This window comes from Afipia sp. GW821-FHT14H12, assembly GCF_058803465.1.
On record NZ_JBXAOZ010000001.1, the window covers coordinates 1,717,751 to 1,772,291 of the forward strand.

Annotated in this window: 64 protein-coding genes (1 of these 64 only partly in view); 35 read left to right on the plus strand and 29 right to left on the minus strand. The window is 59.7% G+C overall.

Going from position 1 to position 54,541, the window contains the following annotated elements:
* Positions 1-339: 339 nt before the first annotated feature.
* The 4 genes from lpxC (at position 340) to ligA (ending at position 6,244) form a co-directional block, all read left to right on the plus strand.
* Positions 340-1,308 (plus strand): UDP-3-O-acyl-N-acetylglucosamine deacetylase, encoded by a 969-nt coding sequence (gene lpxC / locus AC1RNA_RS08510; protein WP_048755697.1) that lies wholly within the window; start codon positions 340-342, stop codon positions 1,306-1,308.
* Between the two features lie 220 nt (positions 1,309-1,528).
* On the plus strand, positions 1,529-2,422 hold the full coding sequence (locus AC1RNA_RS08515) for an outer membrane protein assembly factor BamD (RefSeq protein WP_040297687.1): 894 nt from the start codon (positions 1,529-1,531) through the stop codon (positions 2,420-2,422).
* A 12-nt stretch (positions 2,423-2,434) separates the two neighbouring features.
* Entirely contained in the window at positions 2,435-4,114 is a 1,680-nt protein-coding gene (gene recN, locus AC1RNA_RS08520) for a DNA repair protein RecN (RefSeq protein WP_492950797.1), read from the plus strand.
* Positions 4,115-4,123: 9 nt separating this feature from the next.
* Entirely contained in the window at positions 4,124-6,244 is a 2,121-nt protein-coding gene (ligA, locus tag AC1RNA_RS08525; protein ID WP_492950798.1) for an NAD-dependent DNA ligase LigA, read from the plus strand.
* Here the strand turns inward: ligA and AC1RNA_RS08530 are convergent.
* Positions 6,241-8,070 carry an aminopeptidase P family protein gene (locus tag AC1RNA_RS08530; protein WP_492950799.1) on the minus strand — a complete coding sequence of 610 codons (1,830 nt, stop codon included), beginning with the start codon at positions 8,068-8,070 and terminating at the stop codon, positions 6,241-6,243. The two genes, ligA and AC1RNA_RS08530, sit on opposite strands and share 4 nt — an antisense overlap.
* A gap of 128 nt (positions 8,071-8,198) precedes the next feature.
* On the opposite strand from AC1RNA_RS08530, the gene AC1RNA_RS08535 reads away from it, so the two are divergent.
* The gene (locus tag AC1RNA_RS08535) at positions 8,199-8,441 is read left to right on the plus strand and encodes a hypothetical protein (protein WP_349509548.1); all 243 of its coding nucleotides are present in this window, start codon (positions 8,199-8,201) and stop codon (positions 8,439-8,441) included.
* Here the strand turns inward: AC1RNA_RS08535 and AC1RNA_RS08540 are convergent.
* On the minus strand, positions 8,438-9,343 hold the full coding sequence (locus tag AC1RNA_RS08540; RefSeq protein ID WP_492950800.1) for a 50S ribosomal protein L11 methyltransferase: 906 nt from the start codon (positions 9,341-9,343) through the stop codon (positions 8,438-8,440). The genes AC1RNA_RS08535 and AC1RNA_RS08540 overlap by 4 nt on opposite strands.
* A 265-nt stretch (positions 9,344-9,608) precedes the next feature.
* Here AC1RNA_RS08540 and AC1RNA_RS08545 point away from each other — a divergent pair, with 265 nt between their 5' ends.
* Positions 9,609-9,881 (plus strand): hypothetical protein, encoded by a 273-nt coding sequence (locus AC1RNA_RS08545; RefSeq protein WP_009337106.1) that lies wholly within the window; start codon positions 9,609-9,611, stop codon positions 9,879-9,881.
* Between the two features lie 66 nt (positions 9,882-9,947).
* On the opposite strand, the gene AC1RNA_RS08550 is transcribed toward AC1RNA_RS08545, so the two are convergent.
* A complete protein-coding gene (locus AC1RNA_RS08550) occupies positions 9,948-11,549 on the minus strand; it encodes a phytoene desaturase family protein (RefSeq protein ID WP_492950801.1) in 1,602 nt (533 codons plus the stop codon).
* Between the two features lie 156 nt (positions 11,550-11,705).
* Here AC1RNA_RS08550 and AC1RNA_RS08555 point away from each other — a divergent pair, with 156 nt between their 5' ends.
* Positions 11,706-13,973, plus strand: coding sequence for a spermidine synthase (locus AC1RNA_RS08555; RefSeq protein WP_492950802.1), 2,268 nt, complete (start codon positions 11,706-11,708; stop codon positions 13,971-13,973).
* Between the two features lie 23 nt (positions 13,974-13,996).
* Here the strand turns inward: AC1RNA_RS08555 and AC1RNA_RS08560 are convergent, their stop codons facing one another.
* The gene (locus AC1RNA_RS08560; RefSeq protein WP_492950803.1) at positions 13,997-14,797 is read right to left on the minus strand and encodes a L,D-transpeptidase; all 801 of its coding nucleotides are present in this window, start codon (positions 14,795-14,797) and stop codon (positions 13,997-13,999) included.
* 209 nt (positions 14,798-15,006) lie between these two features.
* Between AC1RNA_RS08560 and AC1RNA_RS08565 the strand changes: the two genes are divergently transcribed.
* Entirely contained in the window at positions 15,007-15,303 is a 297-nt protein-coding gene (locus AC1RNA_RS08565) for a hypothetical protein (RefSeq protein ID WP_009337102.1), read from the plus strand.
* A gap of 62 nt (positions 15,304-15,365) precedes the next feature.
* Here the strand turns inward: AC1RNA_RS08565 and AC1RNA_RS08570 are convergent, their stop codons facing one another.
* The 3 genes from AC1RNA_RS08570 to AC1RNA_RS08580 all read right to left on the minus strand — a co-directional run bounded on the left by AC1RNA_RS08570 (position 15,366) and on the right by AC1RNA_RS08580 (position 19,631).
* Complete coding sequence (locus tag AC1RNA_RS08570) at positions 15,366-16,127, minus strand: ABC transporter permease (RefSeq protein WP_009337101.1); 762 nt, start codon at positions 16,125-16,127, stop codon at positions 15,366-15,368.
* The gene (locus tag AC1RNA_RS08575) at positions 16,124-17,047 is read right to left on the minus strand and encodes an ABC transporter ATP-binding protein (RefSeq protein WP_009337100.1); all 924 of its coding nucleotides are present in this window, start codon (positions 17,045-17,047) and stop codon (positions 16,124-16,126) included. The genes AC1RNA_RS08570 and AC1RNA_RS08575 overlap by 4 nt, the downstream gene beginning before the upstream one ends.
* A 91-nt stretch (positions 17,048-17,138) precedes the next feature.
* Positions 17,139-19,631, minus strand: coding sequence for an ATP-dependent helicase (locus tag AC1RNA_RS08580; protein WP_492950804.1), 2,493 nt, complete (start codon positions 19,629-19,631; stop codon positions 17,139-17,141).
* Positions 19,632-19,892: 261 nt separating this feature from the next.
* On the opposite strand from AC1RNA_RS08580, the gene AC1RNA_RS08585 reads away from it, so the two are divergent.
* The 3 genes from AC1RNA_RS08585 to AC1RNA_RS08595 all read left to right on the plus strand — a co-directional run bounded on the left by AC1RNA_RS08585 (position 19,893) and on the right by AC1RNA_RS08595 (position 24,625).
* Positions 19,893-20,069: a DUF1328 domain-containing protein gene (locus AC1RNA_RS08585; RefSeq protein WP_009337098.1), complete on the plus strand. Its 177-nt coding sequence runs from the start codon at positions 19,893-19,895 to the stop codon at positions 20,067-20,069.
* Positions 20,070-20,179: 110 nt separating this feature from the next.
* Positions 20,180-21,589 (plus strand): FAD-binding oxidoreductase, encoded by a 1,410-nt coding sequence (locus tag AC1RNA_RS08590; protein ID WP_492950805.1) that lies wholly within the window; start codon positions 20,180-20,182, stop codon positions 21,587-21,589.
* 99 nt (positions 21,590-21,688) lie between these two features.
* Positions 21,689-24,625: an AsmA family protein gene (locus AC1RNA_RS08595; protein WP_492950806.1), complete on the plus strand. Its 2,937-nt coding sequence runs from the start codon at positions 21,689-21,691 to the stop codon at positions 24,623-24,625.
* 22 nt (positions 24,626-24,647) lie between these two features.
* On the opposite strand, the gene AC1RNA_RS08600 is transcribed toward AC1RNA_RS08595, so the two are convergent.
* From AC1RNA_RS08600 to AC1RNA_RS08705, 22 genes are all read right to left on the minus strand, one after another.
* The gene (locus tag AC1RNA_RS08600; RefSeq protein WP_009337095.1) at positions 24,648-24,968 is read right to left on the minus strand and encodes a ribbon-helix-helix domain-containing protein; all 321 of its coding nucleotides are present in this window, start codon (positions 24,966-24,968) and stop codon (positions 24,648-24,650) included.
* Positions 24,969-25,238: 270 nt separating this feature from the next.
* On the minus strand, positions 25,239-25,529 hold the full coding sequence (locus AC1RNA_RS08605) for a ribbon-helix-helix domain-containing protein (RefSeq protein ID WP_009337094.1): 291 nt from the start codon (positions 25,527-25,529) through the stop codon (positions 25,239-25,241).
* Positions 25,526-25,714 (minus strand): DUF4169 family protein, encoded by a 189-nt coding sequence (locus tag AC1RNA_RS08610; RefSeq protein ID WP_040297686.1) that lies wholly within the window; start codon positions 25,712-25,714, stop codon positions 25,526-25,528. The genes AC1RNA_RS08605 and AC1RNA_RS08610 overlap by 4 nt, the downstream gene beginning before the upstream one ends.
* 224 nt (positions 25,715-25,938) lie before the next feature.
* Positions 25,939-27,342 (minus strand): class II fumarate hydratase, encoded by a 1,404-nt coding sequence (gene fumC / locus AC1RNA_RS08615; protein ID WP_492950807.1) that lies wholly within the window; start codon positions 27,340-27,342, stop codon positions 25,939-25,941.
* Between the two features lie 129 nt (positions 27,343-27,471).
* The gene (locus AC1RNA_RS08620) at positions 27,472-27,990 is read right to left on the minus strand and encodes an SspB family protein (protein ID WP_492950808.1); all 519 of its coding nucleotides are present in this window, start codon (positions 27,988-27,990) and stop codon (positions 27,472-27,474) included.
* Positions 27,991-28,345: 355 nt separating this feature from the next.
* Positions 28,346-29,344 carry a site-specific integrase gene (locus AC1RNA_RS08625; RefSeq protein WP_492950809.1) on the minus strand — a complete coding sequence of 333 codons (999 nt, stop codon included), beginning with the start codon at positions 29,342-29,344 and terminating at the stop codon, positions 28,346-28,348.
* Positions 29,345-29,540: 196 nt separating this feature from the next.
* Entirely contained in the window at positions 29,541-29,969 is a 429-nt protein-coding gene (locus AC1RNA_RS08630; RefSeq protein ID WP_492950810.1) for a hypothetical protein, read from the minus strand.
* Positions 29,966-30,361, minus strand: a complete 396-nt coding sequence (locus AC1RNA_RS08635; RefSeq protein ID WP_492950811.1) for a DUF551 domain-containing protein — start codon at positions 30,359-30,361, stop codon at positions 29,966-29,968. Before AC1RNA_RS08635 ends, AC1RNA_RS08630 begins: the two co-directional genes overlap by 4 nt.
* Positions 30,348-30,764, minus strand: a complete 417-nt coding sequence (locus AC1RNA_RS08640) for a hypothetical protein (RefSeq protein ID WP_492950812.1) — start codon at positions 30,762-30,764, stop codon at positions 30,348-30,350. Before AC1RNA_RS08640 ends, AC1RNA_RS08635 begins: the two co-directional genes overlap by 14 nt.
* Positions 30,757-31,116, minus strand: coding sequence for a hypothetical protein (locus tag AC1RNA_RS08645; RefSeq protein ID WP_492950813.1), 360 nt, complete (start codon positions 31,114-31,116; stop codon positions 30,757-30,759). The genes AC1RNA_RS08640 and AC1RNA_RS08645 overlap by 8 nt, the downstream gene beginning before the upstream one ends.
* A 165-nt stretch (positions 31,117-31,281) precedes the next feature.
* Positions 31,282-31,632, minus strand: coding sequence for a hypothetical protein (locus AC1RNA_RS08650; protein WP_492950814.1), 351 nt, complete (start codon positions 31,630-31,632; stop codon positions 31,282-31,284).
* 375 nt (positions 31,633-32,007) lie between these two features.
* On the minus strand, positions 32,008-32,226 hold the full coding sequence (locus AC1RNA_RS08655; RefSeq protein WP_492950815.1) for a hypothetical protein: 219 nt from the start codon (positions 32,224-32,226) through the stop codon (positions 32,008-32,010).
* Positions 32,223-32,582 (minus strand): hypothetical protein, encoded by a 360-nt coding sequence (locus tag AC1RNA_RS08660; RefSeq protein ID WP_492950816.1) that lies wholly within the window; start codon positions 32,580-32,582, stop codon positions 32,223-32,225. The genes AC1RNA_RS08655 and AC1RNA_RS08660 overlap by 4 nt, the downstream gene beginning before the upstream one ends.
* Positions 32,579-33,328, minus strand: a complete 750-nt coding sequence (locus AC1RNA_RS08665) for a hypothetical protein (RefSeq protein WP_492950817.1) — start codon at positions 33,326-33,328, stop codon at positions 32,579-32,581. The genes AC1RNA_RS08660 and AC1RNA_RS08665 overlap by 4 nt, the downstream gene beginning before the upstream one ends.
* Positions 33,325-34,131, minus strand: a complete 807-nt coding sequence (locus AC1RNA_RS08670; protein WP_492950818.1) for a DNA cytosine methyltransferase — start codon at positions 34,129-34,131, stop codon at positions 33,325-33,327. The genes AC1RNA_RS08665 and AC1RNA_RS08670 overlap by 4 nt, the downstream gene beginning before the upstream one ends.
* Positions 34,128-34,568 carry a hypothetical protein gene (locus AC1RNA_RS08675; protein ID WP_492950819.1) on the minus strand — a complete coding sequence of 147 codons (441 nt, stop codon included), beginning with the start codon at positions 34,566-34,568 and terminating at the stop codon, positions 34,128-34,130. Before AC1RNA_RS08675 ends, AC1RNA_RS08670 begins: the two co-directional genes overlap by 4 nt.
* Positions 34,561-34,890: an XkdD/Y8K6 family phage-associated protein gene (locus AC1RNA_RS08680; protein WP_492950820.1), complete on the minus strand. Its 330-nt coding sequence runs from the start codon at positions 34,888-34,890 to the stop codon at positions 34,561-34,563. Before AC1RNA_RS08680 ends, AC1RNA_RS08675 begins: the two co-directional genes overlap by 8 nt.
* Positions 34,887-35,147 (minus strand): hypothetical protein, encoded by a 261-nt coding sequence (locus AC1RNA_RS08685; RefSeq protein ID WP_492950821.1) that lies wholly within the window; start codon positions 35,145-35,147, stop codon positions 34,887-34,889. The genes AC1RNA_RS08680 and AC1RNA_RS08685 overlap by 4 nt, the downstream gene beginning before the upstream one ends.
* Positions 35,144-35,368, minus strand: coding sequence for a hypothetical protein (locus AC1RNA_RS08690; RefSeq protein WP_492950822.1), 225 nt, complete (start codon positions 35,366-35,368; stop codon positions 35,144-35,146). Before AC1RNA_RS08690 ends, AC1RNA_RS08685 begins: the two co-directional genes overlap by 4 nt.
* A 237-nt stretch (positions 35,369-35,605) precedes the next feature.
* The gene (locus AC1RNA_RS08695; protein ID WP_492950823.1) at positions 35,606-35,797 is read right to left on the minus strand and encodes a hypothetical protein; all 192 of its coding nucleotides are present in this window, start codon (positions 35,795-35,797) and stop codon (positions 35,606-35,608) included.
* The gene (locus AC1RNA_RS08700) at positions 35,797-36,258 is read right to left on the minus strand and encodes a ProQ/FINO family protein (RefSeq protein ID WP_492950824.1); all 462 of its coding nucleotides are present in this window, start codon (positions 36,256-36,258) and stop codon (positions 35,797-35,799) included. The genes AC1RNA_RS08695 and AC1RNA_RS08700 overlap by 1 nt, the downstream gene beginning before the upstream one ends.
* A gap of 662 nt (positions 36,259-36,920) precedes the next feature.
* Positions 36,921-37,625 carry a LexA family transcriptional regulator gene (locus AC1RNA_RS08705; protein ID WP_492950825.1) on the minus strand — a complete coding sequence of 235 codons (705 nt, stop codon included), beginning with the start codon at positions 37,623-37,625 and terminating at the stop codon, positions 36,921-36,923.
* 166 nt (positions 37,626-37,791) lie between these two features.
* Here AC1RNA_RS08705 and AC1RNA_RS08710 point away from each other — a divergent pair, with 166 nt between their 5' ends.
* The 24 genes from AC1RNA_RS08710 to AC1RNA_RS08825 form a co-directional block, all read left to right on the plus strand.
* Positions 37,792-38,370 carry a hypothetical protein gene (locus AC1RNA_RS08710; RefSeq protein WP_492950826.1) on the plus strand — a complete coding sequence of 193 codons (579 nt, stop codon included), beginning with the start codon at positions 37,792-37,794 and terminating at the stop codon, positions 38,368-38,370.
* Between the two features lie 18 nt (positions 38,371-38,388).
* Positions 38,389-38,661, plus strand: a complete 273-nt coding sequence (locus tag AC1RNA_RS08715) for a hypothetical protein (RefSeq protein WP_492950827.1) — start codon at positions 38,389-38,391, stop codon at positions 38,659-38,661.
* A gap of 13 nt (positions 38,662-38,674) precedes the next feature.
* Positions 38,675-39,526, plus strand: coding sequence for a hypothetical protein (locus AC1RNA_RS08720; RefSeq protein WP_492950828.1), 852 nt, complete (start codon positions 38,675-38,677; stop codon positions 39,524-39,526).
* Positions 39,526-39,948 (plus strand): DUF7448 domain-containing protein, encoded by a 423-nt coding sequence (locus AC1RNA_RS08725; protein WP_492950829.1) that lies wholly within the window; start codon positions 39,526-39,528, stop codon positions 39,946-39,948. Before AC1RNA_RS08720 ends, AC1RNA_RS08725 begins: the two co-directional genes overlap by 1 nt.
* A complete protein-coding gene (locus tag AC1RNA_RS08730) occupies positions 39,948-40,220 on the plus strand; it encodes a hypothetical protein (RefSeq protein ID WP_492950830.1) in 273 nt (90 codons plus the stop codon). The genes AC1RNA_RS08725 and AC1RNA_RS08730 overlap by 1 nt, the downstream gene beginning before the upstream one ends.
* Positions 40,221-40,356: 136 nt before the next feature.
* A complete protein-coding gene (locus tag AC1RNA_RS08735) occupies positions 40,357-40,599 on the plus strand; it encodes a hypothetical protein (RefSeq protein WP_492950831.1) in 243 nt (80 codons plus the stop codon).
* A gap of 145 nt (positions 40,600-40,744) precedes the next feature.
* A complete protein-coding gene (locus AC1RNA_RS08740; RefSeq protein WP_492950832.1) occupies positions 40,745-41,542 on the plus strand; it encodes an ATP-binding protein in 798 nt (265 codons plus the stop codon).
* Between the two features lie 88 nt (positions 41,543-41,630).
* Positions 41,631-41,822, plus strand: coding sequence for a hypothetical protein (locus AC1RNA_RS08745; protein ID WP_492950833.1), 192 nt, complete (start codon positions 41,631-41,633; stop codon positions 41,820-41,822).
* Positions 41,823-41,896: 74 nt separating this feature from the next.
* Entirely contained in the window at positions 41,897-42,490 is a 594-nt protein-coding gene (locus tag AC1RNA_RS08750) for a DUF669 domain-containing protein (protein ID WP_492950834.1), read from the plus strand.
* 65 nt (positions 42,491-42,555) lie between these two features.
* The gene (locus tag AC1RNA_RS08755) at positions 42,556-43,137 is read left to right on the plus strand and encodes an HNH endonuclease (protein ID WP_081602583.1); all 582 of its coding nucleotides are present in this window, start codon (positions 42,556-42,558) and stop codon (positions 43,135-43,137) included.
* Complete coding sequence (locus AC1RNA_RS08760; RefSeq protein ID WP_492950835.1) at positions 43,137-43,313, plus strand: hypothetical protein; 177 nt, start codon at positions 43,137-43,139, stop codon at positions 43,311-43,313. Before AC1RNA_RS08755 ends, AC1RNA_RS08760 begins: the two co-directional genes overlap by 1 nt.
* A 256-nt stretch (positions 43,314-43,569) precedes the next feature.
* Entirely contained in the window at positions 43,570-43,773 is a 204-nt protein-coding gene (locus AC1RNA_RS08765; RefSeq protein WP_492950836.1) for a hypothetical protein, read from the plus strand.
* Between the two features lie 308 nt (positions 43,774-44,081).
* The gene (locus AC1RNA_RS08770; RefSeq protein WP_492950837.1) at positions 44,082-44,663 is read left to right on the plus strand and encodes an HNH endonuclease signature motif containing protein; all 582 of its coding nucleotides are present in this window, start codon (positions 44,082-44,084) and stop codon (positions 44,661-44,663) included.
* Between the two features lie 2 nt (positions 44,664-44,665).
* Complete coding sequence (dnaN, locus tag AC1RNA_RS08775) at positions 44,666-45,721, plus strand: DNA polymerase III subunit beta (RefSeq protein ID WP_492950838.1); 1,056 nt, start codon at positions 44,666-44,668, stop codon at positions 45,719-45,721.
* 291 nt (positions 45,722-46,012) lie between these two features.
* Complete coding sequence (locus AC1RNA_RS08780) at positions 46,013-46,228, plus strand: hypothetical protein (protein WP_492950839.1); 216 nt, start codon at positions 46,013-46,015, stop codon at positions 46,226-46,228.
* Positions 46,229-46,326: 98 nt separating this feature from the next.
* Entirely contained in the window at positions 46,327-47,202 is an 876-nt protein-coding gene (locus AC1RNA_RS08785) for an oxidoreductase (RefSeq protein WP_492950840.1), read from the plus strand.
* On the plus strand, positions 47,199-47,717 hold the full coding sequence (locus AC1RNA_RS08790) for a metallophosphoesterase family protein (RefSeq protein ID WP_492950841.1): 519 nt from the start codon (positions 47,199-47,201) through the stop codon (positions 47,715-47,717). The genes AC1RNA_RS08785 and AC1RNA_RS08790 overlap by 4 nt, the downstream gene beginning before the upstream one ends.
* Entirely contained in the window at positions 47,714-48,229 is a 516-nt protein-coding gene (locus tag AC1RNA_RS08795) for an RNA polymerase sigma factor (protein WP_492950842.1), read from the plus strand. The genes AC1RNA_RS08790 and AC1RNA_RS08795 overlap by 4 nt, the downstream gene beginning before the upstream one ends.
* Positions 48,216-49,886, plus strand: coding sequence for a DEAD/DEAH box helicase (locus AC1RNA_RS08800; RefSeq protein WP_492950843.1), 1,671 nt, complete (start codon positions 48,216-48,218; stop codon positions 49,884-49,886). Before AC1RNA_RS08795 ends, AC1RNA_RS08800 begins: the two co-directional genes overlap by 14 nt.
* Positions 49,887-49,942: 56 nt before the next feature.
* Entirely contained in the window at positions 49,943-50,185 is a 243-nt protein-coding gene (locus tag AC1RNA_RS08805) for a DUF7220 family protein (RefSeq protein ID WP_492950844.1), read from the plus strand.
* 775 nt (positions 50,186-50,960) lie between these two features.
* The gene (locus tag AC1RNA_RS08810) at positions 50,961-51,161 is read left to right on the plus strand and encodes a DUF6511 domain-containing protein (RefSeq protein ID WP_492950845.1); all 201 of its coding nucleotides are present in this window, start codon (positions 50,961-50,963) and stop codon (positions 51,159-51,161) included.
* Positions 51,161-53,374 carry a bifunctional DNA primase/polymerase gene (locus AC1RNA_RS08815; RefSeq protein WP_492950846.1) on the plus strand — a complete coding sequence of 738 codons (2,214 nt, stop codon included), beginning with the start codon at positions 51,161-51,163 and terminating at the stop codon, positions 53,372-53,374. Before AC1RNA_RS08810 ends, AC1RNA_RS08815 begins: the two co-directional genes overlap by 1 nt.
* Positions 53,375-53,592: 218 nt before the next feature.
* The gene (locus AC1RNA_RS08820; RefSeq protein ID WP_492950847.1) at positions 53,593-54,177 is read left to right on the plus strand and encodes a VRR-NUC domain-containing protein; all 585 of its coding nucleotides are present in this window, start codon (positions 53,593-53,595) and stop codon (positions 54,175-54,177) included.
* Positions 54,178-54,358: 181 nt separating this feature from the next.
* Positions 54,359-54,541 carry the 5' portion of a hypothetical protein gene (locus tag AC1RNA_RS08825; protein WP_492950848.1) on the plus strand. The gene runs 477 nt beyond the window's last position, so the window shows 183 of its 660 coding nt (coding positions 1-183); it begins with the start codon at positions 54,359-54,361; its stop codon lies off the right edge, out of view.

Genomic DNA, 54,541 nt, shown 5'->3' on the forward strand with positions numbered 1-54,541 from the left:
CCGGGGCATTTTCTTTTGAGGAGTGGGGTAGGGCAATGGCCGCCTCACAACCTTTTGATTTACAATGAGAATAGTAAGTGATCGGGGCCGACTTTCATTTAGGTCCGCCAAATCAATTGTGGCAGGATCGCGCGTCATATGCGGCGCCTTTGGGGTAACAATCGGTAAACAACCGTGAGTGGCGCTGCCCGCTGCAATGGGTAAGGTCCTGACCACGTTGGGGGGACTTCGGGAATCACTGGCCAGTTTTTTGGCCTCCATGCCGCGAAATCGAAACCTGCGGGGATTTCGGTTTTGGGTTCGGATTTCCCAAGTCTGTTAAGTTAGGTGAAGGCGGGGATGAAATTCAGCCGGCAAAAGACGCTCCGTTCGCACGTCTCGTTGACGGGCGTCGGCGTTCACTCGGGCGCTCCCGTCAATCTGGTTCTTGGACCGGCAGACGTCGATGCCGGCTTCGTTTTTATCCGCACGGATGCTGATGGTACCGAGCGCGAGGTTCGCGCGCTGGCTGCATCCGTTTCGGCCACAGCTTTTGCGACCGTCCTTGGTGACAAGGCGGGCGCCGTGGTGTCCACTGCCGAGCATGTGCTTGCCGCCCTGCGCGGCATGGGCGTGGACAACGCCACCATCGAAGTCGATGGTCCTGAAATTCCGATCATGGATGGCAGCGCCGCGGCATTCGTCGCGGCGATTGACCGTGCGGGCATCGTCGAGCAGTCCGCTCCGTCCCGTTTCATTGAAGTTTTGAAGCCGATCCAGGTCACGCTTGGCGAATCCTTCGGCGAGCTGCGGCCCTACGCAAACGGCTTCCGCGCCGAGGTCGAGATCGATTTCGCCAATCCGCTGATCGGCCGTCAGGCCTACAATTTTGATCTGACGCCGGACGCCTTCCGCCGCGATATCGCGCGCGCCCGCACCTTCGGCTGCATGAAGGACGTGGCCAAGCTCTGGAAGGCCGGTTATGCCCGCGGGGCATCTTTCGACAATTCCGTGGTGTTCGACGAGGACCGTCTGCTCAATGCCGAGGGTCTGCGCTATGCCGACGAATGCGTCCGCCACAAGGTGCTGGACGTGATCGGCGATCTGGCGCTTTCGGGCCTGCCCCTGATCGGCCTGTATCGCTCGGTTCGTGGCGGCCACAAGCTCAACCATGCAGTTCTGACGGCTCTGATGGCCGATCGCCATGCCTGGCGGGTGGTCGAGGTCGAACCGGTGGCAGCACGCCGCCGTGCTTCGGTGTCGGATGCGGTTGGTGGCATGCTGGGCGGCGGCATGGTCGCGCCGGCCTTCGCGCCCGACGTTTCCTGACGTCCCTGCGACGCCTTCGGGCGCAGGGCTTTACCCAAGCCGCCTTTACAAACCGCTTGGGACCCAGTGAGAACCGCCTTAATGCGGGCGAAATGTCTCCCTATCCGGTTGGTCGGGAACGCGATTTCAGCTACATAAGCCGGCGGGAATGCGGGCAGGGGTTCCGGTCATGCCGGGCAGTCTTCCGTTCCGGTCGATTTACTCAGGTCTTGCGAAACACATGACGACGCCTTTGCGCCATTCGCCCAAGCGGCCCTTTTTCGACCGGCTGGGTCGCCAGCTTTGCTTTGCCATGGGCGTGATCGTCCTCGCTGCGCCGCTTGGCGGCTGCGGCACTGGCAACCTGTGGGACAAATTCTTCGCCAAGGACGAGACGTTCGTCGATCAGCCCGCCGACAAGCTCTACAATGAGGGCCTCTTCCTCCTGAACGAGAAGAACGACCGCAAGGGCGCGATCAAGAAATTCGAAGAGGTCGACCGCCAGCATCCATATTCGGACTGGGCGCGCAAGTCGCTCTTGATGTCGGCCTACGCATCCTATCAGAGCGGCGATTACGACGAGTGCATCGCCAACGCCAACCGCTACATCAGCCTGCACCCCGGCAGCCCGGATGCGGCCTACGCCCAATATCTCGTGGCGGTGTCGAACTACGACCAGATTCCCGACGTCAGCCGCGATCAGGGGCGCACCGAAAAAGCCATCGCCGCACTGGAAGAGGTGATTCGCAAATATCCGAACTCGGAATATGCGACCACCGCCAAGAAGAAGATCGAAGGCGCCCGCGACCAGCTCGCCGGCCGCGAGATGACCATCGGCCGCTATTACATGGACAAGCGCGACTACACCGGCGCGATCAACCGCTTCAAGGTCGTGGTGACGCAGTACCAGACCACCCGCCACGTCGAGGAAGCGCTGGCGCGCCTGACGGAAGCCTATATGGCGATCGGCGTGGTCAGCGAGGCGCAGACCGCCGCCGCCGTGCTTGGCCACAACTTTCCGGACAGCCGCTGGTACAAAGACGCCTACAATCTTGTAAAGTCGGGCGGCGTCGAGCCTCAGGAAAACAAGGGCTCCTACATCAGCAAGGCCTTCAAGAAGTTCGGCCTCGGATAGGATTTCACCGCAATGCTGGCCCGCCTTTCGATCCGCGACATCGTCCTGATCGAGCGGCTCGATATCGACTTCGCCAAGGGGCTCGCCGTGCTGACCGGCGAGACCGGGGCTGGCAAATCCATTCTTCTCGATGCCTTCGCGCTGGCGCTCGGCGGGCGTGGTGATGCAAGCCTCGTGCGCCATGGCGTCGAGCAGGGCCAGGTGACTGCGGCCTTCGATCTGCCGAAAAAACACCCGGCCTTTGCGATCCTGCGTGAGAACGGTTTCGACGATCCGGAATCAGGCGAGATGATCCTGCGCCGTGTGCAGCTTGCGGACGGCCGCACACGCGGCTTCCTCAACGATCAGCCCGTCAGCATCCAGACCCTGAAAGCCATTGGTGCGACGCTGGTCGAGATCCACGGTCAGCATGACGAGCGGGCGCTGGTCGATGTCGCGACGCATCGCCGCCTGCTCGACGCCTTTGCCGGGCTTGATGAGAGCGTCGTTGCCGTCGAATCCCTGTGGGACGCGCGCCGGACCGCGCGCGATGCGCTCGAGGAGCATCGCGCCGGGATGGAGCGCGCCGCGCGCGATGCCGACTATCTGCGTCATGCCTCCGAGGAACTGATGAAGCTTGCGCCGGAGGGGGGCGAGGAAACCCGCCTCGCCGAGCGCCGCACCGCGATGATGCAGGGCGAGAAGATTTCCGAGGATCTGCGCGATGCGCTCGCGGCGGTCGCCGGGCCGCAATCGCCGGTCACCTCGCTGGCTGCGGCCGTGCGGCGGCTGGAGCGCCGCGTCGCCAGCGCGCCGAAATTGGTTGAAGATGCCGTGAAGGCGATGGACGCTGCACTCAATTCGCTCGCCGAGGCCGAGCAGAATCTCAATGCAGCAATCCAGGCCGCCGACTACGACCCCGCCGAACTGGAGCGGATCGAGGAGCGGCTGTTCGCGCTGCGGGCGGCGTCACGCAAATATTCCACGCCGGTGGATGACCTCGCCGCGCTGGCGGAGAAGTTCAAGGCCGATGTCGGTTTGATCGACGCGGGCGCGGACAGGCTCAAAGTTCTGGAGAAAGCGGCAAGCGCGGCGGATGCCGCCTATCTCGAGGCTGCGAAGAAACTCTCGGCGGCGCGCATCAAGGCTGCGGAGAAATTGAACAAGGCTGTCAACGCAGAGCTGGCTCCGCTCAAGCTCGAACGCGCCAAGTTTTCGACCCAGATCGAAAGCGAACCGCAATCGCCGGGGCCGCAGGGCTTCGATCGTGTGCAGTTCTGGGTGCAGACCAATCCAGGCACCAAGCCGGGGCCGCTGATGAAGGTCGCCTCCGGCGGCGAACTGTCGCGCTTCCTGCTGGCATTGAAGGTGGTGCTGTCGGATCGCGGCTCCGCGCCGACCCTGGTGTTTGACGAAATCGACACCGGTGTCGGCGGCGCGGTGGCGGATGCGATCGGCGCACGGCTCGCGCGGCTGGCGGAAAAGGTGCAGGTGATGGCGGTGACGCACGCGCCGCAGGTGGCCGCGCGCGCGAATCAGCACCTGCTGATTTCCAAGGAGGCGCTCGACAAGGGCAAACGTGTCGCGACCCGTGTCGCACCGCTTGTGAAGGAACATCGCCGCGAGGAAATCGCCCGCATGCTGGCGGGCGCGGAGATCACGCGCGAGGCCCGCGCTGCGGCGGAGCAGCTGCTCAAGGCCGCAACGGTGTGACGGCTGCTGATGGCTGTTAAGGCAAAAAAGGCGGTGACGCCGGTCGAAAACCTCACCAAGGCACAGGCCAAGGTCGAGCTGACGCGTCTTGCGCTCGAAATCTCGATGCACGACGAGCGCTATTATCAGAAAGACGCGCCGACGGTTTCCGACGCGGACTACGACAAACTGCGTCAGCGTCTCTCCGCTATCGAGGAGCGTTTTCCCGAGCTGGTGGCGAAGGATTCGCCGTCGCAAAAAGTCGGAGCGCAGCCTTCACGCGCGTTCGCAAAAATCCGCCATGCCGTGCCGATGCTCTCGCTTGGCAACGCGTTCAGCGACGAGGATGTCGCGGAGTTTGCCACGCGCGTGCGGCGCTTTCTCAATCTCGGCGCCGACGAGCCGCTTGTAATCGTCGCCGAGCCGAAGATCGACGGGCTGTCGCTGTCGCTGCGTTATGAGAATGGCGAGCTTGTCAGCGCCGCGACTCGTGGCGACGGCTTCGAGGGCGAGGATGTCACCGCCAACGTCCGCACCATCAAGGACGTGCCGCACACGCTGAAGGGAAAAAATGTTCCCGCCATCTGCGAGGTGCGCGGCGAGGTCTACATGATGCGCGAGGATTTCCTCGCGCTCAACAAGAAGCAGGCCGAGGCGGACGACACCATCTTCGCCAATCCGCGCAATTCCGCCGCCGGATCGCTGCGGCAGAAGAACGTCGAAGTGACCGCCTCACGGCCGCTGAAGTTCTTCGCCTATGCCTGGGGCGAGATGAGCGAGATGTCTGCGTCGACGCAGTTCGAGATGGTGAAGTGGCTTGGCAAGGCCGGCTTCGTCACCAACCCGCGCATGGTCTTGTGTCGCGATGTCGAGACGCTGTTGACATACTATCGCGAGATCGAGACCGAGCGTGCCTCGTTGCCCTATGACATCGATGGCGTGGTCTACAAGGTCGATCGCCTCGACTGGCAGAACCGGCTCGGATTCATCTCGCGCAGCCCGCGCTGGGCGATCGCGCACAAGTTTGCCGCCGAGCAGGCGACGACTGTGCTGGAGAAAATCGATATTCAGGTCGGCCGGACCGGCGCGCTGACACCTGTGGCGCGGTTGACGCCCGTCACGGTCGGCGGCGTGGTGGTGCAGAACGCCACGCTGCACAACGAGGACGAAATCGCCCGCAAGGATATTCGCGAAGGCGACACCGTGGTGATCCAGCGCGCGGGTGACGTGATCCCGCAGGTCGTCAGCGTGGTAACGGAGAAGCGGCGGAAGAACGCAAAGCCTTATTCGTTTCCGCACAAGTGTCCGATCTGCGGCAGTCATGCGGTGCGCGAGGAAGACGAGGCGGTGCGCCGTTGCACCGGCGCGCTGATCTGTCCGGCGCAGGCGGTGGAGCGGCTCAAGCATTTCGTCTCGCGGCTTGCTTTCGATATTGAAGGTCTTGGCGACAAGCAGATTCAGGAATTTTATGATGACGGGCTGATCATGCATCCCGTCGACATTTTCACGCTGCAAAAGCGTGACGCGCGCGCGGTTAAGAAGCTCAAGGACCGTGAGGGGTACGGCGATGTTTCGGTGAACAATTTGTTCGCCGCGATCGATGCGCGCCGCCGGATCGAGCTCAATCGGCTGATCTTCGCGCTTGGCATTCGTCATGTCGGCGAAGGCAATGCCAAGCTGCTGGCCCGCCATTATGGCAGCATCGAAAACCTGCGCGCAGCGATGGCGGAAGCCGGCGCGGCGCAGACGGAGGAAGGCAATACTTCCGAGGCCTATGCCGATCTGAACAATATCGGCGGCATCGGGGATATTGTGGCCGACGCGGTGGTCGGGTTCTTTGCGGAGAAGCGCAACGTCAAGGCGCTCGACGAACTGCTCGCGGAAATCGAAGTGCTGCCCGCCGAGCAGGTGCGTACCGATTCCGCCGTTGCGGGAAAAACCGTCGTCTTCACCGGCTCGCTGACGAAGTTTACCCGCGATGAAGCCAAGGCGCAGGCCGAGCGGCTGGGCGCGAAAGTCTCCGGCTCGGTGTCGAAGAAAACGGATTACGTCGTCGCGGGCGAAGAGGCGGGCTCCAAGCTCACCAAGGCGCGCGAGCTGGGCGTCGCCGTGCTCACCGAAGACGAGTGGCTGAAGCTCATTGAGGCTTAAGCCAGCGGCTTCGTCGCAGCATCGAGCCAGACCTTGGTGGCTTCGTCATCGACCAGCGGCTTGATCTCCCGCCGCACCCTTGCATGGTAATCGTCGATCCAGGTGCGTTCCTGCGCGCTTAATTGTGCGACATCGATCAGCCGCCGGTCGATCGGCGCGAGCGTCAGCGTCTCGAAGGCGTCCATCGGCTTTTCCGCGCCATCGACTTTTGCTTCCATGATCAGTTCGAGATTCTCGATGCGGATGCCGTAGGCGCCGGCTTTGTAATAGCCGGGTTCGTTGGAGAGGATCATGCCCCGGCGCAGCGGGACATGGCCGAGCTTGGAAATGCGGGCGGGGCCTTCGTGCACGGAGAGATAGCTGCCGACGCCGTGGCCGGTGCCGTGCTCGAAATCGAGGCCAGCCTGCCAAAGGAATTGCCGCGCCAGCGCGTCGATCTGCACACCGTGGGTGCCGTCGGGGAAGATCGCGCTGGCGACCGCGATATGGCCGCGCAGCACGCGGGTGAACCGGTCGCGCATTTCCGCCGTCGGCTCGCCGATGGCGATGGTGCGAGTGACGTCGGTGGTGCCGTCCTCATATTGCGCGCCGGAATCGATCAGCAGCAGGTCGCCCGGCTTGATGCGCCGGTTGCTCTTGCGGGTGACGCGGTAGTGGACGATGGCGCCGTTCGGTCCCGTACCCGAGATGGTTGGGAACGATACATCCTTCAATGCGCCGGTGTGGCGGCGGAAGGTTTCCAGCGCTTCGACGGCGTCGATCTCGGTCAGTGCACCGCCGGGGGCCTCATGGTCGATCCAGGCGAGGAAACGCGCCAGCGCCGCGCCGTCGCGGCGATGCGCCGTGCGGGAGCCGGAAATCTCGGTGGCGTTCTTGATCGCCTTGAGTTGGGTGACGGGATCGGCAATGCGCCGGGCGATGCCGCCTGCATCCTTGATCGTGCGGCTCAGCACGTCGGCGGCGGTGGCATTGTCGAGGCCGATGGAGGCGCTGTTCCGGGAAGCTGCGGTGAGCGCGGAAAGCAGCGCTTCCGGCCCGGCGATCTCCGCGTGGTTGGCGAGGTGCGCGCGCGTCTCGTTCGAGAGCTTGCGGGAATCGATGAAGATCGTGGGCGCGCGGTCTTTCGGCAGCAGCGCGTAGGACAAAGGCAGCGGCGTGTGCGCCACGTCCGCGCCGCGGATGTTGAAGGTCCACGCCACCGCATGCGAATCGGACAGCACCAGCGCATCGAGACCGAGACGTGCCATCTCGGCGCGGATGCGGGTGAGCTTGTCCGCCTCGCTCTCCCCGGCGAATTCGGATGCATGCACCGTCACCTGACCGAGAGGCGAGGCAGGGCGCTCGCTCCAGATCGCATCCACCGGATTGTCGTCCACCGCGACAAGCTCTGCGCCTGCCTTCTCACAGGCAGCCGCAAGCCGTTCGGCTGCCGCCGTGGTGTGCAGCCATGGATCGAAACCGAAGCGCTCGCCGGTCTTGATGTGCTGCGTCAGCCATTGTTCCGGCGGTGGATCGGCCAGCGGCTCGATGCTCCACGCCGTGGTGTCCACTTGCTGGGCAGCCTGCAACGTATAGCGGCCGTCGACGAACAAAGCCGCATCGCGGATCGTCACCATCGCAAGTCCGGCCGAACCGGTGAAGCCGCTCAGCCAGGCGAGGCGCTCCTCGGAGGGCGCAACGTACTCGTTCTGCTGACTGTCGCCGCGTGGAACAACGAACCCGGCCAGACCTCGCTGCACGATTTCCTCGCGGAAAGCTGCCAGCCGCGCCGAAAGCGCGGTGCCTCCTTCTGGTTCGTCGAAATTCTGAAACTGGGCCTCGAACATCAGCAACCTTCCAAGCGGAGTTTGGCACGAACCATGCTTTGTAAATTAACACGGCTCAAGCGGAAGGCGAGCGCCGGAACCATTGATGGCATCTGCGCGTTTCATTCGCTAACCGGAGAAGTGCCGGCGTGGAAGTGTTCAACCGGGCAAGGAGGGTGAAAATGCGGTCTTTCGGATTTGAAAAGCCGTCGCCGGACAGGCTGCCCCCGGTTTCGAGCGAAGAGGGGGCACTGTTTGGCATGGTGGCTAAACGGCGCGGCCTGATCGTGGAATTGCTCGACCGGCTCACGGAAGCGCGCTTGCAGCGTGATGCCCGCAACATCGGCTATACCGAGGGCGACGTGACGCCAAAACGGACGCGCGAATCTTAAGCAATCCGCTGCATCAAGAGGCTGACCCAGCCGTCGAGTTCATAGCGGCGGATCAGCCGCAGGCCCTGGCCCCGGTAAGCCGCGATCACACCGCGCGCGTGGGGCGGCAGCAGGCCCGACAGAATCACGAAAGCGGACGGCGCCAGATGCTGCGCCATCGGTGCTGCGAGCTGGCGCAACGGGTTGGCGAGGATGTTGGCCAGCACGAGGTCGAACGGCCCGGTTTCCGCAAAGCGTGGTGAGCCGAAGCCGATCGCGTGGATCGCTTCCACATCCTGTCCGACGCCGTTGAGAACGGCGTTCTCCTTCGCGACCAGAACCGAGCGCGGGTCGATGTCGCTGGCGAGAATGCTCCTGTGCAGCGCCTTGGCGGCTGCGATCGCCAGCACGCCGGTGCCGGTGCCGAGGTCGAGCACGCGGCGGGGCGTGGATTGGCAAAGCACCCGGTCGAGCAGCATGAGGCAGCCACGCGTGGTGCCGTGATGGCCGGTTCCGAACGCGAGCGCGGCCTCGATCTCGATTCGCAGCTTGTTCGGCGGAATCCGGTCGCGGTCATGCTGGCCGTGAACGACGAAGCGCCCGGCGCGGACCGGCACGAGGTCGGCAAGGCTCGCTTTCACCCAGTCCTTGGCCTCCACCGTGTCGAACACGAGCGCGGCGGCGGTTTCATCGCCGACAGTCTGGGCGACCATGGCGCGGATGGCTGCCTGATCGGGCTGCGTCTCGAAATACAGCGACACGTCCCACTCGCTGCTGCCCGGCCGTTCGAAGGCCGAAACGACGACCTCGCCGTCGTCGAAGATTTCGGACAGCACATCGACGATCCGGTTGGCGCTGGCCTCGCTCCCGGCGCTGCAGGTGGCGTGATGGGTCGGGCTGGAGGGCGTCGCGGAGGGGGCCATGAAAGCTCGAATGCAAGGAATGGAGAGGCCTGCCGGGCTGTGGCGGTCTGAGGTCCAGCGTGGGCACGATGCCTACAGGATATCCTCATAAAGTGCGAGCCGGTCTATGAGCCGAAAATGTCTTGCGCAGGCAGGAGCCTGCATCCGGCAGGGGAGTTCCTCTCCGGTCGGAGGTCACATATCCGTCATCAGTTGATCTGTTTAAATTTGATACATTAGGAATAGATGTTAAAGGGATGCTGAGACAACCGAAGGGAGAGTGGCCATGAAAAATCTGACTCTGGGCCGGGTTCTGGTCGTTCTCGCTTTGGTCGCCCTGCTGATCGGCACCGGCGTATGGGCCGTTGAGGTCTGGAACGCCAGCGGCAACGTCGACATGGGCAAGCACGGCTGGATCGCGCTCGGCCTCGGCACGTTTTTCTCTCTTGTGATCGGCTGCGGATTGATGGCGTTGATGTTTTTCAGCAGCCGCAGCGGTCACGACGAGGCTGCCGACCCGCTCAGGCACAGGGACAATCCGCCGGGCGGTGGTGTCTAGGCCGAAATCTCCACAACCTGTTCACAGCCTATCCACGGGTTCCGCACAGCTTTCCCACAGGGCGGCTTACGCAAAGATCCCCTGATGGTCGCGCAGGATGGTCTGTGCGGCGTTATAGCCCGGCGCGCCGGTGACTCCGCCGCCGGGATGGGCGCCCGAGCCGCAATGGTAGAGTCCTTTCAACGGCCCGCGATAGTCGGCATGGCCGAGCAGCGGACGCGCCGAGAATAACTGGTTCAGCGTCAGCTTGCCGTGGAAGATGTCGCCGCCGATCAGTCCGAACTGCCGCTCGAGGTCGAGCGGGGAGAGGATCTGGCGGGCGATGACGCTGCGCGCGAAGCCGGGCGCGTAACGGTCCACGGTTGCAATTATCAGGTTGGCGACCTCCTCGCGGTGATCGTCCCAGGATTTGCCATCCGGCAATTCCGGCGCGACGTGCTGGCAGAACAAGCTTGCGACATGCGCATCGGGCGGGGCGAGGCTGTCGTCCAGCGTGGACGGGATCAGCATTTCCACAACCGGCTCGCGGCTCCAGCCATGCTCTCGCGCGTCATGGTAGGCGCGGTCCATATAGGCAAGCGACGGCGCAAGGATGATGCCGCTGGTGAGATGGTCACCCATGCCCGGCAGCGCGGTAAAGGAGGGCAGCGCGGCGAGCGCCACGTTCATCCGGAACGTGCCGGAGCCGTTGCGATATTTTTTGATGCGCGCGGCAAACGGTGCGGGCAATGCGGCCTGCGGCACGAGGCGCGTGTAAAGCAGCGTCGGATTGACGTTGGAGACGACATAGCGCCCGCGGAGCGTTTCGCCGTTCTCCAGCGTGACGCCGATGGCGCGGCCGTTCTCGACCAGAACTTCGCGGACGCCGGCTTCGGTTTCGATCTCGACGCCATGACTGCGGGCGGATGACGCCATCGCCTGCGTAATCGCGCCCATGCCGCCGATGGCGTGGCCCCACAATCCCTTGCGGCCGTTCACCTCGCCGAAGGCGTGATGCAGCATCACATAGGCGGAGCCTGCCGCGTAGGGGCTTGCATAGTGGCCAACGATGGCGTCGAAGCCGAACAGCGCCTTGACGAGGTCGCTCTCGAACCAGTCGTCCAGCATTTCGCCTGCCGACAGCGTGAACAAATCGAGCAGCAGCCGCTGATGCTCCAGCGAAAGCCTGCGTAGGATGTTGCCGCTCTCCAGTGCGTTGAAGGATTCGCGCAGCGTGTTGAGCGAAAATCCTTCCGTGATGTTGGGGGGCGCGCGCAGCAGGAATTGCCGCAGCACGTCGGCGACGATCTCAAGTTCACGGTTGAAAGCGTCGATGTGCAGCGCATCGTGCTGGCTCAGTTTTGCGATCGATTGATGGGTGCGCCCCTCGCCGGTGAGCAGATAGCGGCCATCGGGGGAGGGAAGAAAATTCTGCGCGCGCCGCTCGACGATGCGCAGGCCATGGCCCGCGAGATTCAACTCGGCGATCACGCGTGGGTGCAGCAGGCTCACGGTGTAGGCCGCGACCGAATTGCGGAAGCCGGGGTGAAACTCCTCCGTCACGGCCGCGCCGCCCACAACCTTACGCCGCTCGACGATTTTGACCGTGAGGCCGTTCATCGCGAGATAGGCCGCGCAGGTGAGGCCATTATGGCCGGCGCCGATGATGATCGCGTCGTACCGTGACATTTGGTCTTCTTAAATGCGGTCCCTTCCGCAGGCGAGCGATTTCTCGCGCTGGGGATGGTTATGGGCCCGTTATTGTCCGTTCATCTTCGCTATGATCCACTGGTGGAAACGGCGTTTCCGGACGTTTCCGGCCTTGCGGCCGCTTGCGGAGTTGTCATGACCTCCCCGTCACCGGCCGATGCGGCATCACCCGCCGCGCGCAACCGTGTTGTGCTTGCGGCCTACACCGCGACGATCTTCCTGAGCGCGCTGCTGCTGTTTTCCGTGCAGCCCCTGTTCACCAAGATGGTGTTGCCGCGGCTTGGCGGATCGCCCGCGGTGTGGTCGGTGGCGATGGTGTTCTTCCAGTCGCTGCTGCTCGGCGGCTATGCCTACGCGCATGTGCTGATGACGCTGAAAAGCCGGACGGCTCCGGTAGTGGTTCATCTTGTAGTGCTGGCGGTGGCCTTCACGTTTCTGCCGCTGTCGATCTCGAGCGGTTGGGCCGAGCCGCCCGCCAGTGGCTACGCCTTCTGGCTGCTTGGCCTGTTCGCGGCTTCGATCGGCCTGCCGTTCTTCGCGCTCGCCGCCAACAATCCGATGTTGCAGGCATGGTTCGTCCGCACCGGGCACCCGCAGGGGCCGGACCCGTACTTTCTCTATGCCTCCTCGAATATCGGCAGCTTTCTTGCGCTGCTGTCCTATCCGGTGCTGCTGGAGCCGATGCTGACGCTGCATGCGCAGAACCTGCTGTGGACTGTCGGCTACGGGTTACTGATCCTGCTGATCGGAGTTTGCGGATTTTTGCTGCTGCGCGCGCCGCCAATAGCCATCACCTCGGACGAGAGCGACGAGGCCACGCCCGCGCCGTCGTGGCTGCAATGGGGGCGGTGGGTGTATCTCGCGGCGATCCCCTCGGGCCTGCTGATCGCCGTCACCGCCCATATCTCAACCGACGTCGCGGCGGCGCCGCTGCTGTGGGTGTTGCCGCTGTCGCTCTATCTGCTGACCTGGGTGCTGGTGTTCCAGTCGCGGCCGCTGCTGCCGCATGTCTGGATGCTGAAGCTGCAACCGCTCGCCATTGCGGGCGTCGTGGTGCTGCTGGCCATCGGCGGCGAGCAGAACCTGCTGCTGACGCTCGGCGGCCATCAGCTTTGCTTCTTCATCATCGCGATGGCGAGCCACGGCGAACTGGCGCGCACCCGCCCGCCGGCGCGCTACCTCACCGGCTTTTACGTGGCGCTGTCGTTCGGCGGCATGATCGGCGGGTTGTTCGCGGGACTGGTCGCGCCGTTCACGTTCTCATGGGTCGCGGAATATCCGATCCTGCTGGCGCTCGCGGCATTGTGTCGCCCGCCACAGCCGTCGCGGCGCGGCGCGATGCTGCTCTGGCTCGCAGCCATGGTGACCGCGCTGGTGCTGGTCGCGCTGGCGTATCGCGCGGATGCTGCGGAAGTGTTTCTTGAGAACTGGCGTGTATGGGCGATCGGTTCACTCGCCGCGGTGGCCGCGCTACTGGCCATGGTGATGCGAATTCATCGTCTCCAGTTCGCGGTGCTGGTGGCACTGGGCCTCGTGCTGGTGCGCATCTATCCGCTGGATGAGGGGCGGGTGGAGACGGTGCGCAGCTTCTTCGGCGTGCACAAGATCGTGGTGACGCCGGGCGGGTACTATCATGTGCTGATGCACGGCACGACGATTCACGGCGCGGAGAAATTCCTCAACGACGATGGCACGCGGGTCACGGGCCGGCCGGAGCCGATCAGCTATTATCACAGTGATGGCGGAATCGGCCGCGCGATCGCGGCGATTCGCGCCCGCAAGAGCGGGCCGTTGCGGGTTGTGGTGATCGGCCTTGGCGCGGGCACGCTTGCCTGTCAGGCGAAGCCCGGCGAGACGTGGAAGTTCTTCGAGATCGATCAGACCATGGTCGATACCGCGCGCAACCCGAAATATTTCACCTATCTGTCCGCCTGCATGCCGGACATCAAGCCGGTGATCGGCGATGCGCGGCTGACCTTCGCGCGCGAGCCGGATGCCGCCTACGATCTCATCATTGTCGACGCCTATTCCTCGGACGCAATCCCGATCCATCTGGCGACGCAGGAGGCGATGGCGATCTACAAGGCCAAGCTCGCGCCGGGCGGCGCGGTGGTGATGCACGTCTCCAACCGGCATCTCGAGCTGGCGAGCGTCGTCGTCGGCATCGCCGACGCGAACGGGATGAAAAGCTGGGTTTACAACGAGGACAGCGGCCGCGACGCCGAATACATCTTCACCACGAATGTGGTGGTGTCCGCGCGCAAGCCGGAAGATGTCGGTAGTCTTGCATCGGACAGCTATTGGCAGAGCACACCGCCGACGCCCGGAGAATGGGTCTGGACCGACGATTATTCCAACGTGCTGGGTGCGGTGTATCGCCGCCTGCGCGACGGGGATAACTGACCCCGCGCTTTAGCGCTTAGGCGTCAATCGTCGTCGTCACCGAACAGCGGCCGGGTCTGATAGGTGCGGCGCTGGTAATAACGCTGACCCCCGCTCTGGGCATAATCGTTGTTGTCGTAGCCGCGGCTGTAGCGCGGATCGATATAGATGCGCCGGGTCGGGTCGCGCGGATCGGGGGCTGATACGTCGCTGCCATATCGGCTGTTGTTGCCGTAATTGTAATAAGGCTGGCGCTGGACCTGCTGCTGGTAGGAATCGTCGCCGGGGCGATCGTACATCGCGCCGGACGGCACGCGCTGCGGCGTCGTGTCCAAAGGCTGACCCGCGCTGGCGTCGGCATCGAGCGTGCCGCCACGGGTGGCGACGTTGCGCGGATTGCGCGCGAGCGCCACGCGTGACGAACCTGTGAGGTGCACCGTCGTCTTCAGCAGGCCTTCCCGCTTGACCAGATTCCACAGCGTCGTTGCGTTGGCGCGCGACAGCCTCACGCAGCCGTGCGAGACCGGCACACCGAGGCTCCTGACGGAATCGGTGCCGTGGATGGCGTGGCCCTGCTTGGTGAAGAAGATCGAATGCGGCATCGGCGCATCGTCGAACTCCTTCGAGAAATGGTTTTCTTCCATGCGGAAGGTCTGGAAGTTTCCGTTCGGCGTTTCATGCGTGGGATTGCCGCTCGACACCGGCCAGCGATAGAGCACCTGTCCATCGACCGAGACGGTCATCTGCTGGATGTCCTTGTTGACCTCGATATCGACCGCGGCACGAGCCATCGACGCGCTGGCCGCCATGATCAGCGCCGCAACGGGAATGACCAATTTACGCATGTTACCGATCTCCAGCGGCCCGCCATGTGGCCGATACGACTTCGGGAGTTATGTGCTGAAGATGGCTTTTTCCAGCGGGGCTGACGTTTAGAACATCCCGTTCAGGCGAAATGATCCATTAACCGCTCTAACGTTTGCGTGAAACCTTTGGTCCGCCAGAGCGTTAGTCTCGCGTCGATGATTTGTCACTTTCAACATGAGAGTCTGAAATGAAAGCAATCGCCTCCGCCGTCCAGCCGGCAAATCGAACCTTTGCATGGGCCTCCGCCCTGGCGCTTCTGGTGCTGCTCGCCGCTCCTCTGGCCGGGCATGCACAGGGCATTATCGGCGGTGCGGAAGAAGGTGCCTATCGCGGCAACCGCGCCGCAGGCCCGGTCGGTGGTGTCGTGGGCGGTGCGATTGGTGCAGGTGTCGGCGGCGCGGTGGGCGCGGTCAACGGCGTGATTGGCCATCCGCGCCACTATCACCGTCACCGCCACTACCGCCGTCACCATCATCGCTACTGAGCGAATTCGGCTGATACAAAACGGCCCCGCAATCTTGCGGGGCCGTTTTCTTTTCGGGCGGGTCAGCGTTTAAGGCGATACCCGGTTTTGAAGATCCACCAGATCACGCTCATGCTGAGAAGCAGGAAGACCAGGATCATTCCGACACTGAGATAGACGCTGACATCGGCGACCTCGGTGAAGCTCCAGCGAAAGCCGCTGATGAGATAGACTACCGGGTTGAACAGGGTGATGAAGCGCCAGACCGGCGGGAGCATGCCGATCGAGTAGAAGCTGCCGCCGAGGAATGTCAGCGGTGTCACCACCAGCAGCGGGATCGCCTGCAATTTCTCGAAGCCGTCCGCCCAGATGCCGATGATGAAGCCGAACAGGCTGAATGTCAGCGCGGTGAGCACGAGGAAAGCCAGCATCCACACCGGATGCGCGATCTTGATCGGCACGAACAGCGCTGCGGTCGCCAGAATGATGAGGCCGAGCGCGATGGATTTGGTCGCCGCCGCCCCGACATATCCAAGCACCGCCTCGAACGCCGACACCGGCGCCGATAGAAGCTCGTACACCGTGCCGGTGAATTTCGGGAAATAGATGCCGAACGAAGCATTGGCGATGCTCTGCGTCAGCACCGACAGCATGATGAGGCCCGGCACGATGAACGCGCCGTAGCTGACGCCGTGGATTTCCGGAATCCGCGAGCCGATCGCCGAGCCAAACACGACGAAATACAGCGACGTCGAGATCACCGGCGAGACGACGCTTTGCAGCAGCGTGCGGAAGGTGCGCGCCATCTCGAATTTGTAGATCGCGCGGACAGCATAGAGGTTCATGCGCTGTGCACCAGATTGACGAAAATCTCCTCAAGCGAAGATTGCGTCGTGTTGAGATCATTGAAGTTGAGGCCGGCGGCGCGCAAATCGTTCAGCAACGTTGTGATGCCGGTGCGCTCGCCCTTGGTGTCGTAGGTATAGGTCAGTTCCTTGCCGTCGTCCGACAGTTCAAGCTTGTACTCGCCAAGCGAGGCGGGCAGGGCGGCGACCGGTTCGTTGAAATGCAGCGTCAGTTGCTTGCGGCCGAGCTTTTGCATCAGCGTGGCCTTGTCCTCGACCAGCACGATCTCGCCCTTGTTGATGACGCCGACGCGGTCGGCCATCTCCTCGGCTTCCTCGATGTAATGCGTGGTGAGGATGATGGTGACGCCGGAATCGCGTAATTCGCGCACCACCTGCCACATCGATTTGCGCAGTTCGACATCGACGCCCGCGGTCGGCTCGTCGAGAAACAGAATCTGCGGCTCGTGCGCGAGCGCTTTGGCGATCATCACGCGGCGCTTCATGCCGCCGGAGAGCGTGATGATCTGGCTCTTGCGCTTGTCCCACAGCGACAAGTCTTTCAGGATTTTCTCGATCAGCGCGGAATTCTTCGGCTTGCCGAACAGGCCGCGGCTGAAGGCGGCGGTCGCTGTCGGAGTTTCCCAGGCGTCGGTATGCAATTCCTGCGGCACGAGGCCGATCATTTCGCGCGCGGCGCGGTAGTCGGTGACGTTATCGTGGCCGCCGATGGTGACGGTACCTTCGCTCGCCATCGCAAGACCGCAGATCGTGCTGATGAGCGTGGTCTTGCCCGCGCCGTTCGGTCCGAGCAGCGCGAAAATCTCGCCCTGGCGAATCTCCAGGTTGATGTTCTTCAGCGCGGTGAAGCCTGACGCATAGGTCTTGGTCAGGTTGGAGACGGTAATGATGGCTGGCATGCAGATGCGGGGGCTCGCGGAATGCGGGTCGCGGAGAGATAGAGGCTCGGATTGACCGAAACAAGGGGCGGGCGATGGGTTTTGGAACGCCTCAGGCCCGTGTCACGAAGCTGTCGATTACCTTCTTCTCGCCGGCCTTGTCGAAGGCGATGGTGAGCTTGTTGCCGTCCACGCGGGCGACGCGGCCGTAGCCGAATTTCTCATGAAAGACGCGCTCGCCGGTACCGAATTCGGATTCGCTGCCGGTCGATTTCGCAACCAGCTCGCCCTCGATGGTGAGCTGCTTGCGCCCGCGCCCGCCCGTATTGTATCGCGCGCCGGTTTCGTTGAAACCGCCGCCACGTCCGCGGTTCGATTGGGCGCGCTGCCAGCCTGGCGTCGCATAGCCTGAGCCAAACGATTCCACGCTGTCGAAGCGCGAGGAGCCGAAGCCGCCGGCGCCGCCCCATCCGGAACCACCCTTGGATTCGGCGATCTCGACGTGATCCGCCGGCAGTTCGTCGAGGAAGCGCGAGGGGATGGTGGTCGTCCACGAGCCATGGATGCGGCGGTTGGTGGCGAAATAGATCTTCGCCCGCCTGCGCGCGCGGGTGATGCCGACATGGGCGAGGCGGCGTTCTTCTTCCAACCCCGCGCGGCCCTGTTCGTCGAGCGCACGCTGGTGGGGAAACAGGCCTTCCTCCCAGCCCGGCAGGAACACGTTGTCAAATTCGAGGCCCTTGGCGGAATGCAGCGTCATGACAGACACAGCATCCTCGTCGGCGCCGCCTTCGCGGTCCATCACCAGTGAGATGTGTTCAAGGAAGCCGTGCAGGTTCTCGAATTCTTCCATCGAGCGCACGAGCTCTTTCAGGTTTTCGAGCCGGCCCGCGGCGTCCGCCGAGCGGTCCTTCTGCCACATCTCGGTATAGCCGCTCTCGTCGAGCACGGTTTCGGCAAGCTCTGTATGAGAGATGATGTCGCGTTGCGTGTTCCAGCGGTCGAAGCTCGCGATGAGATCGCGCAGGCTGCCACGTGCTTTCGGTTTCAGTTCGTCTGTCTCGATCACCTGCCGCGCGGCTTCGGTCAGCGGAATGCGGCGCTTGCGGGCGATGTCGTGCAACAGTTGGACGGTGGCGTCGCCAAGCCCACGCTTCGGCGTGTTAACGATGCGCTCAAAAGCCAAATCATCGGCTGGTGAATTGATAACGCGCAGGTACGCGAGCGCGTCGCGGATTTCGGCGCGCTCATAGAAGCGCGGGCCGCCGATCACACGATAGGGCAGGCCGAGCGTGACGAAGCGGTCTTCAAACTCGCGCATCTGGAACGAGGCGCGCACCAGAATGGCGATCTCGTTGAGCTTCTGCCCGGCGCGCTGGAATTGCTCGATCTCTTCGCCGATCGAGCGGGCTTCCTCTTCCGAATCCCATGATCCGGTGACCGTGACTTTCTCGCCGTCGACATCCTCGGTGCGCAGCGTCTTGCCGAGGCGGCCTTCATTATGCGCGATGAGATGCGAGGCGGCGGCGAGGATATGGCCGGTGGAGCGGTAGTTGCGCTCCAGCCTCACGACCTTCGCGCCGGGGAAGTCGTGCTCGAAGCGCAGGATGTTGTCGACCTCCGCGCCGCGCCAGCCATAGATCGACTGATCGTCGTCGCCGACGCAGCAGATGTTTTTGGGTTTGGTCATTCCGGGATGCGCCGCAGGCGCAGACCCGGAATCCAGAAGTTCTTGTCCTGCAGATTCCGGGCTCGCACCTGCGGTGCGCCCCGGAATGACGGGGGACTGCGACGGCGCCTGCGCCAATAGCCGCAGCCAGAGGTACTGCGCGACGTTGGTGTCTTGGTACTCGTCCACCAAAATGTATTTGAAGCGGTGCTGGTACTGCCGCAGCACATCCGGGTGCTCGCGGAAGATGCGGATGTTTTCCAGCAGCAGATCGCCGAAATCGGCGGCATTGAGAATCTTCAGCCGCTCCTGATAGGCGGTGTAGAGCTTGCCGCCCTTGCCGTTGCCGAAAATCGAGGCTTCGCCGGACGGGACCTGCGACGGTGTGAGGCCGCGGTTCTTCCAGCCGTCGATCAAGCCGGCCAGCATCCGCGCAGGCCAGCGCTTGTCGTCAATGCCTTCGGCCTGCAGCAATTGTTTCAACAGGCGAATCTGATCGTCGACATCGAGCACGGTGAAGTTCGACTTCAACTGCGCGAGTTCGGCATGCACGCGCAGGATGCGCCCGGCGATGGCATGGAAGGTGCCGAGCCACGGCATGCCTTCGACCGTCTGGCCGAGCATCTCGCCGAGCCGGTGCTTCATCTCGCGCGCGGCCTTGTTGGTGAATGTCACCGACAGGATTTCGAACGGCCGGGCGCGGCCCTGGCTGAGGATGTGGGCGATGCGCGAGGTGAGCACACGGGTCTTGCCGGTGCCTGCGCCCGCCAGCACCAGCACGGGGCCGTCGAGCGTTTCGACCGCCTCGCGCTGCTCTGGATTGAGCGCGCTCAGATATTGCGGAGCCGCCGCCGCGCGAGCGCGCGCAGCGATGCCGCCAGCGGCGGGCTGGTGGGCGGGAGTATCGGCAAAAGGTCGGCGGACAGGTTCGGTCATGCGAATCGATTAAACCCACGATGGCACCGCGGGAGCGCGAAAGGGAGCCTTCTTTATCAGGGATATGTCCAGATATAGGCGTTCTGCGCGGCCGCGTACAGAAGGCCGCGGGATGCCCTGCCGAAATGGTTTTGTTCCCCAAAAAATCTCATTTTTTAGCTGTTTTCGAGGCGGCAGCCGCCCGGAACTTTCAAATCCCTCCCGGATTGGTTCTGCAAAGGAGCGATGACTCCTGACCGGAGACAGATACAGGAGATTGCCATGTTGAGTTGGGTTGTGACGTTTCTCATCATCGCGCTGGTGGCCGGCCTTCTCGGTTTCGGCGGCATTGCCGGCGCTTCGATCGAAATCGCCAAGATCGTGTTCTTTGTCGCGATCGTGCTGTTTGCGGTTTCGGCCCTGATAGGCTTGATGCGTGGCGGACGACCGACGGTGTAGCGTAAGCATCAAGGCATAATCCGAGAGAGTAGAGTGGTGAACCGGCCGGTCAGCTTGACCGGCCGGTTTTCGTTTGCGACGGTTGCGCACTCTCTTGCAGGACGCATGCCTTGAATACCACGACGGCACCGCGGCTTTGGCCGCAGACCCTGAGCAACGCGTTTGAAGCTCTCGCCACGCGCTTCAAGCGCGACTTCTTCACCTCGCAGGCCCAGCGCGAACAGCACACCCACACCACCACATGGATCGCGCCGCAACTGCCTGACGCGGTGGTGCTCGCGCGCAGCGTGGCCGATATTCAGGATCTGGTGCGGATTTGCGCGCGCTATCATGTGCCGATCATTCCATTCGGTGCGGGCACCTCGCTGGAAGGGCAGGTGAACGCGCCATTGGGCGGCATCTGCCTCGACCTGCGCGAGATGAACCGCGTGCTGGCGGTGCACGCCGAAGACCTCGACTGCGTGATCGAGCCCGGTATCACCCGCAAGACGCTCAACGAGAATCTGCGCGATCAGGGACTGTTCTTCCCGATCGATCCCGGCGCGGATGCGACCCTTGGCGGCATGGCCTCGACGCGTGCCTCCGGCACCAATGCGGTGCGTTACGGCACCATGCGCGACAACGTGCTGGCGCTGAAGGTGGTACGCGGCGACGGCGAGATCATCACCACTGGCACGCGGGCGAAGAAATCCTCGGCCGGATACGACCTCACTCACTTATTTATCGGCGCGGAAGGTACGCTGGGCATTATTTGCGAAATGACCATGCGGTTGCGCGGCATCCCACAGAGCATCGCCGCCGCCTCCTGTTCGTTCGGCAGCGTCAAGGGCGCGTGCGACGCCACCATCCTCGCGATCCAGACCGGCATTCCGCTGGCGCGGATCGAACTCCTCAACGCCGCACAGGTCGCCGCCTGCAACGCCTACTCGAAACTGAATTTGCCGCTGACTCCGCTGTTGCTGCTGGAATTTCACGGCAGCGAGGCGGAGGTGGCCGAACAGTCGGCCGCGTTCGCCGAGATCGCGAAGGATTGCGGCGGCAGCGCGTTTGAATGGACGACGCGCGCGGAGGACCGCACCAAACTGTGGCAGGCGCGTCATGACGCCTATTGGGCCGCGGCGGCGATCCGTCCCGGCTCGCGGCCGATGTCCACCGATGTCTGCGTGCCGATCTCGCGTTTGGCCGATTGCGTGAGCGAAACCGAACAGGACATCGAGCGATTCAAGCTGATCGCGCCAATCGTCGGCCATGTCGGCGACGGTAATTTCCATTGCCTGATGCTGTGCGACGTCAACGATCCGGACGAAGTGCAGCGTGGGCATGAATTCGTGCATCAGTTGGCCGAGCGGGCACACCGCATGGGCGGCACCTGCACTGGCGAACACGGCATCGGGCAGGGCAAGCAGGCATACCTTGTTCCCGAACTGGGGCCTGAGGCCATCGAAGCAATGCGTGCGGTGAAGGCCGCGCTCGATCCGCAGAACATCTTCAATCCCGGCAAGATCATTCCCCCGGCGTGAGCCTTTTTGCGGCGTTGTGAGTCCGCCATAATTTTCTTTATGATGGTGGCGGTTGAGGCGCGGCGGGATTGACCGCGCCGCTTTTCCGCGGGGTCCACGTTGCAGACGACGCTGCTCGGATTGGCGATCGCCGCCATCATGGCGCTGATTGCGGCGCTGGCGGCGCCGCTGTTCGTCAACTGGAATAAGTACAAGCCGCAATTCGAGGCGGAAGCCACCCGCGTGGTCGGCGCGCCGGTGCGCGTCGAGGGCGCGCTGGATGCGCGGCTGCTGCCTGCGCCGATCCTGCGGCTGCACAAGCTCTCGGTCGGCGCGCCGAAGGACCCGACGAAACTGCGCGCCGACAAGCTCGATGTCGAGTTCAGCCTCGGTTCGTTGCTGCGCGGCGAATGGCGGGCGACGCAACTGTCGCTGGATGGCCTCGCGCTCGATATCGGTCTTGATAGGCAGGGGCGCATCATCGCGCCATCGAAGGGCGAGTTCAATTTCGGCGCACTCGCGATCGACAAGTTCGATCTGTCCGGCCGTGTCGCATTGCATGACGAGGCGAGCGGCTCCGATGTCGATCTCGAAGGCCTCGATTTCAGCGGCGACGTCCGCTCGCTTGGCGGCAATCTGCGCGGGGAAGGACATGTCCTGCTGCACGGTGTGCTGCAGCCGTTCCGGCTTGCGTTGTCGAAGGCCGGCGAAGGTGAGGCGACGCGCCTGCGGCTCGATCTTGATTCCGCGCAGGCTGGCGCAATGTCATCGTCGCTGGATGGTGCGCTGACCTTCGATAAGCGTATTCCGCATTTCGATGGTGCGATGACGCTCGCGGCAGCCGGGGAGACGCCATGGCGGATCAGCGCTCACACCGCGCTCGATCCGTCCGGTGCGGCATTCACGCAAGGCGAGATTCTCTACGGCGCGGAGGCGACCGGGGTGAAGCTGTCGGGACATGGCGCGCTGTCGTTCCGCCCGGCGAAGCTGGAAATGAAGCTCTCGGCCACCCAACTCGATCTCGACCGCGCGTTCGGCGAGACCAAGGCCGCGCAGGGCAGGACGCCTGCGGATTCCCTGGCGAGCGCACTGACAGCGCTGCCGGCCTTGCCATGGCCGTCGCGGATCGAAGCGGTCGCGGATCGCCTCACGCTCGCCGGGCAGACGCTCAGTGCGTTGTCGGCCGATCTTGAAGGGACGAAGGATGCGTGGGTCATCACCAGGCTCGCCTTCAGCGGTCCCGGCGATGCGCATCTTGCGTTCAACGGTCGTGTCGAGCGCGGCAAGGGAGGCGAGGAGTTTTCCGGCCCGCTCGATGTCAAAACCAGCGATGCGCAGGGTTTCGCCGACTGGGCGTTCGGGAAGTCCGATGTAGTGCGTGGCGCGCGGATACCGCTTCATCTTGCGGCGACCATGGCGCTCGGCAAGGAGCGTCTTGGGCTCGACGCGATGCAACTCGATCTTGGCGACAACCGGTTTTATGGACGTGTTGCACGGACGGGGAAGAAGATCGACGCCACGCTGCGATCGCCGCAGGTGGATTTCGATGGTCTCGCAGATGTGACGCGCCGGATCATCGCGTGGCGGGAGAAGGGCGGCTTCGAGACGCATGTCGATCTCGATCTCGCCAAGGCAAGAATTCTCGGCCACGAGATTGCGCCGCTACAGGCAAGCCTGTCGTCGGTCACGGATCAGCCGAAGAAGCGGATATTTGATCTCAATGTTCGCCATGCGGCGCTTGCGCCGTGGCTGAAGCCGCAGCAGGTGGTCAGTGATCTGTCCGCTCGTCTTGCTGTGAGCGACGATGCAGTCTCGCTGGAGAATCTCTCCGGCAAGCTTGGCGCGACGCCGGTGAAGGGCAACCTGTCCCTGTCGCGTCAGGGGGAGCAAACTCTCACCGGCAATATCGAGATGGATGTGCTCGATGTGCAAGGGCTGATGGCCCTGATGCTCGGTGCCGACGACCGCGCGATGACAGACCCGCTTGCGCAAGGCCTGATCGGCTGGCGAGGGGCGATGGCGGTGAAAGCCGACAAAGCGATTCTGCCCGGCGGCATGGAAGCTGCGACGATCAGTGGTACGGCGCAGGGAGATGGGGCGTCGATCTCTTTTGACAATGTGAAAGGAACGATCGGCGGCGGCGCGGCGACGCTTTCTGCTGTGATCAAGCGCAGCCCGTCGGAGAGCGCCATCGATGCCAGCCTGAAGCTGGAGCAGGCTGATGCTTCCGCGCTGAAATATCGCGGGCTGCAATTGCCGCCCGGCAAGGCGTCGGTGCGGATGACGCTGGCGACGCGAGGGCGCAGCGCGGCGGCCTTGCGCAATGCGCTTTCGGGCAACGGTGTGTTGACGTTGACCGGTGCGCAGCTTCCCGCGCTCGATGCCGCTGCGTTCGACGCTGCGGAAAAGGCATCGGACGATCCGGCCGCGAAGAACAAGATGGAATCGGTCGTCGCAACCGCACTCGACCGCGCGCCGCTTGCGGTCGCCTCTGTCGATTTGCCGTTCGCCATCAAGGACGCGCGCGTGCATGCCGATCCGACGGTTTTCCAGTCCGATGCGGCGCGTGCCACGATCTCGGGCAGCTACGATATTCCGGAAGACCAGGGCGATCTGCGAATCGGGCTGAAGGCGATGTCCGGCGCGATGAAGGATGCACCGGACATCCAGATTTTCCTGCGTGGCAGCGCGGACCGCTTCGAGCGCGATGTCGATGTCGCGGCGCTGTCATCCTGGCTGTCGCTGCGCGCCATCGAGCGGGAGACGCAGCGCCTCGATGCATTGGAGAAGCTGGGCGCATTGCCGCCACCGAGGCCTGCACCGGTGGCCAATCCTCCGGCCAATTCCCTTGCGCAACCCGAGCAGGCGCTGCCGCCCGCCGAGGTGAAGATTCCGGGCGTCGATCCGCGTAAGCGCCAGGCGATGCCACATGTGCCCCGCGCGCATCCGTCATCGCCGGGCGCGCAACTTTCTCCGCTGCCGCCGCCAATCGATATCAAGCCCGTGCCGGGTGCTCCGCGGCCGCGCCGCTCTTCCACACCGGCCACGACGTTCTAGAATTGTTTGGGCTGAAAACGCTTCAATGCGCAGTTGTGAGTTTCGGCGAAGCCTGCCGTTCGCCGATGAACATCGTGCTGATCGCGCGCTCGCGGAAGTAATCGAGCACGAACAGGCGGATCGCCGATGACAGATTGCTGGTCCGGCGATGCTGGTCGATGGCGGCGATCTGCATCGATAGCGACAGGCCCCGGCGCGCGGCGATGTCCTTCAGGCTCGACCAGAACGCATCCTCGAGGCTGACGCTGGTCTTGTGTCCATCGACGACCACCGACCGCTTGATGACGGCGAATTCCTTCACGGGGTCGGTTACCGGGGCTCTCACGTCACGCTGGCTGATCATCGCCGTCACTCCTTCTGAGACGCGTGCGCGAGCATTCGCCGGGCAAAGCCATGCGGTTCTTCTCGCGGACTGCGAGGCGGATATTGTCAGGATGGTTCGACCCGCGCGCGAACAGCATGGCGCCCGGGACGATCGTCTTACCCCGGCGATCGATCTGAATCGCCGAGACAGTTACATCGTACCCGATACCGGGGGGCGCCGATATTCGGTGAAAGCCTTAAGGGATGAGTCAGAATATTGCGGAGGCGGTCCGTAAATTCCCGCAGCCGCTTACTCGGCGGCCTGAGTATCCATCACGGGCTCACGCTTGGAATCATGTGCGCCGTTCGGTTCCAAAGGTCCCTGTGTCATCGAACGGTAATGATCGAGCACGAACAGCCGGATCGCCGAAGAGAGATTGCCCTGTTTGCGTTGGCCATCGATCTCGCCGACCAGCTCGGACAATGTCATGCCGCGCGCCGATGAGATTTCCTTCATGCCGTTCCAGAAGGCTTCTTCCAGGCTGACACTGGTCTTGTGGCCGGCAACAACGATGGAGCGTTTAACGACAGGGGACTTCATGAAGACTTTCCGTCATCGCGTAGGTGTTGGTTGAGAAATGCCTCGGTGCGCTGTTCGAGTGCACGTTGGTTGTTCTTTTCGGCTTTTGTGAGCCCATGCTTTGCGCGTTGACTGCTTGCTTCCACATTGGCGCGCTGGCGTTCCTGCCGCTTCTTGAACCTCTTTAAATTGATCAGATCGCCCACAGGAATCTCGTGATTGCAGAAAACGAACCTGCCACTCGCGGATTAAACAGCATCAATATCAAAATCGCCCAGACCACAAGTCCCACTGGCGAAGAGCTGCTCTGTCTTCGCTCCTAGCAAACACATCATAGGAGCGGTAGCCGCATAACGCTACGTCTTTAGACGAAAGAGTGATGAAACGCGCAGCAAAAGGTATTGCGTATACCACGTACCACGCGCGTGTTTCACTTCCCGGAATTTGTCATCTGCTCGGGCCGCACAATGGAATCAAATTCCTCTGCAGTGACGAATCCAAGTTTAAGCGCTTCTTCTTTCAGCGTCGTGCCGTTTGCGTGAGCGCTCTTGGCGATTTTCGCGGCACTGTCATATCCGATCTTCGGGGCGAGGGCGGTGACGAGCATCAGCGAGCGCTGCATCAGGTCGCCGATCCGTTTCTCGTCGGCGCGGATTCCGATCACACAATTTTTATTGAATGAGCGTGACGCATCCGCCATCAGGCGGATCGATGTCAGCATGCCGTAGGCCATCACAGGCTTGTAGACGTTGAGTTCGAAATGCCCCTGGCTGCCTGCGGTGGTGAGCGTGGTGTGATTACCGAAGATCTGGCAGCACACCATCGTCATGGCCTCGCACTGCGTCGGATTGACCTTGCCGGGCATGATCGAGGAACCGGGCTCGTTCTCCGGCAGAATCAACTCGCCGAGGCCCGAACGCGGGCCTGATCCGAGCAGGCGGATGTCGTTGGCGATCTTGAACAGGCCGGTCGCGGTCGCGTTGATGGCGCCGTGGACGTAGACATAGGCGTCGTTGGAGGCGAGCGCCTCGAACTTGTTGGGCGCGGTGACGAATGGAAGCCCGGTGATCGATGCGACATGCCTGGCGAACGAAGCTGCGAATTCCGGCTTTGCATTCAGCCCGGTGCCGACGGCGGTACCACCCTGCGCCAGTGGAGAGAGACTCTTCGCACTCTCCTTGATGCGCGCGATGCCACTTTCCACCTGAGCGGCATAGCCTGAGAATTCCTGACCGAGCGTGAGCGGCGTCGCGTCCTGGGTGTGGGTGCGGCCGATCTTCACGATCGAGGCGAATTCCTTCTGCTTGGCGCGCAGCCCGCCGAGCAATTCCTCCAGCGCCGGGATCAGATCGTGGGCGATCTCCTGGGCCGCGGCGATATGCATCGCGGTCGGGAAGGAGTCGTTGGACGACTGACTCATGTTGACGTGATCGTTCGGATGAACCGGCTTCTTGGTGCCGCGCTCACCGCCGAGCATTTCGTTGGCACGGTTCGAGATGACCTCGTTCAGGTTCATGTTGGTTTGCGTGCCGGAGCCGGTCTGCCACACCACCAGCGGGAAATGATCGTTGAGCTTGCCGTCGATGATCTCCTGCGCGGCGGCGATGATGGCGTCGGCGAGCTTCTTGTCGATGAGCTTGAGTTCGAGGTTGGTCTGCGCGGCGGCGAGCTTGACGATGGCGAGCGCGCGGATCAGCGGCAGCGGCATGTGCTCGGCGCCGATCTTGAAATTGTTGCGCGAGCGCTCGGTCTGCGCGCCCCAGTATCGGTCGGCGGCAACCTCGATCGGCCCGAAGGTGTCCGTTTCGGTGCGGGTGGTTTTGCTGTGTGCCATGTTCGCCTCGTGCCAGTCGCGACGGGCGCATGCTGTCATCTCAGACCCGTCTTTCGGGCGCGAGTATGCCGAAAGCGGCAGGGCGAAGCCATGCCGCATGGGCAGACGAGACTCTCGATTAGAGGCGTTTTATTTCTTGCGGAAGCGATCCAGCCGCACCACCTGCGCGCCTTCGCGCGGGTGGTCGCCGCCGCCGCCGTCGTCATCCGGATTGTCGGGCGAGTCTGGCGAAGCGGGAGGATCGGCCTTTTCGACCTCGGCCGTCACAGGCTCGGCGTCGCCGATTGCGGCTTCCGCCGTCTCGAACTGCAACCCGAACTGCACGGAGGGATCGAAGAAGCGGGTGATGGCGCTGAACGGCACGACCAGCCGCTCGGGAATGCCGCCGAACGAAAGGCCAACCTCGAAATGATCCTCGGTCACGACCAGATCCCAGAACTGGTGCTGGAGGATCACCGTCATCTCCTGCGGATACTGCGACAGCAGCCGCGGCGATAGCTTCACGCCTTCGGCGGTGGAGAGAAAGGTGATGTAGAAGTGATGGTCTCCCGGCAATCCGCTTTCGGCGGCGTCGCTCAGCACACGCCGCAGGACTCCGCGCAGTGCGTCGCGGGTCAGAACATCATAGCGGATCAGATCGGTGGCCATCGGTCGGTCCTGTCAAAACATCGAAGGGTCGCGTGCCGGTAGGAGAGGAGCCGACTCGCACTTTTGTTCCATGCGGATGGTGGTTAGCAAGTCCGTCCGCGATGGGAGGCGGCGTTGGCCACTCTTTTCGTGAACAAACCCTTTCACGCCAGATTAACTGCTCCGGCAGCCTGCGTCAGCAGCCTTGTTGCATCGCAAGGACAGGAAGATGCCTCAATTGACACCCCGGCCCGCGGATCGCAGCACGCATACAAATGAATCAAATCGGAGAGATGAAGTGGAGGCTTCTGTTGCAAGTAAAAGAAGCCGTTATTTTATAGGGTTTCTTGCCGCACTGGTAACGCTGCGGTAACGGCTATCTAGCGTCAGCCGCAGTCTGCTGCCAGTCCGGATGATGGTGTCCGTACGTCTTTTGAAACACCGTTATCGACATGCCGAGCGACTCCGCAGCCTCATACGGATCTACACGCTGGCGCAACAGATGCGTTGCGCGCGAGTGACGCAGCACATGTGGATGCACATCGAGAAGCTTGGATGCTGCGCGCGCCTTATTCCATCCCTTTGCTACCCTCTCCACGGCCTTGCCGCGGTACTCCACGACGTATTTGGAATCTGGGGATATACGACGCCAGCGTCTCAGATGACCTATCAGGCGCCTTCCTATGCGGACTGGCGGGGCGCGCTTCTTGGTCTGCGTCGTTCCGGGGCGCTGGCGGTATAGAAGACCTGCCTTGAGGTCGATTTGGTCCCACTGGAGTTTCATAATCACGGTGGCCCTGCTGCCGGTGTACCAGCCAAGCAGAAAGAACCGCGCAATGTGCTCGCTGTCGGCCTGGCGTCGGATATGGCGCAGGAATTTGGCGGCCTCTTGGATAGTGAGCCAACGCTGGCGCGGAAGTGGCTTTTCAGGCCGCTTTATCGTGGGGACTCGAATTGGATGATAGCTCTGGCTCCAGTGGCGCAAGGCCGTCTCAAGGAATCCAAGCTCTCGCCGAACGGTGGTCTTGCCGCCGCGGTGTTTGGTGTATTTTTTTACATTATCGGCGGTTATGTCAGAGGCGCGTTTTTCGCCCCACCATTTGCCAAGGCGGACAAGGTCATTGCTTATGGAATGCTCAGAAGGCAAACCCTCAACACGGTCCTTCTGGTAGGCCAGTATGACGTCACAAATTTTAGGGTTTGGATCGCCATCGGGCCTATGATTTGTTGCTATGTACTCCGCAAGTGCTTTTTGCGCTGCGCTATCCTCGCCAAGAGGATATCCTGTGCGGATACGTTTACTTCCGTCGACGATCGTCCACGAGTTTCTTTGTTTATCTTGCCAGAGGCGCGGGCCTGAACTTCTACGCGGCATAACTCTCTCATTTCCTTAATCGCCGCCAATGTTACAAAATGCTTCCCCGCGATCAACTCCAGTTTTAGCCGGCCTTTCGCGTGCTCCTGACGCAATCCAGACACAGTCATACCGCCGGCTGGAAAGGCGTATTCCAGCGCGTGCGCCAGTCGGAGCGGAGCGTCGTCTGGCGGCTCATTATCATTCGCCGCCCCCCTCATGCTCCGGTGCCCTTGGGGTTGCGGCGTCGGTTAATCCCCTCTTCTGTCGCGGTCTTGCTGACATAAGCCTGAGACACACCAAGCCGCGCTGAAATTTCAGCGATAGGCCGCCCATCCAGATACATGGAGATTGTTGCCTGCCGTATGCCGGGATCAAAGCCGCGATCACGCTTATTCAGTTCCGCCATCCTGGCATAACGGAGGACAGTGCTTTTCGTGCAACCGAACTTTGCTTCAATATCTCGCACAGGGACGCCTCGCTTATAGGCATTGGTGACTGCAACATACCGCACTGGGCGATTTATGCGTTCCTGCGTGAAGCTAATGATCCGTCGAGCGGACTTAAAAATGGCAAGCAACGATCTTGGCGCTTTTGAGGTCCGAATAAATTTGGCGGCAGCCGCGAGTGTAAATGATCCGCTCACTTCCCATCCTCCTTGTTGGTGGAGGGCGGTGAGGGGAGGGGCATGAAGTGGGTAGGCTCATAGCAATACCATGTATCGTATTGCTCGTCCTGTTCACCGCGCCATTTCCCGTCTATCCATGCAGCCACGCTCGGCCCGATATGTTCTAGCCGCTCCTTCCAGTCATCGGCAGTGGTGTAGAATTTTCCTCCGGCAACAAGAATTTCACGGCGATCCTTCGGCGCTTCACTAATCGGCCTCCACATCGCAGCGAGCGCGGCTTCAAGGGCGGCGCGGGCTAAATCAGCGGCGAGTAGGCCGTTCATTTGCTGCAAGGCATACTTTGGGTATGTCTCGGCTTTAGTGTAAATCGCTTCCGCCGCCACCCTCACTACATCGTCACTGATCTGCATTGGAGGCTCCGGGGTGTTTGGCGTCATCAATGCGATCTATCGCAGCTAAACAGTCTTGCAGAAGTTCTGAAATTCTTTTGGGTGTTAGGTTGACATTTGCGCTCATTCCCCGGCCAAGATATTTGTACCAAGAGATTTCTACGTCACGCCATTTGAAATTGTGTGGCTGTTCTTCATCGCCCCAGGAATAGGCTGCAACCTCGAACGTGTCGCACTTGAATTCCTTTCCAGTATTCCCGAATGGGCTTTCATATTCGCGCTGATGTATATTCCACATCACCGTATTAAGGCGCTCTCGGATAAAACAGAGAGCGGCATCGGCTAAATCCGAAACCTCGTATTGCTTAAACGGCTGACCGTACATGGCTTGGCCTAATTCAGGTGTGAATGTGGCCTTACTCATCCTTCCCTCCGTTTCCTGCAATGAAGGCGCGGGCAAGTGTTCGCGCTGCCGCCAGTGTGACCGTATTCATCCTGTCGCTCGGCACGGTTTTCATGCGCTCGATCTGCTCGATCACTCTCATCGCCTCTGCAAGGCGGGATTCGGCGGTGAGGGCGCGTTGATGCCACCTGTCAAACCGCTGACCGAAATACTCCATGCCATCTTGATTGCGCAGAGCCGCCTCCGCCTCTCTCAGTGCTTGCGAAAGGGATTCGAGACGGTCGGCGGCTTCTGCCCTCGCGAAGTCGTCCACAACATCGATGTTGCGCAATCTCGCAACCAGCCCCGCCACGTCCTGGTGCGCGTCGGTCATGGCTTAGACCCTTTCAGCCGCCTATACATGCGGTGCGCGGTGTACATCGGGTCTGGTGCTTTGCCGCCGATGTCATGCGTTGCCGGCTGCCAGCCTAAGTGGCTATCAGTAAGGCACTCGTCACCAAGGCTAATGATTTCGCCTTCTTCGAGCAATCGGTATCGATTATCCCAAGCCATTCTTCCCCTCGCTATCTTCATCTGCTTGATGGGCGGAGAGCATGGCGCGGTATACCTCTCGCATTGCTGCGAGCCCAACACGCGAGCCAACTGCCGTTTCGGTAAATTCGGATTGGTCAAGAGCCCCATGACCAACCCACTTCATTCTCTCAGTAGGCTCCTTCGGCACTAGAACCATGCCTTCCGCAGCAAGGGCGGCGAGGAAGGCTTTAGCGATTACCTCGGTTGGGCAGTCGATACACGAAACGGCATCACCGCCGTTCTCGGCCTTCCATTGAAGCTGTGCTTGGTCAATCGCTCGCACTCCGATCTCGATTGCTCGTGATGATAGGGTCATGGCTCAGTCCGGAATTTTCGATGTGTTGAGTTCTTGCCAAGCGCGCATTCGGTGAGCCAACGCCCTAGCTTGCCGAACCTTCTCGGTGGGAGCGCCTTTTGCGCTCATGACGTTAGAGGCCCATCGCTCTACAAGGTCTGGTGCAAATCGATCCTGAGCGCGTAGGATGAAAACAGGTTCATCCATGAGGGCTTTTCCGAGACAGCCGCGACCCTCGTTTGCTTCCTTAATGACTTCGGCTTTCGTGCTCATCCCTTCACCTCCGCATGGGTATCTGGCGGGCCGGGCTTGATACCGACTGCGAGTTTTGCCAGTGACCCGTCGTTAGACGGTGCAGAGCCAGCTTCCCCTCGCGGTATCCCGCGTCACGGTCTGTCATGGCTTTTCTCCGATCTTTGCGAGTGCCGCGTCGTATCGCTTCAAGCATTTTGCGGATGCGGACTTGCAAATGGTGATGATGCGTTCGCCATCGCGGAAGCTGTCAGCGCCGATTGTGCCGCCTTCCAAGATCGCGATGATCGAATAGAACACGTTGAGGTCGGTGTGCGCTCGACATGCATCCTTCGCGGCGGTTTGCTGCTTGGTGCCCATCATTCACCCTTCTGTGCGGGCGCTGTCGGCGCGAGTATGCGGTTAAGACGGTGCGCGAGGTAAAGATTGACGCGAGCGCGTCTGATGCAATCGGCATACGTCATGTGGCCGATTTCGAGGCACCAACGACGATCGACACCGACGCTGCCGATGCTGGTTGGCCGGTCATAACGGATGGCGGTCGCATACTCGCGCCACATACGGGCCTGAAAGAGCCGGGCATCGAGCGTCATTCCTTTGGCGGGCATATTGACGATCAGGCCGCGCGTAACCGGCGGCGGCATACGAAAAAGGGCTTCGGTGATAGCTACGGCATCGCATGGCTCTGGAAGTTCGTCGCCCCACACTTCTAGGCTCATGGTTGCCTCCCGGTGCAGAAGCCTTCCACAAACTCGCGAGCGCAAAGCATTTTGGTACGCCGTTCTTGGTCGGTAGAATATGACCAGCCACGAAGCTCTCGCCCGTCCAGCGTCACCGTGATTTCATCGCGGTCATTGTCGGTGACACGCGGTTGCGCGTCCCGCGCCACGGCCTCGCGGTCAACTTTGGGTGCGGCGACGCGAGCAGGAAAATCATCAGGCCCGAATTCCAGCACGTCAGGTTCTTCGCCACTGCCGTTCAACAGCCAGTCATACAATGCGACGTGATAAGCGGCCTTGTACTCCTCGCTGAATACATGCGGTGTTACCTCGCGGTCGCCGACCTTGATCGACACAAAATAATCGGTGCGGCCATCAGCAAGCGACATCGGCTGGATCGAGACAACCGGCTCCCCCGCCTTGGCTTCCGATGCTCGGTCAAATCCGACATCAATATTAATGTTTTGGACTCGCTTGAGCCATGGTTCGCCTTCGTATTCCTTGAAGGCACCAGCATTTTGCATGATGCGAACGCCACGGATCACCTCTCGCAAGCACCAGATTTCCTCCAACGCCTCTCTCATCGCCACATCCGGCGCAGACGGGGTGCGGGAGCGGAGGGCAATTTCCATCTTTTCGAATGAAGCGAGCTTGCTTCGATACCAATCAGGTCCTCGACCGCGTTTAATGTCGTGAATCCATCCACGAAGTTCTGCCGCCAGTGCCTGTACCTGTTGGTCATTCATGGGAGGGCCTCGCTGGCTGCGATGATGAATTGCGCCGCGACTTGCGGGACGATGGCATTGCCGTATCCGCGGATTTTGTCCAGGCGGCAGGGTATCCGTTCAACCAGCGAGGATGCTCCGGGCTCAACACGGCGCCAGCCATCCTCGCATTCAATGGCTTCTGAGTGTTGCCATGGCTGTCTGCTGCTCCCCAACGGTTCGCCCGCGGCGATGCCCATCCCTTCAAAATCAGAACGGTTTTTGTTGTGAATCGATTGTTGCCGGCTTGGTGTCCGTTCGTTTTCGTCGGCGTCGTCGGGGTAGGCCACCCAATATAGCCTTTGCCGGACGTGCGGCGCTGAGACGCCCGCAGCGCACAGATCGGCGGCCCCGACGAGATAATCCATTGCTTCCAGATCAGAACGTACTCCGGCGAGCCATTGACGTCCGTCCTTGCTCGCAACCTGCTCTCCAAACGCGATTGCAGGCCGGCGCTTCTCGATAAGGCATTTGAAATCTGGCCAGAGGTGTCGCGCGTCAGCTTCGCCCTTTCGATAGCCGATCGATGAGAACGGCTGACAGGGACAACTTCCTGTCCAAACAGGTCTGTCGTCAGGCCATCCTGCGAGCCTGAGCGCGTATGACCATCCGCCGATTCCAGCGAAGAAATGGCATTGCGTGTATCCGGTGAGATCGTCGGGCTTAACGTCAACGATGGATCGCTCGTCAACGTCGCCTGGCGCGATGTGTCCGGCAGCAATGAGGTTTCGCAACCACTGCGCAGCGAAGGGTTCGTTTTCATTGTAATAGGCGCGTCCATTCACTCCGCGCCTCCGCCATTGGTTGCAAGACGGGATTTGAGGATGGCGGCAAGCGCGGCCAAAATGACGCCCGAACCAGTCGCGGCGTAATCAGTGCCAAATGTGCTGGTGACGCACGCCCATGGCACACTGTCCTCGTTGCAATCGCCCAGCGCGAACGTGTGTCCGTCTTGTTTAAGCGTCATTACGTCGTCGAGCGAGGCGGTGAAGTCGGGCACGTCACGATGAATGTCAGTTCCGTGCAGACTGTCGCAGATCGGTGACCCGTCCGAATGCGTACCAATAAAGTCCTCCGGCGCAATCCACCCGCCGTGTTTACTTCGTGCAAAGCGCGGCTCAACTCTGTGCCAGCCGAAGTGCCTTGCAACAGCGCGGTTCAAATCCCGATCCGGCCCGCTCGCCTTCTCGACGCGCTCAATGAGTGATTGAAGGTCACACATTCTCGCCCCCTTCCGCCTTGGTCAGAGCGGCGCGGATTTCTCTCAGAATATTCCAGCACTCATTTCCAGGATGCTGATCGTTGCAAAGTTCTTGGACCGCGATCTCGGCTCGTTTCAGCGCCTCATACATTTCTGGGGCGGCGGAAAGAATGGGCGCGTCAGCTTCCCATTGTTCGCGGGTTTGGTATTTCGGGCAGATAGCTACCGCATAAGCGTGGCCGGGGCGCAATTCAGAGTAAACCGATCCACTCGCCAACCCATCTTCCTGCCGCCAATGCCATTTCCACGGCCCCTTCGTCCACGCCTGCTTGTGAGAGGTCATGAGGAGGCTCCGGTGTTGGCGAGGGCGGCGCGGCTGTGAACTAGCGCCGAAATCTCGGAGAAAATTCCAGCTTCTACCCCACGCCGGTTATTGGCGAACGTTTCGTTCAGAATGCGGATGTCGTCATCGAGAACCGCTCGAGCAGCATCGATAGGCGATTTTCCTGCAAGGAAATGCGGGAGCATGCGTTGAGCGAAAGTCAGTTCATCTCCCGTAAGCTCTGCCGTCCGCCCGTCTGCTGCTGTCCCGGAGGTCATCGCTGATCTCTGGTGAGGCGATAATCCCAGAGATAAAAGCTGCCCCTGTAATAATAACCGACTGCCTCGTGAATGCCGTCCGTACCTTCGTGCCGCTGTCCAAAAAGCCGCGCTTTCCAAAGCTGCCAGCGAGACGCCTTGAGCGTGTTGCAAGCCGACTTGAAAAACATTGGTCCCCAGAGGTCTTTGCGATCTTCGCGCATGGTTTTAATTCCATCCATCATCACACCCGATCAATCTGGAGGGGACGGGAGGCGGTGTGTTGCTCAACTGGCAACCTGCGTTCGGCCGGCAAATGCCGGTTGGCCTGCCAGTGCGCGAGCAGAAGGTCGGCTTGCTGTTGTCTGGTTAGAGTCTGCATAAACATCGGATCCACCGCATGTTGCGTGCGAACACGAATGAAATTGAAATGGCGATGAACAGGCTGGCGAACGTGCCTGATAGGCGGGCGGCTTCAGTCATTCGCCTGCTCCACTTGCGAGGAGCAGAGCGAGGGCCGCCTCTTCTTTTTTCTGCCAGCGGTCGCGCGCCTTGCGCGCGGTTTCTTGTGTTTTGATTCCGGATTGGATCACAGTCGGGTGGCGCTCATTCCACATCACGACTTCGTAGGTGCCGGAAGCGTAGTCGCGCCAAACTGAATACGTCGACATCACGCGGCCTCCGCAGTAGGGCCATCTGCGGCGCACTCTGGCCACATCTCGGCGTGCCGCGCGTCCTCTGCGGCTCGCGCACCAACATCACGAACAACCCTGCGCCGCTCGCGGTCTGCGTAATGCGCGTGCAGGCACATGGCAGCGAATGCTGCTTCATTGGGCGACACCCAACCATCAACGTGGCCGTCAAGCCCGATGCGCCATGCACCAGGCTTTAGCGTGCGCAGATATTTGGGGCCGAATGTGTAGGCGCGCAGGAAGTGCTTTACGTCGGCCTGCGATAGGCCGGTGTTGGCGCCGATCAAGTCGTACTTGATGCCCAAGGCCAAAGGCCGCTTGGCCTGGCCGCTGTGAGCGATCGGCGCAAACAAATCTGCCAAGTGGGCACGCTGCTCGCGGTATGCAGGCCAGTTGATGCTGCGATTGATCGAGCGGCGTTTTTCGATAATGGATGACATGTGAGTCTCCCCGATGCGATGGGGAGACTGTATAGAAAATGTATATAAATGCAAGTCTTGAAGTGTAAAAATCTAAAATAATTACACTACCCGTTGCCCAAGCTCACTATTTTCTGATTTGGAAGGCGGGATTCCCACGCTACGGCGGCATATTTAAGCCTGGCGACTCCGTCCGGATCGTTTTCTTCTGCCCAGCGATGAAGGCATGTAGCAATCGCGTTGTCGGCCAGTCGAAACCCTATCGAGCCGTTCCGGACATATGGATCCAAGCCGAGCAGCCGTTGGTATGAAAAGAAAGCCGCAGGATCGAACGGGCGTTTTTTAAGACAAGATAACTCACTAGAAACCCCGAGCACGCACATAATACCCCCACACATAGACTGTCCGAAGCCGGGGGGTAGAAACAGGTCAAACCTACCTGTCGTCGCGTTTTTAAGCCCGAAGGCTCTGGACATGGCGCGGCGCCCCCGGCCAATAAACGGCCAAGTGACGCACTCGCCAGAGTGCGACTCCCACAATGGTGTGGGGTTTCAGCGCACAAACACGCCTAGGTTTGATCCGGGTTTCTACACCCAAAAATATATTGATATAAAAAATTTCGACTTGCAAGCGTGCTGTCGCGCATATTGGGAATAATCAACTGTGCATGAGCAGTATTCATTCTAAAAATAAACTTCTCCTCTGCGGACAAGAGTCAATACGCGGACTTCCGTTTCGGAGGAATTTCCATTGCGATAAACAATGGGCTTGTGGATTGCATTAGACGAACGCGGCTGAAATTCAGTTCTATCATTATATATTGCTACAGCTTTCAACGATCGTTCAATAAGCCCGCCGCGGTTCTGTTCAACCACAACGATCATGCCATTTTGTAGAATGCCGCCCGCCTGCAGGAAATCCACGCCAAGCACAACCATGCCTTCTACTATGCCGATCTGATTCATGGAGTCGCCGCGGACCTCCCACGCCATCGGCCGTGCGTTCGGGTAGACATCATCGTGATAAGCCTCAATCATGCGAGGCTCAACGTCATTGATTAAGTCAGCTTCGCGAAATGCGCCGGCCTCAACTACACCAAGAACTGGATAGCGAGTTAGACCGATACTAGGCGCGTGTGGAGTGGCCTGAATGGCTGCCGGCTTTTTGTTTGCCGTAGACTTATTCCCGTTGGACGGCACAGGCTCGCCGAAATACTCAGCGCAAATTGCAATGCGCTTCGCGGACAGCGCGCGCTCGCCATTTATAAACTTGTATAGATATGTGCCGTTACTAAAGCCAAGGCGTTCGGCGAGTTCTTGCATACGAATCGTTTTCTCGCTTGGCTCGCCTTTTTCCAGCCCGCGGTCCAGCCACTTTCCGTAGTCCATATCGCCCTCCCATACAAAACGCGGTTCCTAATAAGGAACGTATGGCACACTTTCAAGCCCGATTATCCAATAAAAACAATGTGAACCGGTTCCCAAAAAATAGATCGTGTATAATTTTTCTCAGTTTTACACTTTTGCCGTTGCGAATCTATAATTTTTCTATACTATGATTAAGGAAGGAAGAATTCCAAAACACAAGGAATATCAGATGTTTAGATGGGGAAGCGATACTTCCGCACGGGCGATAGATCTTGCCTGCGTGTCTGAACTTACCATAGACGAAGTGGCTAAAATTCTGGGCGCTTCCCTGTCTTCTGTAAAGAAATTTTATAAGGCGAACAGAACAGAGATTGAGGCGGCCAGGGCGGCGGTCGCAATTTCAGATGAACGTTTGTTCAAAGTCCTTGATATGTGGGGCGACGGTGTCTCGCAGGCTGAAATAGCAGCGGTGACAGGAATTGACGCCAGTACGGTTCGCCGCCTGATCCTCATCGCGGAATATGACGAGCGCGCCGATCCTACTGGCGCTGACGATGAGCTGGCCGCATTGCAGGCCGCGCACCCAGACAAATTCTACGAAACAGACATCAGAGCGCTGAACGAATACGGGGACGGGAGACGCCCAGTGTTCTTGCTTTCCGCTGATTGCGTGATGCCGCTCGCGGAAGAAACGGCTCGCTACAAGGTGCCGCAGCAGAGTCTGCGTCGACCAATCACACTAGCGACCTCGCCTCTCCATTTCTAACCAAGGAGCCACCCCAGAATGTCACCCGAAGAAATTGCTCTCTACCAGCTCACGGCTTTCGACATTGGCGACATTGTCGAGATCGACGGCTCCGAAGTCATCGGCATTGTGGATGGCTTCAAGGTCACAGTTAACGGCGAGGACGAATACCTCGTCACCTATCACGACAACTGCGGCAATCCGCAGCGCCAGTGGTGGCCGGCATCGTGTCTGTCGGACGCTGACGAGGAAGAACAATCCAACGTCATTCAATTCCCTGTCGGCCGCACGAGCCGGCCAACCATTCATTGAGAGGGGCAACAGCATGAGCAGCGCAGATACTGGGACTGAATGGTATTTCTGCGTGCCGTTTCCGAGCAAGCGGAAGACGGTGGAGGCGGGTGGTGAGTTGAAGGTTGGTGATCGGGTGAAGACGAATGGAAATTATTCGTTCGACCCGAACGAGGGTAAGATTGTCGGCACCCGTGGCATCAACGACCACTTGTGGTTGGTGCGTTTGAATTCGGGTGAGGAGTGGTATTACGTCCCTAAAGAACTCACCCGCATTCCCACCTTCCTCCCAGACACACGCATTCGCCTTAAGCGCCACGTTCACCGCTTCGCCGCAGGCGATACGGGAACGGTAACTGTCGCCAACGACGAGAATGTCGGCGTGCTGATGGATGAAGGCCGGCACTGGGCATTCAAGTCTGGTGATTTGGAAGCGATACCTGCCCCATGGGGTGCTCCCGATTGCGCGGAGCGCAAGGTGGAGCAGGAAGCCAAGCCGAAGTTCGAGGCTGGTGATGTGGTGTGCGCCAAGTATGACGACCCTGCCGGTGGGTATAAGGCGGGCGACACATTCACGTTAACTCGCACCAACCCCGATGTCGTTGAATTCAATGACAACGATGGTGACGACCGTATGCGATCCGCTGACGAGTTCGAACTAGTAACTCCTGTACCCGCCAACGACCCAGCCTTGCCCTGCATCGTTGCCCGCGTTCAGGACGGCCAGCCTCGTCCATCATCGTGGCCGCACGTTCACCACTCAGCAGCAGAGGCGACCAAGGAAGCAGAGCGGCTGGCCTCGGTTAACCCCGGCAAGCAGTTCGACGTCTATCAGCGCGTTACAGGTCGCGTTGCCGAGCAACACATTGAAATGAAGGTGGCGTGATGGCCAGTTGGGATGATCCTCCATTCTCGTCGCTCGTCGGCAAGACGATGAAGGACGTTCGCCAGATTGGCGATGACCGCATCGTATTCGAGTGCGATGACGGCAAGGAGTTCGCGCTCTTTCATGTGCAGGACTGTTGCGAGACCGTAATCATCAGCGACATCTGCGGCGACCTTGCAGATTTGATTGGCACGCCAATTCTCTTGGCCGAAGAGGCCGAAAGTAGCGATGACCCTCCAGACGTGGAATCGAAGAAAGAGGCCGAACGCGCCGCCAATCCAAATGACTATTACTGGGACGATGAAAGCCAAACCTGGACGTTCTACAAGCTGCGCACGATCAATGGCAGCGTAGACATCCGCTGGCACGGCTCATCGAACGGTTATTACTCGGAATCAGTTTCATTCGCAGAGGTGGACTAATGAACAAGATCACCAGCCTTTCCACTTACGCAGCCTCTCACCCGCGCCGGTTGCCTACTGCTGCCCCGCAGCAGCCCGCAACTATCACACTCCAGCAGGCACTCGCCTCTGGCGCAACCGCAGCCAGCCTACGAGCTGTCGCCGACTGGAACGAGCGCAAGTCCTACGACGAGCGCCGCCGCAAGGCTCGCTCACGGCATAAGGCGCAGGCTGCAGCATTGCGTGCGGTGGCTGACCAGTTGGGCGAGTGGCAGGTAAGGGAGGCTGCGTGATGCGTGACATCCTACTTTGTTTCATTCTCTCCTTCGCGCTTATGTGGGTTGTTATCAGCGGAATTTCTTCCATGGCAACGGGGAAACCGTTCGCTCAATGCCTAGCTTCAACTCGTATGGACTGTGGAGTTAGCTAATGTTCTCAATCCGCAATTCTTCCGCGCGCTCGCATGCGCCTTCGCAACTTCCCGCTGCCGGCGGATACGTTGCTCTGTTCTTCGCAATCATCGCGCTGCTGCTCGGTAGTGCAGCAGCCTGGATTACCCACGTTATCGTCTGCATCAAGGCCAGCGCGTGGGTGTTGCTTGCGTTCGGCTGCATCGTGGCGCCGGTTGGCGTGATCCATGGGATTGGTGTTTGGCTTGGGGTGTTCGGGTGACCACCACGATCCAACTCGGCCAACTGTACATTCTGCTGCTAGCGTTCGCGCTAGTAGCAATCGCAACTACACCGCTGCACTGGCGGTAGCGATACAGCGTGATTGGCCCCTTTTGCCGAGCGCTACCCTCAATCGAGGAAATATAATGGCTATCTCATTAGGTTCACTTAAGTCGACGAAGAAGCAGGCGCAGGAGCGCCCTCCGATTTTGACTATCTACGGCGTAGACGGCGTGGGCAAAACCACGCTGGCCTCGGAATTCCCGAACCCGGTTTACATTTCCACTGCTGGCGAACGCGCGCCGTCAGATATCGATCTGCCTACGCCGGGTGTAGTCACATCGATTGACGACCTCTGGGAAGTGATCGGCGAGCTTCTTTCCACTGAGCACGAATTCAAGACCGTAATTATTGATAGTCTTGATGGACTCGAGCCGCTGATCTGGAAGCGCACTTGCGCCCGCATTGGTGCAACGTCGATCGACGATAGCAGCGCCGGTTCTGTTGCCGCCTATGGCCGCGGATATCGCGAAGCTGATGTCGAATGGAACGAGTTAATCGACGCACTCAACGACTTGGTTGAGGCTGGCATGACTGTCGTCTTGCTCGCCCACCCCGGCATCGTGACATTCAACTCGCCGATTTCGGATCCATATTCGAGGTATGAAATAAAGCTGCACAAGCGCGGGGCCGCGCTCATTCGTGAGAAGAGCGACTTGGTAGCCTTCGTCAATTATCGCGTCACGCTGGTTAAGGCGGACCCGAAGAATCCGAAGTCGCACACCCACGGCGAAGGCAAGGAACGCATCATCCACCTGGCCGAGAACGCTGGCTTCGTTGCTAAGTCGCGCTTCCCGACGCCGGACTCCATCAAGTACGTCAAGGGGAAGGGCTATACCGAACTGGCGAAATACTTCCCGCATGTGAACGGGGAGGCAGCGTGACAGAATTTTTGTTCTGGCTGTAGATCTTTGCGATTTCCCTATCCTGTTTCTCGCTAGGCTTCGCCATGCGTGGACTATTGGAGTCGTCATGACAACCATTACCAAACGAGTTGCCGCGGCTATGGAGGCGAAGCGCGCCGAGCTAATCAACCAGCCTCTCGCCCGCATTTGGGATGACTTGGCAGCCGTGGCAATCGCAACTGCCAGCGAAGAAATTACTGATGAAGCCTACCAGCGCGGTAGCCGAGACACATTCGATGCCACCAGGTGGACTGACTAGCCTCTCTACCAGCACGATCGGCCCTTTAGCCGAGTGCACCGCTCCAAAGGAGCAACCCGCACCACGGGAATTACATGGCACAACTTGGTAATAAATTCGACGCCACTTCGGTGGACACCACTCAGCGTGATTACGAGAACTTGCCTGACGGAATCTACCGTCTGGAAGTAATTAAGTCCGAGGTTGTCCCGACGAAGAAGGGCGACGGTACCCGTCTCAACCTTGTATACGGCGTGATCGAGCCGGAAGAATTCAAGGGCCGTCAGATTTTTGGCGGCATCAATCTGGAAAACCCCAACGCGGTGAGTCAAGAGCTGGGACAAAAAGAGCTTGCCAGTCTGTGCCGCGCTGTTGGTCTGTCGGAGATTGAAGATTCCGACGCCCTGCACTTCATTGGCTTCACCGCGAAGGTCGGGCTCGGTAAACCGTCTAAGGATAAGAACGCGGACGGTTCTCCGAAGTATCCGGCTCGCGTTGAAATCCGCAAGCTGTACTTCCCCGACTCCGACGATATGCCCGAGATCGGCATCACGACGCCTACTGCAGCTCCGCCCAAACCCGCCAACGACAACCGGCCTGCAAGCGGTGACGCGCGCACGACTGGCAACGGCGGTGCGGCTGCATCTGCGGGCGGTAAGAGCCGGCCGTGGGGACGAAAGAGCGCCTAATTATAATGAGCGCGGACAAGGATGGCCACGGACCGTTGAAAAACGCCCGTGGCCTGAAATGGGGAATGCTTCCAACAACGGCGGCTGAAGCACGGGAGTTAGGCGTCGATAGATACTTCACCGGAGTTGAATGTGTGAATGGTCATCTATCTCCGCACTACACAGTGTCCAGGTTTTGCGTTGAGTGCCGCAGCGAGACCAACGGAAAGTTTAGAGCAGAAAATCCGTCGTACCATCGCGGAAAGAAAGCTGAATTCAGGGCAAATAACCCAGGTGTCCATGCGGCCAGAGCGCGCGATTATCGTAGAAGGCGTGGCGACAAGGTGCGCGAGACTGAGGCGAAGTATCGAAAGCAAAATCCACTAAGAAAGATAGCGAAAGACGCGCGACGTAGGGCGAGGGAGAAAGCCGGCACATACACGGCAGACGAACTGAACGATATACTGAAGTCGCAGAAATACAGATGCGTCTATTGTTCAACAAGCATCAGGGCACATTCAAAAAGGCATCTAGATCACGTCATTCCGTTGGCTAAGGGAGGGGTAAACGACAAATCAAACCTCCAATTTCTATGTGTGGCTTGCAACCTTTCAAAGTCAGACAAGATGCCGGAAGTGTTCGCTCGCAGTAAAGGATTACTGATTTGATGAACATTGATCACGTCTACATCACGCGCGACGGCCAGGAGAAATGGATTGCTCTTGCGCTTTACAGCACGGAGCAAGCTGAACTTCTGGGGCAAGCGTTTCCCGACATCACGCGCATTGAGACGTGGAGCGGGGACGAGATTTACAAGGCAAAGCACAAACGGACGGTGCATTGATGTGTGCATGGCAGACCATGGAAAGCGCGCCGCGTGACGGTCGAGTTATTGACCTGACGTGGATGGAGGATGGCAAGCCACAGGAGATTTGGCCGCTACAGTGGGGCCACATTCAGCGTAACGGGCTGTTCCCGGGTAAAGTTGGAATGTGGGTAACACCAGACGGTTCGATCACATGGAATGAAGATAATCCAGGCGGCGCACCGACCCACTGGCGAGAGACGCAGAACTACCGTCCTGAACATGCGGTGCATTGATGACTGCAGCAGCACCGCACGACTACAGCCTCCACCCTCGCGACTGGACGTGGGCAATGCATGAAGAAGCAACGCCGGAACAGATGGCAATCTACAATAAGTGGTGGTGGTCGTCAGTGACCGGAACCAACCTTAAAAAGTGGATGGAAGACGAGCGTATCGACGCCGAAATCTATGAACGCGACAAGGAGTGGGTGCATTGATGGGTGAAGGATTGCAGCGAGCCTGCGCCGCAACAAAGAAAACGCGCCTAGTGGACGGCGATATCAAGTTTCTGCGCCTTCTACTGTCGTGGGAAGGCGCAGCTACACCGCAAGAGATTGGCCCGCAAACTTCTCAGGATGAGAATAGGGCGCGCCAGAAATGCAAGAGGCTCGGACTCGTAACTTACGACAGACCTTACTGGCGGCTGACTGACGCAGGTCGGTTAGTTATCGCAACTTTATAGGAACACCACCATGCTCACCATCTCACGCGCCGATCTGGCGCGCAGCCTTACGCACGTCTCGCAATGAAACTACCGAAGTCCAGCATTACGCAGGAATATGTGAGAAGCCGTTTGGCGTATGACGTCGAAACCGGGCTACTCACATGGCTGCCGCAGCCAGAGTCTGAATTCGCGCGGAGCCAATCGTTCCTAACTTGGCATAAGAGGTTTTGCGGGAAAGAAGCTGGCACGGCCATCCTGAAGAACGGCTACAAATACATAAACCTAGCTAAGAACGTTCTTTTGGTCCATCGCGTGATCTGGCTTCACCAATACGGATATTGGCCGGAACAAGTCGACCACATCAATCATGACAGAACCGACAACCGGCTCGCCAACTTAAGAGAAGTGAATGTTGGCGAGAACGCGCGCAACATCTCGCTGCCGGATGACAACACTAGCGGCAGGATTGGTGTCTCGTGGGTTTCCCATCGCGGCACATGGAAGGCCAGTATCAAAGCGCATGGCGTTCCATATCACTTAGGCACGTATCACGACAAGGCAGATGCCATTGCGGCGCGCGCGCGGGCCGAGAAAGAATTCGGATTCCACACCAATCACGGGAATCCGGCTAACGACAATTCACCCCAAGCAAAGGCTGTCTAACGATGAATATTACCGTAAGTCGCACTGACCTAGCTAAGGCGCTTTCGTCCGTTGGGAAGGTGATTGAGCATAGGCAGACGATTCCGATACTTGGGAATGTTCTGCTTTCGGCAGCGGACGGTAGCCTAACAGTTGTCGGAAATGATCTCGATATCGAAATTTCGTCCAGTCTCACCTACGATGGAGATGGTGGTGAAACAACTGTTGATGCGCGACGTCTTGCCGATATTTCCAAGCGCGTGACTGGAGACACCGTCAGTCTAGCAATCAAGGATGACAAACTCATCGTTAAGTCTGGGCGCAGTCGGTTCACTCTGCCCACCTTGCCAGCCTTCGATTACCCACGCCTCGATGGTGGCGTGTTCGATGTCGAGTTTTCGATTGATTTTGCAGGATTGATTGCTCCAGTAAAATTCGCAATCTCAAATGAACAAACTAGAATCTACTTAAACGGTGTGTATCTGCACGAAACCAACGAAATGCTGCGAGCTGTAGCCACGGACGGGCACAGGCTGGCGCATAACAGTCTACCTCGCCCCGATGTTGCGCCCATCCTAGGCGTCATCATCCCATCCAAGACGGTTGGTCTTATTCCGCACGGCGTTATCGACGTTGGCCTGTCGAAGAACAAAATCCGCCTTGCCACGGCTGACACCATCATCGTGTCGAAGCTGATTGACGGGACGTTCCCCGATTACGGTCGCGTCATCCCGGCTGCTAACGACAACGTCGTCACCGTAAGCCGCGACGAATTGTCGAAGTCTATTGCGCGCGTATCTGCGGTTGCTAATGAACGTGGCAAGGCCGCTAAATTCGGCATTGCAGGAGACAACATCGCGATCGATATGCGGTCGGACGATGGCACCGCGCATGAAGATGTGCCGGCATCGTACAACGGCGAGCCGATCGAGATTGGGTTCAACAGTTTGTACATGCAGGACGTACTCGCCGCGGTGCCTGGCGATGAAATAACCATCGCACTGGCTGACGGTCAGACTCCTGCAATCTTCCGCGGCACTGGCGAGGTGTTGGCGCTGTGCATGCCGATGAGGGCGTAGTGGCATGGCGTGGCCACCGGAAGATGGATACCCGTACAGGCCGGCTAACGGCACGGAAGGGATGATATTCCAAGAGGGATGGTGCGCACACTGCGCTAGGGATGCAGCTTTCCGTAAATACTACGAGGATACTGGTGGGAATCCTGACTGTGACGGTTGCGCCATACTTGGCGCATCCTTCCACAGCCAACCAAAGGAATGGTCTTGGCAAAATGGCGAGCCCCATTGCTCCGCATACACCGAAGACCCGAGTTGTCCGGTGCGATGTCCCGACACGTTGGAGATGTTTACATGAGCACCATCAAAATCGAATGGCTGTCTGACACCTACGACAACTGCGAAACTTGCGGAATGTCGTTGGCTGAAGGTGCGCGTGTTTATGTAGACGGCGCGTTGTCCCTTGACCTTGAGCCAAGCGCGCATTGTTTCGGCGGCTCGCATTACGATCAAGGCGACGTCTATGAGCGCATCTTGCGGCATCTTGGGCATGAAGTGGAGCAGGCATAGCAGTGGCACCCCTTCCTCAACCAATTCCACCCACCATACGCGCAATCTACGCCGCGTATGAAAACGACAACGTGCCACTGGATGGACGCTCCATCTCCGTGAGCACGCTGGCCGACGAATGCGCGAGAAACCTCTGGTATAATCTGCGCTGGACCACGCCGCACGAGCACATTCAGGGCCGCACGCTACGACTGTTTGAAACCGGCAACATAGAGGAAAGCAGATGGATCGAGAATCTGCGCCGCATTGGGTGCGAGGTTGTCGACCGGGACGACAACGGTCGGCAAATCATGGTGGAGGCATGCGACGGCCATGTGCGCGGGTATCTGGACTCCGAAATCCTCGGACTGCCAGAAGCGCCGAAAACCTGGCACGTCGGAGAAATGAAGTCGCACAACCTTAAGAGCTTCACCGCGCTTAAGAAGTTGAATGTCAAGGCCGCGAAGCCAGATCACTTTTGTCAGCTCCAGACGTACATGTACGTGCGCAACAGAACGCGCGGGATCTATTTGGCAGTTTGCAAGGATAACGACGAACTGTACGTCGAGCGCATGGAGTTAGACTTGCCTTACGTCTTGCGCATGCTGGCGCGGGCGCAAGGGATTATCAACGCGAATGAGCCCCCGGCCAAGTTGCACGAAGACCCCAATCACAAGATGGCGTTTAAGTGCGGGTGGTGCAAACACCGCGGCGTGTGTCACGAGGGCGACTGGCCCCGCCGTAATTGTCGCACTTGTTTGTACAGCAGCCCGGAGGTTGGTGGGTCGTGGAGCTGCGGCAAATGGCACAAGCCGTTGTCGGTCGAGGAGCAGGGCACCGGATGCGGTAGTCACCTGTACCTGCCTGCGCTGGTACCTGGCGAGCAAGCGGATTGCGACGAAGACGCTGGCACTGTGACGTACCGCTTGGCTAACGGCAAAGCGTGGGTTGATGGCGCCGCGAACGATAATGAGAAGAAGGAGAAGGTGGCGTGAAGAACATTTGGTTTATTTCTGACACTCACTTTAGCCACGCCAACTTTCTTGGATTCCTGGACGATGATGGAAAAAATATTCGCCAGTTCTCTAGTGTCGAGGAAATGGACGAGCATATGATTGCCAAGTGGAATGAGCGCGTGAAAGACGGCGATCGTGTATACCATCTTGGCGACGTGTCGTTCGGGAAAGATCGGCTGCCTGAGATTATGGCCCGCCTAAAGGGATCAAAGCGCCTCATCCTAGGTAACCATGACGAAGTTAAGGACTATCGGCTTCTTGAGTATTTCAGGAAGGTGACCCTATGGCGCATCTTCAAAGAATACAATTTTGTTTGCACACATATTCCTCTTGCGCTCGACCAGATGCGCAAGGTGGCGTTCAATGTTCATGGGCACATTCATCAGCAGTCGGCGCCGACTGATCGACACATCAATATCTGCGTGGAGCAGACTGGATATGCTCCGGTGCATCTCGACGAATTGTTGGTCCGCACGCAGCAGGCCGCAGCATGACACCGGCCCCAGCCAACGACAACACACCCAGACCCCAGTGGTTCGACGACCTTCTGCTGCAATATGAGCCGTTCCTACGTGGTCGGTGCAAGGCGCTCTCTCCAGCGGATGCGGAAGACGTCTATCAGGAGTCGGCGTGTAGTGCGCTTACAAGGTGGGCGTCTTATCGGAGGGATGGACACTTCCCAACGTGGTTGAACTTCATTGCGCGAAGCACGGCTCACGAACGTCGTAAGCGTGCGGAACAAAATACACCATCGCATCAGAGCCTAACGGTTCAACCGACCCAAGACGCGCGCTTGATACTGGAGGACGAACTGGCATCGATACCAGACGAGTTTTCTCTACCTGTCGCGCTCGCCGGCCTTGGGTATTCGCGCCTAGAGATAGCTGAGTTCTGCAACGACAAGCACGCGCCGCGTTGGAAATTAGATAAAGGACGCGCGATGCTGCGAGCAGCCAATGATAATGATACGTCAAATAACGAGCACAAGAATAATGCTGCAGCTTAGAGACTATCAGCGGGCGGCATTGGACGCGCTTTATTCCTACTGGGATAAAGACGGCGGTTCGCCGTTGCTTGTGCTACCGACGGGCGCCGGAAAAAGTCTGGTTATCGCCACGTTGATGCGTGAACTGCTCGATCAATATCCAGACATGCGCATTTTGAACGTTACGCACGTCCGGGAGCTGCTCACGCAAAACTACAAAGAACTACTTGGCATCTGGCCTTTCGCTCCGGCTGGCTTATATTCAGCGGGGCTTGGGCAGTCTGACGCGCACGCGCAAATCATCTTTGGCGGCGTGCAGACGATCGCTAACAAGACGGCGCGCATCGGCCATATTGACTTGGTTTTGGTCGATGAGGCGCACCTGGTACCTCGTAAATCAGAAACGCAATACGGCAAACTGTTCGCGGGGTTGCGCGCAATCAATCCTGACATGCGCATTGCTGGCCTGACTGCTACGCCGTTCCGGCTTGGTGAAGGTATGCTGACGGACGGCGATGGTGCGATGTTCGACGACATCGCATTTGAGAAACCAGTAGGCGAACTGATCGACGAAGGCTATCTGTGCCGCCCTGTATCGAAGGGGATGGCTACCGGATACGACCTCGACGGCGTCGGTAAGGTTGGCGGCGACTACAACCAGGGCAAGCTGCAGGCTGCGGTCGACAAGGGAGCTGTCACGCGCTCGGCGATTGATGAGGTTGTGAAGTATGGCGCCAACCGCAAGGCGTGGCTGCTGTTCTGCGCTGGTGTTGAACATGCCTACCACATGCGCGATGAAATCCGATCGCGCGGCATAACGTGCGAGACGGTAGCAGGCGAAACACCAACCGCTGAGCGTGATCGCATTTTGGCCGACTTTAAGGCTGGGCGCATCCGCGCCGTTACCAATAACAGCGTATTGACTACCGGATTTAATCATCCAGGCGTCGACCTTTTGGCGCTCTGCCGTCCTACCTTGTCCGCGAGCCTGTACGTTCAAATGATCGGCCGCGGTTTGCGTAATGCTCCCGGCAAGGAGAACTGTCTTATTCTTGATTTCGCCGGTTGCGTCCGCAAGCACGGGCCTATCGATGCAATCCGCGTGAAAGAACCGGGCAAAGGAGAAGGAGAGGCCCCCGTCAAGCAATGTCCCGAATGCGAGTCTCTGGTGCATGCGTCGGCGAAGGTGTGCCCAGACTGCGGCCACGAGTTTCCGCCCAGCGAAGAACCGAAACACGCTGCGCAGGCTGATATTACTCCGGTACTAAGCACCGCTCCGCCTGTTTGGCACGCGGTGACGGGTAGGCATTTCCGCGAGCACCCGCCGAAACCGGGTAAGCCGCCGAGTGTGAAGACGACATATATGGTTGGCCTTACGGCGGTAAACGAATGGCTCTGCCCGCAGCATCCAGGTTACGCAGGAGCGAAGGCGCAACGCTACTGGGTGCAACATGGGGGGCAGCAACCGTTTCCCAAAACGGTTGCTGAGTTTCTTGATAGAGCCGACGAACTGCGAACCACAGCTGAAATACAATTGCGTCCAAATGGAAAGTATCATGACGTGTTGGGCTGGCGTGCCGGCACCGCTGCGCAAGCTGCTGTGCCAACCGCAGCCAACGACAACTGGAAGCCGCTGATGGCGGCGGGTGAGGAGTGGACGGGCGAAGTGCCGTTCTAACTATGTGCGGCCACTGGCCGAGGTAAAGCGTGCAATTCCCATAGTGGATGCACAGCATGAATAACACCGCAAGAAAACAATCCCGACACGCCAGTTTAGTCGAAAGTCTAGCCAACATCGCAATCGGCTACTGCGTAGCAATAGCGGCGCAAGTAGTCATCTTCCCATTGTTTGGAATCCATATCGGTGCCGGCAGCCACGCTGCTATCGGTGCGCTGTTTACGGTTGTGTCGCTGGTGCGGAGCTATGCGCTGCGGCGGTTGTTTGAAACGTTGAGGGTGTGCGGGGTGTTGAGGTGATGGCCATGGTGGCAGGCGTTGGCTCGCACAGCCATGCAGATCGCGGCGACGACTTCTACGCTACGCCGCGCGTAGCCGTGGACTCTTTATTAGCGGTTGAAGGGAAGTGGTTGCCACCTGTCGACTCCATTATATGGGAGCCGGCGTGTGGGGATGGAGCAATCGCTATCCCACTGGAGGATGCGGGTTATCGTCCCATTGTAACTGACCTTGTTGACCGCGGTTTCGGGCGGGGCGGCGTTGACTTCCTAAACTGCCACGCTCAAAGGGCCGACGCTATCATCACCAATCCGCCGTTCAGGTTGGCTCGCGAGTTCGTTGATGCAGCCCTACAGCGCGCGCCTTATGTGGCGATGTTGTTGAGGCTGGCGTTCCTTGAGGGTTGCGCCCGTAAGCCGTGGTTAGAAACGACCCCATTGGCTCGTGTCCACGTCTCGTCTCGTCGTTTACCGATGATGCATCGCGACGGATGGACCGGACCAAAGGCAGGTAGCGCGGTTTGCCACGCGTGGTTCGTTTGGGACAGGCGCCATGAGGGCCGCCCTCAAATTCAATGGTTCGACTGGCGCGACTACACGCCTGCAGCAAATGACAACGCTCCTGCGCAAGCTGGTGCAGCATGACAGCCCCATCCACCGACCTCATCGGAATCTGCGCAATCTGCAAACGCCGGCACGCAAACATTGGCTACGCGCCACACGAACGCGCGCCAGTTAAGTGGGAGTGCAAGGAATGTCTCGAATTGCCAATCGACCAAGTTAAGAGGTTTCATCACATGCCACGCAAGGAAATCGAACGCTTCGAGCGGCAAGCATTGGAAGAAGGCGGCAATGCCGCAGGCGCGTATCTGGACAGCATCGGAAAGACAGACTTGGCCGAACTAGAGCAGCACGAGTGGAATCATTTTCTCGGCGTTGTGCTGCAGGCGTATGCGGATGGCATGCGAGAGATTGTGTCGCGCGAGGTGCCGTGGTGATGATGACCCCACTCGAACTGGCTCTTACCTATATTGCAGACCGCTCTTGGCCAATCTTTCCATGCAGGCATGCTGACGAGACGACGAACAACCACGACCCGGAAACGGGCGAAGTTGAAGTCCTTAAGGTTAAGACGCCATACACGAGCAACGGCTTCAAAGCCGCCACCAAGTTTCGGCACATAGTCGATCGCTGGTGGCGCGACTGGCCGGACGCGATGGTTGGCGTTCCGACCGGTGAGCGCATCGGCGCGTGGGTTCTGGATATCGATCCGCGCCATAACGGACACCTAACTCTCGAGCAGATGGAAGCTGAGTACGGAGAGTTGCCAGCAACACTGTCTGCAACTACGGCGTCTGGCGGGAAGCATTTTTATTTCACGCATGTGCCTGGCGTGCGCAACCGTGGCAATCTTGGCGAAGGCGTCGACGTTCGTGGTGATGGCGGGTACGTCATAGCGCCCGGTAGTGTCACTGCAGCCGGCGGGCGTTACGAGTGGGACAACGATCTACAACCACAACCGGCGCCTGATTGGCTTCTTGATCTTGTCGTCCGCAAGCCATCGACAACAAACGCCACCGCACCGTCCGGCCACGTCACTAACAGCGCATACGTGAACGCTGCGGTAGATCGTGAGTTGGCCGATCTTGCCGCTACAGGCATGGGCAATCGCAATAACAAGCTAAACGACTGTTCATTCGCACTCGGCACATTTGTCGGTGCCGGCGCGCTGCCCGAATCCGAGGCACGGGCCTTGCTGCAGGACGTTGCCCGCGGATGGGGCCGGGACTGGGCGCGCTGCGTCAAGACGATCGAGAATGGGCTGGCGGCTGGTATGCGGTCGCCGCGGGAAATCCCCAGCACAGAGCACGACAACGACAACACGCGCCTCGTAGACATTACCAAGATGATCGAGAACGGGCTGCGCAAGGCGAAGGAGCGCCAGCCGGCGACCAAAAACCAGGCAAAAGAACCGGCAGAAAAATCGACAGAAACGGCCGAAACGTCAGAAAAACCTACACAAATTTCGGACACGACATCGGCGGTCGACATCGGCAAACCGGCCATCCTCGCCACCGCATTCAAATGGCAGAACCCCAAAACGCTACCGCGCCGCGAGTTCGCGTTCGGCACCCATTATATCCGCAAGTACGTGTCGGTGACGGTAGCGCCTGGCGGATTGGGTAAGACGGCTAACAGCATTGTGGAAGCGTTGGCCATGGTATCTGGAAAGCCTCTCGCCGGAACCAAACCGCCAGAACGGCTTCGATGCTGGTTCTTCAACTCGGAGGATCCGCGCGACGAGCTGGACCGCCGCATTATGGCGGCATGCATCCGGTACAAACTTGCGCCGGCTGACACCGAAGGCTTGTTTCTCGACACCGGCCGCGAGCAGGAGCTTGTCATTGCGGTTGAGGACAAGAAATCAGGCGTTCGCATTGTGCAGCCGGTGGTGGAAGCCGTCGTCGAACAGATCCAGAAGCACAAGATCGATGTGATGATTGTCGATCCGTTCGTCTCAACCCATCAAGTGAATGAGAACGACAACGGCGCGATCGATAAGGTTGCCAAGTTGTGGGCGCAAATCGCGGACCACACCAACTGCGCGATCGATATCGTTCACCACCTGCGCAAGCTGGCGGATAGGGAGGCTACGGTGGAGGACGCACGCGGCGCCGTGTCGCTGATCGGTGCAGCCAGGAGTGTAAGAGTCCTAAACCGCATGACCGTCAGTCAGGCGGAAGAGGCTGCCGTCCCGGCGAACGACAGGTTCGGGTATTTCAGCATCAACCACGGCAAAGCCAACCTTGCGCCGATGTCGCAGAAACTGGATTGGCGCCATCTCGAGGGCGTGCCTTTAGGCAATGGCCGCGGGCTTACAAAGCCGCAGGACTTCGCGCCCGTGGTGGTGGAGTGGAAGTGGCCAAGCGTCGACGATGCGGCAGAAAGCGTGTCCGCGGAAGCGCTGGAAGCGATTAAAAAGCGCATCGGCAGCGGTGACTACCGCGATAGCGAGCAGGCCAAACAATGGGCTGGGCGCGTGGTTGCTGATGTGCTGAACATGGATGTGGACAACAAGGGAGATAAAAAACGGGTAAAGGCGCTTTTGAAAAAGTGGGAGCGAGATGGACACTTTACATCTGAAATGCGCCCAGACGAAAAATTCATGAAGCGGAAGTGTCTAGTCCCGGTGTGGGACGATGCAGCTTAGCTACAAAAAACCCGGACAATCGCGCCGGGTTTTTCTTTATCCGCAGCCCTCCAATTGTGGCTTTTCTGTTACCCCCACCGCAAACTCATGGTGTGGGGTTGGTGTGGTATTTCCTCTGGCTGACACCTTACTACACACCCCTCACTACCCCATCCCCCTTTAGGGGGTGGGGTGTGTGGGGTGGGGTGTGTAGTGCGAGTGGACTCTAAATTTACGGTGTGGGGTGGCCGCACTACACCGACATAAAGCAGCCACAATCCGCCATCCCGTTTTTTATTTTCTCCACCCACATGAGAATCCGGTTCTGCGCCGTATTTGATTTCATGCGGACCAAAACCACCACGCTCAAGAACGGCACGAAGGTAACCACGCTGGTCGCGACCGTGCCAGAGTGGCGCATCCAGGCTGCTGCGGTCCGCGCGCTGCGCGCCATGCCAGAGTTCGGCAAGCGGTTCACGCTGGCGGCAGACATGGCGGCTGGTAGGCGAGGCCGGCAGAACGCGGCGATCGCAAAAGCAACGGGGCTGGTGGCAGGTGAACATGACTTGCGCCTGTACCTCGAAGGTGGTCGCCTTGGGCTTATCGAATACAAGGCAGAGAAAGGGCGCCTGTCACCAGAGCAGCGAGACAGGGGCGCGCTGTTGTCACGTCTCGGGTTCACCATGCAGGCTGTCGTTAAGGCCACCAGCGAGGCCAACGCGGCTGAGCAATCGGTGCGCTTGGTGCGCTGGTGGCTTGGTATCGCGGATAACGACAACGACCCGGATGCAGACTGGAAACATACGAGGAGCTTGTGCTCGTGAAAACTTACCGCACCAAATCATCTTGGGAGGACGAGTGGCGCGTCCACGTCCCGTCATGCACCGTCATGAGCCAAGAGCCGGTAGAGCGCTTCAGCGGCTTATACGATGCAAGCGGCAATCGGTTGTATTCGGTTGAGCGGGCAGAACCAACTGGATTTGTTAGGTTTGGGGAATTGTCGCAGTGACCATCCGCACCCCCACAGACCACCGCGCCACCATCATCGCTCACGCCACTACCCAGCGACGGGGGAATCCTCGCCCATACCGTAGCAGCCATTGGCCGCAAGCCGAACGCCTCCAATATGAGGATGGCGGCAATCACATGATTAGCGCCATGATGGATTGGCGAGCATTTAACGCCATG

Excerpts from the sequence above, each read along its gene's own strand:
- lpxC (WP_048755697.1), top strand. The coding sequence starts at position 340 with ATGAAATTCAGCCGGCAAAAGACGCTCCGTTCGCACGTCTCGTTGACG.
- AC1RNA_RS08515 (WP_040297687.1), top strand. The coding sequence starts at position 1,529 with ATGACGACGCCTTTGCGCCATTCGCCCAAGCGGCCCTTTTTCGACCGG.
- recN (WP_492950797.1), top strand. The coding sequence starts at position 2,435 with ATGCTGGCCCGCCTTTCGATCCGCGACATCGTCCTGATCGAGCGGCTC.
- ligA (WP_492950798.1), top strand. The coding sequence starts at position 4,124 with ATGGCTGTTAAGGCAAAAAAGGCGGTGACGCCGGTCGAAAACCTCACC.
- AC1RNA_RS08530 (WP_492950799.1), bottom strand. The coding sequence starts at position 8,070 with ATGTTCGAGGCCCAGTTTCAGAATTTCGACGAACCAGAAGGAGGCACC.
- AC1RNA_RS08540 (WP_492950800.1), bottom strand. The coding sequence starts at position 9,343 with ATGGCCCCCTCCGCGACGCCCTCCAGCCCGACCCATCACGCCACCTGC.
- AC1RNA_RS08545 (WP_009337106.1), top strand. The coding sequence starts at position 9,609 with ATGAAAAATCTGACTCTGGGCCGGGTTCTGGTCGTTCTCGCTTTGGTC.
- AC1RNA_RS08550 (WP_492950801.1), bottom strand. The coding sequence starts at position 11,549 with ATGTCACGGTACGACGCGATCATCATCGGCGCCGGCCATAATGGCCTC.
- AC1RNA_RS08555 (WP_492950802.1), top strand. The coding sequence starts at position 11,706 with ATGACCTCCCCGTCACCGGCCGATGCGGCATCACCCGCCGCGCGCAAC.
- AC1RNA_RS08560 (WP_492950803.1), bottom strand. The coding sequence starts at position 14,797 with ATGCGTAAATTGGTCATTCCCGTTGCGGCGCTGATCATGGCGGCCAGC.
- AC1RNA_RS08565 (WP_009337102.1), top strand. The coding sequence starts at position 15,007 with ATGAAAGCAATCGCCTCCGCCGTCCAGCCGGCAAATCGAACCTTTGCA.
- AC1RNA_RS08570 (WP_009337101.1), bottom strand. The coding sequence starts at position 16,127 with ATGAACCTCTATGCTGTCCGCGCGATCTACAAATTCGAGATGGCGCGC.
- AC1RNA_RS08575 (WP_009337100.1), bottom strand. The coding sequence starts at position 17,047 with ATGCCAGCCATCATTACCGTCTCCAACCTGACCAAGACCTATGCGTCA.
- AC1RNA_RS08580 (WP_492950804.1), bottom strand. The coding sequence starts at position 19,631 with ATGACCGAACCTGTCCGCCGACCTTTTGCCGATACTCCCGCCCACCAG.
- AC1RNA_RS08585 (WP_009337098.1), top strand. The coding sequence starts at position 19,893 with ATGTTGAGTTGGGTTGTGACGTTTCTCATCATCGCGCTGGTGGCCGGC.
- AC1RNA_RS08600 (WP_009337095.1), bottom strand. The coding sequence starts at position 24,968 with ATGATCAGCCAGCGTGACGTGAGAGCCCCGGTAACCGACCCCGTGAAG.
- AC1RNA_RS08605 (WP_009337094.1), bottom strand. The coding sequence starts at position 25,529 with ATGAAGTCCCCTGTCGTTAAACGCTCCATCGTTGTTGCCGGCCACAAG.
- fumC (WP_492950807.1), bottom strand. The coding sequence starts at position 27,342 with ATGGCACACAGCAAAACCACCCGCACCGAAACGGACACCTTCGGGCCG.
- AC1RNA_RS08620 (WP_492950808.1), bottom strand. The coding sequence starts at position 27,990 with ATGGCCACCGATCTGATCCGCTATGATGTTCTGACCCGCGACGCACTG.
- AC1RNA_RS08625 (WP_492950809.1), bottom strand. The coding sequence starts at position 29,344 with ATGCCGCGTAGAAGTTCAGGCCCGCGCCTCTGGCAAGATAAACAAAGA.
- AC1RNA_RS08635 (WP_492950811.1), bottom strand. The coding sequence starts at position 30,361 with ATGCAGATCAGTGACGATGTAGTGAGGGTGGCGGCGGAAGCGATTTAC.
- AC1RNA_RS08640 (WP_492950812.1), bottom strand. The coding sequence starts at position 30,764 with ATGAGTAAGGCCACATTCACACCTGAATTAGGCCAAGCCATGTACGGT.
- AC1RNA_RS08645 (WP_492950813.1), bottom strand. The coding sequence starts at position 31,116 with ATGACCGACGCGCACCAGGACGTGGCGGGGCTGGTTGCGAGATTGCGC.
- AC1RNA_RS08650 (WP_492950814.1), bottom strand. The coding sequence starts at position 31,632 with ATGACCCTATCATCACGAGCAATCGAGATCGGAGTGCGAGCGATTGAC.
- AC1RNA_RS08655 (WP_492950815.1), bottom strand. The coding sequence starts at position 32,226 with ATGATGGGCACCAAGCAGCAAACCGCCGCGAAGGATGCATGTCGAGCG.
- AC1RNA_RS08660 (WP_492950816.1), bottom strand. The coding sequence starts at position 32,582 with ATGAGCCTAGAAGTGTGGGGCGACGAACTTCCAGAGCCATGCGATGCC.
- AC1RNA_RS08665 (WP_492950817.1), bottom strand. The coding sequence starts at position 33,328 with ATGAATGACCAACAGGTACAGGCACTGGCGGCAGAACTTCGTGGATGG.
- AC1RNA_RS08675 (WP_492950819.1), bottom strand. The coding sequence starts at position 34,568 with ATGTGTGACCTTCAATCACTCATTGAGCGCGTCGAGAAGGCGAGCGGG.
- AC1RNA_RS08680 (WP_492950820.1), bottom strand. The coding sequence starts at position 34,890 with ATGACCTCTCACAAGCAGGCGTGGACGAAGGGGCCGTGGAAATGGCAT.
- AC1RNA_RS08685 (WP_492950821.1), bottom strand. The coding sequence starts at position 35,147 with ATGACCTCCGGGACAGCAGCAGACGGGCGGACGGCAGAGCTTACGGGA.
- AC1RNA_RS08690 (WP_492950822.1), bottom strand. The coding sequence starts at position 35,368 with ATGGATGGAATTAAAACCATGCGCGAAGATCGCAAAGACCTCTGGGGA.
- AC1RNA_RS08695 (WP_492950823.1), bottom strand. The coding sequence starts at position 35,797 with ATGTCGACGTATTCAGTTTGGCGCGACTACGCTTCCGGCACCTACGAA.
- AC1RNA_RS08700 (WP_492950824.1), bottom strand. The coding sequence starts at position 36,258 with ATGTCATCCATTATCGAAAAACGCCGCTCGATCAATCGCAGCATCAAC.
- AC1RNA_RS08705 (WP_492950825.1), bottom strand. The coding sequence starts at position 37,625 with ATGGACTACGGAAAGTGGCTGGACCGCGGGCTGGAAAAAGGCGAGCCA.
- AC1RNA_RS08710 (WP_492950826.1), top strand. The coding sequence starts at position 37,792 with ATGATTAAGGAAGGAAGAATTCCAAAACACAAGGAATATCAGATGTTT.
- AC1RNA_RS08715 (WP_492950827.1), top strand. The coding sequence starts at position 38,389 with ATGTCACCCGAAGAAATTGCTCTCTACCAGCTCACGGCTTTCGACATT.
- AC1RNA_RS08720 (WP_492950828.1), top strand. The coding sequence starts at position 38,675 with ATGAGCAGCGCAGATACTGGGACTGAATGGTATTTCTGCGTGCCGTTT.
- AC1RNA_RS08725 (WP_492950829.1), top strand. The coding sequence starts at position 39,526 with ATGGCCAGTTGGGATGATCCTCCATTCTCGTCGCTCGTCGGCAAGACG.
- AC1RNA_RS08730 (WP_492950830.1), top strand. The coding sequence starts at position 39,948 with ATGAACAAGATCACCAGCCTTTCCACTTACGCAGCCTCTCACCCGCGC.
- AC1RNA_RS08735 (WP_492950831.1), top strand. The coding sequence starts at position 40,357 with ATGTTCTCAATCCGCAATTCTTCCGCGCGCTCGCATGCGCCTTCGCAA.
- AC1RNA_RS08740 (WP_492950832.1), top strand. The coding sequence starts at position 40,745 with ATGGCTATCTCATTAGGTTCACTTAAGTCGACGAAGAAGCAGGCGCAG.
- AC1RNA_RS08745 (WP_492950833.1), top strand. The coding sequence starts at position 41,631 with ATGACAACCATTACCAAACGAGTTGCCGCGGCTATGGAGGCGAAGCGC.
- AC1RNA_RS08750 (WP_492950834.1), top strand. The coding sequence starts at position 41,897 with ATGGCACAACTTGGTAATAAATTCGACGCCACTTCGGTGGACACCACT.
- AC1RNA_RS08755 (WP_081602583.1), top strand. The coding sequence starts at position 42,556 with ATGCTTCCAACAACGGCGGCTGAAGCACGGGAGTTAGGCGTCGATAGA.
- AC1RNA_RS08760 (WP_492950835.1), top strand. The coding sequence starts at position 43,137 with ATGAACATTGATCACGTCTACATCACGCGCGACGGCCAGGAGAAATGG.
- AC1RNA_RS08765 (WP_492950836.1), top strand. The coding sequence starts at position 43,570 with ATGACTGCAGCAGCACCGCACGACTACAGCCTCCACCCTCGCGACTGG.
- AC1RNA_RS08770 (WP_492950837.1), top strand. The coding sequence starts at position 44,082 with ATGAAACTACCGAAGTCCAGCATTACGCAGGAATATGTGAGAAGCCGT.
- dnaN (WP_492950838.1), top strand. The coding sequence starts at position 44,666 with ATGAATATTACCGTAAGTCGCACTGACCTAGCTAAGGCGCTTTCGTCC.
- AC1RNA_RS08780 (WP_492950839.1), top strand. The coding sequence starts at position 46,013 with ATGAGCACCATCAAAATCGAATGGCTGTCTGACACCTACGACAACTGC.
- AC1RNA_RS08795 (WP_492950842.1), top strand. The coding sequence starts at position 47,714 with ATGACACCGGCCCCAGCCAACGACAACACACCCAGACCCCAGTGGTTC.
- AC1RNA_RS08800 (WP_492950843.1), top strand. The coding sequence starts at position 48,216 with ATGCTGCAGCTTAGAGACTATCAGCGGGCGGCATTGGACGCGCTTTAT.
- AC1RNA_RS08805 (WP_492950844.1), top strand. The coding sequence starts at position 49,943 with ATGAATAACACCGCAAGAAAACAATCCCGACACGCCAGTTTAGTCGAA.
- AC1RNA_RS08810 (WP_492950845.1), top strand. The coding sequence starts at position 50,961 with ATGCCACGCAAGGAAATCGAACGCTTCGAGCGGCAAGCATTGGAAGAA.
- AC1RNA_RS08815 (WP_492950846.1), top strand. The coding sequence starts at position 51,161 with ATGATGACCCCACTCGAACTGGCTCTTACCTATATTGCAGACCGCTCT.